This is a genomic window from Bradyrhizobium sp. cir1, assembly GCF_014198245.1.
GTDB lineage: Bacteria > Pseudomonadota > Alphaproteobacteria > Rhizobiales > Xanthobacteraceae > Bradyrhizobium.
The window spans coordinates 100001-156667 of the sequence record NZ_JACIHE010000018.1; the positions used below are offsets into that span (position 1 = coordinate 100001).

Consider the following 56667-nt stretch of genomic DNA (forward strand, 5'->3'; position numbering starts at 1 on the left):
CGCCTCCGATGCATCGAGCTTCATGACCGGCCAGACCATCGTCATCGACGGCGGCGTGACCACTGCGGCGGTGTAGCTCGACAGCCTTTAGTTGCGTTAACGTGGCCCCTCGCTTACCATCCCCTGGAGGGAGGGTCGCTCGCGCAAAGCGCGAGCGGCGTGGGTGAAGCCGCAGCAATGGTCTCAACATCAATCCGACGCGCCGCCGCGAAGAGGCTCCGGGCTAACACGACGCCTCATGAACGGATGCTGTGGCGGGCCCTCAAAGACCTCCCGATGGACGGCTCGCATTTCCGCCGGCAAGCACCAATCGGACCCGACGTCGTCGACTTCTTCTGCCCGGCCAAGCGGCTCATCATCGAGCTCGATGGCGGACACCACAACGAAGACGATGTGGCAGCACGTGACTTCGATCGCCAACGGTGGCTCGAGAACGAAGGCTATCGCGTCATCCGATTCTGGGATTCTGAGGTCGCGAGCGACCTGACCGCCGTTCTCGAACGCATCTATGTCGAGCTGTACGGATCGCGCGAAGCCGAGACGACACCCCTGAAACATCGCCGAACTTAGCAGTCCAGGCGGCACTTTCTCTTACCCTCCCCTGGAGGGGGAGGGTCGCTGCGCATACAATGCGCAGCAGGGTGGGGTGGCAGACTATCCGCGGATCCCGTGCTTCTGAATGAACGGAAAAGCCCTCACGTAACAAGCGACGGACCGCTTTTGTGGCTTCACTCCACCCCGCCCGCGCTGCGCGCGGTCGACCCACGGGCGAGCTACGCTCGTCCCGGACCCCTCCAGGGGAGGGTAAGCGAGACCAATCTTGACCTTGCCGTCCTAATCCGCTCCCTTTGGCGCGACACAACGACCTCTCCAGGGAAACGCCAAGGTAAGCCGCCATGTCTTTCGTCCTCGCCATCGACCAGGGCACCACCTCCTCGCGCGCGATCGTGTTTCGCGGTGACATTTCCATCGCGGCGAAGGCGCAGGCCGAGTTTCCGCAGCATTTTCCGGCCTCGGGTTGGGTCGAGCACGAGCCGGAGGACATCTGGACCTCGACCGTGATGGTCTGCCGCGAGGCGATCGAGCACGCCGGCATCAGCGCAAAGGACATCGCCGCGATCGGCATCACCAACCAGCGCGAGACCACCGTGGTGTGGGATCGCGCCACGGGCCAGGCCGTGCACCGCGCCATCGTCTGGCAGGACCGCCGCACCGCCGACATCTGTGCGAAACTGAAAGCGGATGGCCGCGAGCCCGTGATCTCGCAGAAGACCGGCCTGATCATCGATCCCTATTTCTCCGGCACCAAGGTCGCCTGGATCCTCGATCACGTCCCCGGGGCTCGCGCACGCGCCGCGCGGGGCGAATTGATGTTCGGCACCATCGATTGCTATCTGCTCTGGCGCCTCACCGGCGGCAAGGTGCACGCCACCGACGCCACCAATGCCTCGCGCACGCTGCTGTTCAACATCCACACCGGCCAGTGGGACGACGAGCTGCTGGAGATCATCGGCGTGCCGCGCTCGATGTTGCCCGAGGTGAAGGACTCCTCCGCCCGCTTCGGCGAGAGCACACCCGACCTGTTCGGCGGCGCGATCGCGATCTCAGGCATCGCCGGCGACCAGCAGGCCGCGACCATCGGCCAGGCTTGCTTCCGCCCGGGCATGATGAAGTCGACCTACGGCACCGGCTGTTTTGCCCTGCTCAACACCGGCACGACTCCCGTTGTCTCCAGAAACAAGCTGCTCACCACCGTCGCCTACCAGCTCGATGGCAAGCGCACCTACGCGCTCGAGGGCTCGATCTTCGTCGCCGGCAGCGCGGTGCAGTGGCTGCGCGACGGCCTCGGCATCATCAAGCACGCTGCCGAGACCGGACCGCTCGCCGATCAGTCCGACTCCATGCAGAGCGTCTATCTCGTCCCCGCCTTCGTCGGCATGGGCGCGCCCTACTGGAATCCGCGCGTGCGCGGCGCGCTGTTCGGCCTCACCCGCAACACCGGTCCCGCCGAGCTGGCCCATGCCGCGCTGGAGAGTGTTTGTTACCAGACATTCGACCTCTGGGCCGCGATGCGCGCGGACTGGCCGAGTTCGGAAACCGCCAGCGTCGTGCTCCGCGTCGACGGCGGCATGACCGCCTCCGACTGGACCATGCAGCGCCTCGCCGATCTCCTCGACGCCCCGGTCGACCGCCCCGTGATCCAGGAGACCACGGCGCTGGGCGCCGCCTATCTCGCCGGCCTCAATGCCGGCGTCTATCCCGAGCCGACCAAGTTCGCCGACAACTGGCGCCTCGAGCACCGCTTCAAGCCGAACATGAGCGAAGCAACGCGCGAACGAAAGCTCGCCGGCTGGGCAAGGGCGGTAAAGGGCGTGCTGGCGAGCGACGAGGGGGAGGGGTAGGCGTAGGCACAGCCCACGTTGATGCCGCGAGGCGCGCTCAACTGCCTCCACGTCGTCATTGCGAGGAGCTCTTGCGACGAAGCAATCCAGACTGCCTCCTCAGAAAGATCCTGGATTGCTTCGCTGCGCTCGCAATGACGGAGTGTGTGGCGCCGGCTTGGAGCCACCCACGATGAAATGGACCAACCAAGCATGATCCTCCCCGACGGCTATTCCGACGTCCCCGCCGGCAAGATCGCCGCCGTCGTCACGCATCTGGAGATGACCGCGCCTCCCGCACGCCGCGCCGATCCGTCCGGCAATTGGTCCCTGCGCAAGATCGATACGCCCGCGCTTGATTGGTATCGCGATCTCTTCCGCCGCGTCGGCGAAGAGTGGCTGTGGTTCTCGCGCGCCCGCACGACCGATTCCGAGCTTGCCGCCATCATCCACGCGCCGGGGATCGAAGTCTATGCACTGGCGGTGAACGGCCGCGACGAAGGCCTGCTCGAATTGGACTTCCGCGAGCCCGGCCAATGCGAGCTGGTCTATTTCGGCGTCACCGCCGCTTTGATCGGCACCGGCGCCGCCCGCTTCCTGATGAACCGCGCGCTGGAGATTGCCTGGTCACGCGACCTCCGCCGCGTCTGGGTCCACACCTGCACCTTCGATCATCCCTCCGCCGTCGCATTCTACCAGCGCTCCGGCTTCCGCCCCTTCCGCCGCCAGATCGAGATCGCCGACGACCCGCGCCTCGATGGTGCGGCACCGCGCGATGCGGCCAAGCATGTGCCGATCATCGGGTAGCGTGCGGCTGTCTCCCCACCGTCATTGCGAGGAGCCCTTGCGACGAAGCAATCCAGACTGTCTCCGTGGAAAGACTCTGGATTGCTTCGCTGCGCTCGCAATGACGGAGCGTGGTGCTGCTGCTCCCCCTCCACATCGATACATCAACACGTAACGTATCGTAGCCCGGATGAGCGAAGCGACATCCGGGAAGTGTTCAGGAGAAGTCCCCGCATATCGCTGCGCTCATGCGGGCTACGACCTCAAAACACCTTCTGCTCCCCCGCGCCAGCGAAAACCCGTGCTGCATGGCGTTGAAGCACGTCAGCCCCGCCTGCTCCGACCGGCACGTAAACCCCGCGCGCTGCCACACCTCACCATAGGCCAGCATCGGCAGCGAGGCGTCCATCACGGTGTCGCTGCGCAGATGCGGCCCGCGGCTCCTTTCGCGCTCATCTCGAAGGCGTGGCCATAGTCGAGCTCGCAATCGGAGGGCCGGCGCGGGCGGCTCTCCATGTTCATGATGTCGCAGCGGAGCACGCCTTTGCTATCGGCTTGGCCGTTGTCGGTGAAGAACTGGCAGACGATGTTCTTCGATGGCGTCAGAAATCCGATCGGGCGGTCCTGGGCATGGGCGACGCTCGCGGCGGCGAGCAGGGCAAGCGTGGTGAAAGATCGCAGATGCATGACGAGACCCCGGCTGGTCGAGCGTGCATTGATTCCGCTTTGTTGCGGGATACGCAATGCTCTTCTTCGAAGATATCTGTTGCGGTAGGTCCGCATTGGCGATGAACTGGACGGCCCTGCCATCTCCCACGACTGACAAGAGCAAGAAACCATGTTCCTGATCGGCCAATACGACTCCCCCTTCGTCCGCCGCGTCGCGATTGCGCTGCGGCTCTACGGGCTCGCCTTCGAGCACAAGCCGTGGTCGACCTTCGGCGATGCCGACAAGATCGCGCCATACAATCCGTTGCGCCGCGTGCCGACGCTGGTGCTCGACGATGGCGAGGCGCTGATCGAGAGCACTGTCATCCTCGACTATCTCGATGAGCTAGTCGGCGAAGCAAAGGCGATGCTGCCGCGCGTCGGCGCCGAGCGGCGCAGGCATCTCCGCATCTGCGCGCTCGCCTCCGGCCTCGGCGACAAGGCGGTCAGCCTGCTCTATGAGCGCGTGCTGCGGAAGGAGCAGCTCACGTTGTGGGTCGAGCGCTGCCAGGCGCAGATCGCTGACGTCCTTAAGGTGCTGGAAGCCGAGCGCGCCAGGGTGACGACGCCGTACTGGCTGGGTGATCGCATCGGCCACGCCGACATTGCGGTCGCCTGCGTCGTCCGCTTCACGCGCGAAGCGCATCCGCAGCTTTTCGATGCCGCAGGCTATCCGGCGCTCAGCGCGCATGCCGAGCGCTGTGAGGCGCTGGCGCCGTTCCGGGAGATCGTGCAGCCGCTGGCCCCGCCAAAGGGGTGACGCGTCTCCTCCGTCATTCCGGGGCGCGCGAAGCGCGAGCCCGGAATCCATTGGGCTACAGCGTATGGTGATGAATGGATTCCGGGCTCGCGCCACGAGGCGCGCCCCGGAATGGCTGCGGTGGGCGAGGCCAGAGAGCCAGGCGCGCGGTCGGCGATAATGAAATATTACCGCTGTTTTGCCCGACGCCGCAAGCAATTTCGGCAAGACCGAAATTCTGCAACCCTTTCAACCCCATTCTACTGTGCATGGGGTTGTTTTCGCATTTTTGTTTTGGAAGGGCGCGGCTAGCCCGCGCCCGCACGCTTCTTTTGCCAGACCAGATGCACCGCGCAGGTGCAGCCGGGTGGATGCGAGGCGAGGTCTTTCGACGTCTCGTCGTTCGCCGGCGTTGCCGCGAAGGCCTTGTCCTGCTGCGAGGGGATGTAGTTGAGCACTGGCGCAAGCCAGCGCTCGGCTTCCGCCACACTCATGCCCTTGCGCGCCGCGTAGTCCTCGACCTGGTCGCGCTCGATCTTGCCGACGCCGAAATAATAGCTCTCGGGGTTCGCAAAATAGAGCCCGGATACGGATGAGCCCGGCCACATCGCAAAGCTCTCGGTCAGCTTCACGCCGGCCGTGTTCTCGGCATCGAGCAGCTCGAACAGCGTCGCCTTCTCGGTGTGATCGGGCTGCGCGGGATAGCCGGGCGCGGGGCGGATGCCCTGGTACTTTTCGAGGATCAGGTCCTCGTTGGAGAGCGCCTCATCCGGCGCATAGGCCCAAAACTCGCGGCGCACGCGGGCATGCATGCGCTCGGCGAAAGCTTCCGCAAGACGGTCGGCCAGCGCCTTGCACAGGATCGAGGAGTAATCGTCATTGGCGCTTCTGAAGCGGTCGGCGACCGCGTCCTCGCCGATCCCTGCGGTGACGACGAAGCCGCCGACATAGTCGGGCACGCCGGCCGGCGCGATGAAGTCGGACAGCGCCGCATTGAAGCGGCCCTCGCGCTTCTCCAGCTGCTGGCGCAGCGTGTGCAGCGTCGCGATGCTCCTGGTCCGGCTCTCGTCGGCATAGAGCACGATGTCGTCGCCTTGCGCATTCGCCGGCCAGAAGCCGATCGTCGCGCGGGCCCGGAACCATTTCTCCTTGACGATGGTGTCGAGCATCTTGCGCGCATCGTCATAGAGCGAGCGCGCGACCTCGCCGACCTTGGCGTCGTCGAGAATGGCGGGGAAGCGCCCCGCGAGCTCCCAGGTCTGGAAGAACGGCGTCCAGTCGATATACGGCACCAGCTCGGCGAGGTCGTATGCGTCGAAGCTTCGGATGCCGAGGAAGGTCGGCTTCAACGGCTTGTTCGCGGCAAAGTCCACCGGCACGCGGTTGGCACGGGCGGCCGCCAGCTTCAGGCGCTTCTTGTCGGCCTGCGCGCGCAGATGCGCCTCCGATATCTTGGCGTATTCGGCGCGCACCTCGGCGGCATAGGCCTCGCGCTTCTCGGGCGAGAGCAGCGAGGAGGCAACGCCGACGGCGCGGCTGGCATCGTTGACGTGCACGACCGGGCCGGCGCGATAGCTCGGGTCGATCTTCACCGCCGTATGCACGCGGCTCGTGGTGGCGCCGCCGATCAAGAGCGGCAGCTTCAAACCTTCGCGCTGCAATTCACCGGCGAAGAACGCCATCTCGTCGAGCGATGGCGTGATCAGGCCAGAGAGACCGACGATGTCGGCCTTCTCCGCCTTTACGGTCTCGACGATCTTGGCGGCCGGCACCATCACGCCGAGGTCGATAACCTCGTAATTGTTGCACTGGAGCACGATGCCGACGATGTTCTTGCCGATGTCGTGGACGTCGCCCTTCACCGTCGCGAGCACGATCTTGCCGGCGGACGAGGAGCTCTCGGTGCCGATACCGCTGGCGAGGTTGCGCGCCTTCTCCTCCTCCATGAACGGCATGAGGTAAGCAACGGCCTGCTTCATGACGCGCGCGGATTTCACCACCTGCGGCAGGAACATCTTGCCGTCGCCGAAGAGGTCGCCGACCACGTTCATGCCGGCCATCAGCGGACCTTCGATGACGTCGAGCGGGCGCGAGGAATTCTTGCGGGCTTCCTCGGTGTCCTGCTCGATGAATTCGGTGATGCCGTGCACCAGCGAATGCGACAGCCGCTTCTCCACCGGCCATTCGCGCCAGGCCAGATCGGCTTCCTTGCTCTCGGTCTTCTTGCCGCGGAATTTTTCCGCGAGCGCCAGCAGGCGCTCGGAGGCGCCGGGGTCGCGGTTGAGGACGACGTCCTCGCAGGTCTGGCGCAGCTCCGGATCGATGTCGTCATAGACGATCATCTGCCCGGCATTGACGATGCCCATGTCCATGCCGGCCTTGATGGCGTGATACAGGAACACCGAGTGCATGGCCTCGCGCACCGGCTCGTTGCCGCGGAACGAGAACGACAGATTGGAGACGCCGCCGGAGATGTGCGCGCCCGGCAGGTTCTGGCGGATCCATCGCGTCGCCTCGATGAAGTCGACGCCGTAATTGTTGTGCTCCTCGATGCCGGTCGCGATCGCGAAGATGTTGGGATCGAAGATGACGTCCTCAGGCGGGAAGCCGACCTTGTTCACCAGGATGTCGTAGGCGCGCTTGCAGATATCGGTCTTGCGCGCGAACGTGTCGGCCTGGCCGACCTCGTCGAACGCCATGACGACGACAGCCGCGCCATGGCGGCGGGCGATCTTCGCCTCGTGAATGAACTTTTCCTCGCCTTCCTTCATCGAGATCGAGTTGACGACCGGCTTGCCCTGCACGCATTTCAGGCCGGCCTCGATCACCGAGAATTTCGAGGAGTCGACCATGACGGGGACGCGGGCGATGTCGGGCTCGGCGGCGACGAGGTTGAGGAACGTCACCATCGCGGCTTCGGAATCGAGCAGGCCTTCGTCCATGTTGACGTCGATGATCTGGGCCCCGTTCTCGACCTGGTCGCGCGCGACCTGCAGCGCCGCGGTGTAGTCGCCGGCGGTGATCAGCTTGCGGAAGCGGGCAGAGCCCGTGACGTTGGTGCGCTCGCCGACGTTGACGAAGGGAATCGCATCCGTCAGCACGAACGGCTCGAGGCCGGAGAGCCGCAGGTGCGGTTCGATCTCCGGCACGATGCGCGGTTTGTGCGGAGCGACGGCAGCGGCGATCGCCGCGATATGATCCGGCGTGGTGCCGCAGCAGCCGCCGACGATGTTGACGAGGCCGTCGCGGGCGAACTCGCCGACCAGGCGCGCCATGTATTCCGGCGTCTCGTCATACTGGCCGAACTCGTTGGGCAGGCCGGCGTTCGGATAGGCACACACCAGCGTGTCGGCGACGCGGCCGATATCGGCGATATGGGCACGCAGGTCTTCGGCGCCGAGCGCGCAGTTGAAGCCGATGGTGATGGGTTTTGCGTGCCGCACCGAATTCCAGAACGCTTCCGGCATCTGACCCGACAGCAGGCGGCCGGACTTGTCGGTGATGGTGCCCGACACCATCACCGGCATGTCGATGCCGAGCTCTTCGATGATCTCGGCGATGGCATAGAGCGCCGCCTTGGCGTTGAGCGTGTCGAAGATGGTCTCGACCAGCAAGAGGTCGACGCCGCCGTCGATCAGGCCGCGGATCTGCTCGCCGTAGGATTTGCGCAGATCATCGAAGGTGACGGCGCGATAACCCGGATTGGAAACGTCGGGGGAGATCGAGGCGGTGCGGTTGGTGGGACCGATGGCACCCGCAACGAAACGCGGCTTGCCGTCTTCGGCTGCGACGCGGCGGGCGGCATTGCCGGCGAGGCGGGCGCCTTCGCGCGCCATCTCGTAGACGATGCCGGTGAGGTCGTAGTCGGCCTGCGCGATCGACGTCGTCGAGAACGTGTTGGTCGCGACGATGTCGGCGCCGGCGCGCAAATACGCCGCGTGGATGTCCTCGATCGCCTGCGGCTGGGTCAGGATCAACAGGTCGTTGTTGCCGCGCAGGTCGCGATGGAAATTCTTGAAGCGCTCGCCGCGGAAGGCCTTCTCGTCGAACTGCAGGTTCTGGATCATCGTGCCCATGGCGCCGTCGAGCACGAGGATGCGCTCGCGCGCGGCGTTCAGCAGGGCAGTTCGCTTGGCGGAAACGGATACGGTCATTTTCTCTTACGCAGCCTTCTGGGCGCTCTTGGCGCGAATGCCGAGCAAATGGCTGATCGCGAACACGAGATCGGCGCGGTTCATGGTGTAGAAATGGAAAGTGTCGACGCCGTGCTTGGCCAGCTTCTGCACCTGGCCGGCCGCCACGGTTGCGGCCACCAGCTTGCGGGTTTCGGGGTCGTCATCGAGGCCCTCGAACTTCGCGGCGAACCAGTCCGGGACGGTCGTGCCGGCGCGGGTGACGAAATTGCGCGCCTGCTTGAAATTGTGCATGGGCATGATGCCCGGCACGATCGGGATGTTGATCCCGCGAGCGCGAACGCGATCGAGATAGCGGAAGTAGAGATCGTTATCGAAGAACACCTGCGTGATCGCCCGCGTCGCGCCGGCATCGACTTTTGCTTGAAGCGTGTCGATATCGGCATCGAAGTCGCGCGCTTCGGGGTGCTTCTCGGGATAGGCCGAAACGGAGACCTCGATATCGCCGTGCCGCTTCTTGATCCCCGCGACGAGCTCGGCCGAACTCTGATAGCCCTCGGGATGGCTCGAATAGGGCGTGCCGATGCCGCCGGCGGGATCGCCGCGCAGGCCTACGATGTGGCGGACGCCGACCTCGTGATAGCGGTCGACGATCTCGTCGATCTCGCCGCGCGAGGCGCCGACGCAGGTCAGGTGCGCGGCCGGCAGCAGCGTCGTTTCCCTCAGGATACGTGCGATGGTGGAATGGGTTCGCTCGCGGGTCGAGCCGCCGGCGCCGTAGGTCACCGAGACGAATTTCGGGTCGAGCGGGGCCAGCCGGTTGATGGTCTCCCAGAGATTGCGCTCCATCTCCTCGGTCTTGGGCGGAAAGAACTCGAAGGAGATCGCAGGCCGCTTCAGCTGCCCGTCTTGCCGGTCGGCTGTCGCAGGCGTCGTCAGATCAGTCATTGCACCATTCGCTCCAAGGATCCCGCCGGGGCCGCCGGGTCTAGATTGGGAAAGCCTAAGATAGGGCAAAGGCCGTAATGTCGACAGCCCATTGGGAGTGGGAAATAGCCCACTTGCGTCAGGTGGTGTGATATTTTACGCCATTTTCAATCTTGTGTGGGACATCTTGCGGATATATGGATTATCTAGTATTATTAGATATTTGATGAAGTTAGGCAGGAGTCTGGTGCCGCTCAAACTGGGGTGGGCAGTGCGATAATTGTGTTTCTCGGGCTGCCTCCGTCCCAACGCTGCAGCTCGGGGGCACAGGCGCGGCCCGCACACGCCAGACCTGCGCAGCCAACCCATTGCCGCGGCGGCGCCCTTCACTACGTTAACGCGCCATGATCCCGCTTTCAGTCCTCGACCTCTCCGTCGTCACCACAGGCACCAAACCAGCCGCGGCGCTGCGCAACAGCATCGACCTGGCGCGGCATGTCGATGGCCTCGGCTATGTCCGCTACTGGCTCGCCGAGCATCACAACCTCGCCTCAGTCGCGAGCCCCGCGCCCGACGTGATGATCGGTCAGATCGCGGCGGTGACGAAACACATCCGCGTCGGCTCAGGCGGTGTGATGCTGCCCAACCACGCACCGCTGGTGGTGGCCGAGCGCTTCAAGATGCTGGAGGCGCTGTTTCCCGGCCGCATCGACCTTGGCCTCGGCCGTGCACCCGGCACCGATGGTGCCACGGCCTACGCGCTGCGCAGCCGGCTCGACCGCCGCGAGGGCGACGATTTTCTGGAGCGGCTGCACGAACTGATCCTGTGGGAGACGCGGGAATTTCCCGCAGGTCATCCCTACAACAACGTCGTGGCGATGCCTGACGACACCGTCCTGCCGCCGATCTGGCTGCTCGGCTCCAGCGATTATTCTTCGGAGCTCGCGGCGCAAGTTGGCATGGGCTTCGCCTTCGCCCATCATTTCGCATCCCACGACGCGATCGATGCGATGGTGCATTACCGCAATCGCTTCCAGCCGTCGGCCTGGCGCGCGAGCCCGCATGCGATCCTCGCCGTCGCGGTCATTGCTGCAGAGACTGACGAGGAGGCCGAAAAGCTCGCGACGTCGTTCGACCTCAATCGCCTGCGCCGCGATCGCGGCCAATATCTGCCGCTGCCGAGCGTCGAGGAGGCGCTGGCCTATCCCTATACGGATTCCGAACGCATCTCGATTGCCCGCAACCGCTCGCGCCTGTTCGTCGGCAATCCGGCGACGGTGCAGCAAAAGCTTCAGCCGCTGATCGATGCCAGCAAGCCGGACGAGTTGATGGTGATCACCGCCGTGTACGATCACGAGGCGCGGAAGAGGTCGTATTCGCTGCTGGCGAAGGCGTTCGGGCGGGCGGAATAGTTGCCGTCATTCCGGGGCGATGCGTAGCATCGAACCCGGAATCTCGAGGTTCCGGGTTCACGCTACGCGTGCCCCGGAACGACAGCTCTCAATCCTGCGCCTCGCTGAACGTCGCGCGGAACGGGTGCCCCGGATAGACGCCGACGATGCGGAATTCGCGCGAGAAGAATTTCAGTTCCTCGATGGCGAAGGCGAGGCCCTTGTCTTCGGGGTGGCCCTCAACGTCGGCGTAGAACTGCGTGGCGAAGAAATTGCCGTCGACCATGTAGCTCTCGAGCTTGGTCATGTTGACGCCGTTGGTGGCGAAGCCGCCGAGCGCCTTGTAGAGCGCGGCCGGCAAGTTGCGCACTCGGAAGACAAAAGTGGTGACCAGCGGCCCCGAGCCTTGGGGCGCCCATTTCGGCTCGCGGGCCAGCACCACGAAGCGCGTGGTGTTGTGCGCCTCGTCCTCGATGTCCTCTGCGAGAATGTCGAGGCCGTAGATATTCGCGGCGAGGCGCGAGGCGATCGCGGCGACTGTCTTGTCCTTGCGCTCGGAGATGTCGCGGGCGCTGCCCGCGGTGTCGGCGTGCACGATCGGCTTGATGCCGAGCTTGCGGATGATGCGCCGGCACTGACCGAGCGCGTGCACGTGGCTCTCGACGCTCTTGATGTCTTCGAGCTTGGTCCCCTTCACCGCCATCAGCTGGTGCCGGACCGGCAGAAACCATTCGCCGATGATGAACAGACCGGAGGCCGGCAAGAGGTGATGGATGTCGGCGACGCGGCCCGCGACCGAATTCTCGATCGGGATCATGCCGAGATCGGCCTCACCCGACGAGATCGCCGACAGCGCGTCTTCAAACGTGGCGCAGGGCATCGGCTCGGCGTCGGGATAGGCCTCGACGATGGCGATGTGGGAATTGGCTCCGGGTTCGCCCTGGAATGCGATCTTCATCTTGCTCATGTCTTGAAGTGCTCCTGGTCGGCCTTGTAACAGCGCCTCAGGATTTGGAAAGGATGCTGCGTGCGGTTTCGAGATCGGGCGGTGTGTCGACGCCGCGGGGCACGCTGTCGACGATCATGATGTCGATGCGCATGCCGGCTTCCACCGCCCGGAGCTGCTCCAGGCTTTCCTGTTTTTCGAGGGGGGAGGGCGGCAGCGACACGAACCGCTCCAGCGCGGCGCGGCGATAGGCATAAAGGCCGATGTGGTGGTATCGCGGTCCGTCGCCATAAGGGGCTGTGGCGCGGGTGAAATATAGTGCCCGCAGCCGCTTCGGCCCGATCGGGGAGCCGATGGCCTTCACCACGCTCGGCGCGAGGTCCTCCTCCTCGGTGTGGATCTGCGAGGCCAGCGTGACGATGTCGACCGCGGGATCGTCGAAGGGCGGCAGCACCTCGCGGATGGTTGCCGGCGTGATGGTCGGGAAATCGCCCTGGAGATTGATCACGATCTCGGCCTTGCCCGCGGGATCGAGCTTCTGCATGGCCTCGTGGATGCGGTCCGAGCCGGAGGGGTGGTCGGGGCTGGTCATCACCGCCTCGCCGCCATGGGCCGTCACGACCGAGGCGATCTCGTCGGTGTCGGTGGCGACCGCGACCCGGCCGATGCCGGCGGCTTCGGCACGGCGCAGCACATGCACGATCATCGGCAGGCCTGCGATATCGGCGAGCGGCTTGCCAGGCAGGCGGGTGGCGGCCATGCGGGCCGGGATCAGCACCAGGATGCGGGGATCGATCATCGGGTCAAGGGCCTGGGTTCAAGGGCCTGGAAACGGAGCGTTTTCCGCGCCGAGAAATGGGGTGGGGACGGGTTCGAAGCCGGGTCGCTTATACGGGTTGCCAGACCCCGGGCAAACCGATATCTCAATGGCAAAACTCGGGGAAACAATAAGGAACGTTCTGATTCTCCCGAGGCTCGTCCTGGCGGCCGCCCGGCCGCTCAATCCTTCTCAGCGGTGTGGGGCCTGGCCGGAAATGGACTCTTTCGAACTGAACAAGATTATCGGTGCTGTGCTCGGCACCTGTCTGATCCTGCTGGTGACGAGCTTCACCGCCCAGGCTCTGTTCTCGCCCAAGATGCCGGAAAAGCCGGGTTTCGAGATCGCAGTGAAGGAAGACGCCGGCCACGGCAAGGAAGGCGGCGCCGCCGCGGCCTCCTCCGAGCCGATCGAAAAGCTGCTCCAGACCGCTTCCGTCGAGAAGGGCGCGGCCGCCGCCAAGAAGTGCGGCGCCTGCCACACCTTCGAAAAGGGCGGCCCGAACCGCGTCGGTCCGAACCTCTATGGCGTCGTCGGCGAGAAAAGGGGCGAGGGCCGTAACGGCTTCAACTTCTCGGCTGCAATGAAGGGCAAGGGCGGCACCTGGACCTTCGATGACCTCAACAAGTTCATCGCCAATCCGAAGGGCTTCATCCCGGGCACCGCGATGGGCTTCGCCGGTATCCCCAAGGATTCCGAGCGCGCCGACGTCATCGCCTACCTGAACTCGCTATCGGAGCATCCGCAGCCACTGCCGACGGCCTCGAAGTAAGGCTTCAAGAATCGATCTTGGAAGATGCGGCCAGGCTGAAAAGCCTGGCCGTTTCCTTATCCGGACCTCGCGGGCTCGTTATCGGGGCGTTTGGCCGCATCTGGGAGGCGGTCCGGCCTTCCAACATGAGGAAAAAGCAACATATTCCGTCGAAACCTCGCCTATATTGGGAACTTAAAGGAGTAGCCTCCTTCAAGACAGGAATGTTGATTTGGCCATTACCCGACGCGATCTCCTGCTCACCGGCACTGCGGCCGCAGCGCTTCCCGCCCTCGGTTCCGTGGCGGGCGTTCCCGTCATCGGCGCGGCGCAGGCGCAATCGGCGAGCGAGCCGCCCTGGCGGCACGCGCTTTCGCTGTTTGGAAAGGTCAAGTACCCCGCCGACTTCAAGCGCTTCGACTACGTCAATCCGGAAGCGCCGAAGGGCGGCGTCGCGCGCCAGATCGCCGTCGGCACATTCGACAATTTCAACATCGTCGTGTCGGGGGTGAAGGGCCAGGTTTCCGGAGCGGTCGCGTTCATCTACGAATCTCTGCTGACGCCTGCGCTCGACGAAGTCTCGACCGAATATGGCGCGCTGGCCGAAGCGGTGAGCCATCCGGACGATTTCTCCTTCGTCACATATCGTTTGCGACCGCAGGCCAAATGGCACGACGGCAAGCCCGTCACCGTCGAGGACGTGATCTTCTCGCTCGATTCCTTCAAGAAGCACCATCCGATGTACTCGGCCTATTACAGCCACGTGTTGAAGGCGGAGAAGGTCGGCGAGCGCGACGTGAAATTCGTGTTCGATGCGCCGGGCAATCGCGAACTGCCGCAGATCGTGGGCCAACTCACGGTCCTGCCGAAGCATTGGTGGGAGGGCACCGACGCGCAGGGCCGCAAGCGCGATGTCTCCGCGACCACGCTGGAAGTGCCGCTCGGCTCCGGGCCCTACAAGGTCAAGGAATTCGTTGCCGGTCGCTCGATCGTGCTGGAGCGCGTCAAGGATTATTGGGGGCGCGATCTGCCAGCCAATGTCGGCCGCAACAATTTCGACGAGCTGCGCTACGAGTATTTCCGCGATGCCACCGTCGCGATCGAGGCCTTCAAGGCCGATCAGGTCGATTGGCGCACCGAGAACAGTGCGAAGAACTGGGCGACGGCCTACGATTTCCCGGCCGTGGCCGAAAAGCGCGTGATCCTCGAGGAGTTCGCCAATCGCAGCTCCGGCGTGATGCAGGCTTTCGTGCCGAACCTGCGCCGGGCCAAGTTCAGCGATCCGCGCGTCCGTCGTGCGCTCAACTACGCCTTCGACTTCGAGGAGATGAACAAGCAGATCTTCTACGGTCAGTACAAGCGCATCAGCAGCTATTTCGACGGCATCGACGAGCTCATGGCGACCGGATTGCCTCAGGGCAAGGAGCTCGAAATCCTCGAGACTGTTCGCGCCCAGGTGCCGCCCGAAGTCTTCACGATGGCCTACACCAATCCGGTCGGCGGCAGTCCCGAAGCCGTGCGCGACAATCTCCGCGAGGCGCTGCGCCTGTTCAAGGAGGCCGGCTACGAGGTGCGCGACCGCAAGCTGATCGACGTCAAGACCGGCGCCCAGTTCTCCCTCGAATTGCTGAACCAGGATCCGAGCTTCGAACGGGTCACGCTGTTCTACAAGCCGTCATTGGAGCGGCTCGGTATCGCCGTCAGCGTGCGAACGGTCGACCCGACCCAATACGAGAACAGGACGCGCGACTGGGATTTCGACGTCGTCACCAATTCGTGGGGCGAGTCGCAGTCTCCGGGCAACGAGCAGCGCGAGTTCTGGTCATCCAAGTCGGCCGACATTGCCGGCTCGCGCAATATCACGGGCATCAAGAATCCGGCGGTCGACAAGCTGATTGAGCGGTTGATCTACGCCAGAGATCGCGACGATCTCGTCGCTGCCACCAAGGCACTCGACCGCGTGCTGCTGTGGAATCACTACGTCGTGCCGCAATGGACCTACACCAAGGTGCGCACCGCGCGTTGGGATCGCTTCGGCCGGCCCTCGGAATTGCCCAAATACGGACAGTCCGGATTCCCGTTCATCTGGTGGTACGACGCAGATAAGGCCGCGCGGATCGCGAAGAAATCGTGAAGGATATCCCCCGCATGGCGCAGCTTTCACGCCGGCATGTGCTGGTCCTGGGTGCCGGCGGTGCGTTCAGCGCCGCCCTGTCGCGCGGCGCGGCGGCGTCGGAAGGGCCGGCCGAAGCCCACGGCATTTCGGCGTTCGGCGATCTCAAATATCCCGCCGACTTCCACCATTTCGATTACGTCAGTCTCGACGCGCCGAAGGGCGGCACGTTCTCCCTCATTCCGTCGGTGCGCGCCTACAATCAGTCCTACCAGACCTTCAACTCGCTCAACGCCTTCATCCTGAAGGGTGACGGCGCGCAAGGCATGGACATGACGTTTTCGCCGCTGATGGTTCGGGCAAACGACGAGCCTGACGCGATGTACGGGCTTGCCGCCAAATCCGTGCAGATATCGCCCGACAAGCTCGTCTATCGCTTCACCATCCGGCCCGAGGCGAAATTCCATGACGGGACCAGGCTCACCGCCCACGATGCGGCGTTTTCGCTGACGGCGCTGAAGACCAAGGGACATCCGCTGATCATCGTGCAGATGCGCGACATGGTCAGTGCGGAAGCTCTCGACGATGCGACGCTCGTCGTCACCTTCGCCAAGGGGCGCGCGCGCGACGTGCCGCTCTATGTCGCGGGCCTGCCGATCTTCTCGAAGGCGTATTATGCCTCCCGTCCGTTCGACGAGTCGTCGCTGGAGATCCCGCTGGGCTCCGGTCCGTACAAGGTCGGCAGGTTCGAGGTCAATCGTTACATCGAATACGAGCGCGTGAAGGACTGGTGGGCCGCCGATCTGCCGGTTTGCCGCGGCAGCTACAATTTCGATGTCGTGCGCTATGAATTCTATCGCGACCGCGATGTCGCCTTCGAGGGCTTCACCGGCAAGAACTATCTCTACCGCGAGGAGTTCACCTCGCGCATCTGGGCGACGCGCTACGACTTTCCCGCCGTCAAGGATGGTCGCGTCAAGATGGAGGTCGTCCCGGACGACACACCGTCCGGCGCGCAGGGCTGGTTCATCAACACCCGGCGCGACAAGTTCAAAGACCCTCGCGTGCGCGAGGCCCTGATCAACGCCTTCGATTTCGAATGGACCAATAAGACCATCATGTACGGCGCGTACGCCCGTACCGTGTCGCCGTTCCAGAATTCCGACCTGATGGCCAGCAACGGGCCTCCGTCGCCGGAAGAGCTGAAGCTGCTGGAGCCGTTTCGCGGCCAGGTTCCCGACGAGGTGTTCGCCGCGCCGTTCACGCCGCCGGTCTCCGACGGCTCCGGACAGGATCGCAGCCTGTTGCGCAAGGCGCAGCAATTGCTGACCGAGGCCGGCGTGCCGATCAAGGACGGCAAGCGGGTGCTGCCGAACGGCGAGGTGTTCAGGATCGAGTTCCTGCTGGACGAGCCTTCGTTCCAGCCGCACCATGCGCCGTACATCAAGAATCTGGGCACGCTCGGCATCGAGGCGAGCGTGCGCGTCGTCGATGCCGTGCAGCACAAGGCCCGCCAGGAAGATTTCGACTTCGACATGACGATCCAGCGTTTCAGCATGTCGGCGACGCCGGGCGATGCCATGCGAGCGTTCTTCTCGTCGCAGGTCGCGAACACCAAGGGCTCGTACAATCTCGCGGGCGTCGCCAGCCCGGCCATCGACGCCATGATCGAGAAGATCATGGCAGCCGACAGCCGCGAGGAATTGACCGTCGCCTGCCGTGCCTTCGATCGTCTGTTCCGCGCCGGCCGCTATTGGGTGCCGCAATGGTATAACAAGACCCATCGGCTCGCTTATTGGGATCAGTTCGGCCACCCCCAGAAGCTGCCGCGTTACGCCAACGGCGTGGGTGCTCCCGACATCTGGTGGTATGAACCCGCCAAGGCGGCCAAGCTCGAGCAGGCGAAATAATCATGAGCGCCTATATTGCCCGCCGTCTCCTGCTGATGATCCCGACGCTGCTCGGGATCCTCTTCGTCTCCTTCATCGTGGTGCAGTTCGCGCCGGGCGGGCCGGTCGAGCGTGTGATCGCGCAGCTCTCGGGCGCCGACACCGGCGGCACCTCGCGCATCTCGGGCGGCGGCGACTTTGCGCAGCGCGCGCCAGGGCAGGTTGGCGCCGGTGGAGATGCCATCAACTCGAAATATCGCGGTGCGCAGGGTCTCGACCCTGATTTCATCAAGAAGCTGGAGGCGCAGTTCGGCTTCGACAAACCGGCACCGGAACGCTTCGCGCTGATGGTGTGGAATTTCGCCCGCTTCGATTTCGGCAAGAGCTATTTTCGCGATGTCAGCGTGCTCCAGCTCATCAAGGAGAAGCTGCCGGTCTCGATCTCGCTCGGGATCTGGCTGACGCTTCTGACCTACCTGATCTCGATCCCGCTCGGCATTCGCAAGGCCGTGAACGACGGCGCGCGGTTCGACACCTGGACCTCGACCGTGCTCGTGCTCGGCTATGCCATTCCAGGCTTCCTGTTCGCGATCCTCCTGATCATCCTGTTTGCCGGCGGCTCGTTCTTCAACTGGTTCCCGTTGCGCGGACTGACCTCGGACGGCTGGTCGCAGTTTCCCTGGTACTGGAAGATCATCGATTACTTCTGGCATCTGACGCTGCCGCTGATCGCCATGGGGCTTGGCGCGTTCACCACCATGACGTTCCTGACCAAGAACTCGTTCCTGGACGAGATTCGCAAGCAATACGTCATGACTGCGCGCGCCAAGGGCTGCAGTGAAAACCGGGTGCTCTACGGTCACGTCTTCCGCAACGCCATGCTGATCGTGATCGCCGGCTTCCCCGGGACCTTCATCCACGCCTTCTTTTCCGGCTCGCTCCTGATCGAGACCATCTTCTCGCTGGACGGGCTCGGGCTGCTCAGCTTCGAGAGCGTGCTCAACCGCGACTATCCCGTGGTGTTCGGCACGCTCTACATCTTCTCGCTGGTCGGACTCGTCATCAACCTGATCTCCGACCTGACCTATATGTGGATCGACCCCCGGATCGATTTCGAGGCGCGGGAGGTCTGATGACGATCACCGCACCGACGCCGATCGAAACCACAGCGAAGTCGCCGCTCGGCGATGCCGTTCCGATCACGCGCAAGCCGTTCGCCCCATCGCCGCTCAACAAGCGGCGATGGCAGAACTTCAAGGCCAACCGCCGCGGCTACTGGTCGTTCTGGATCTTCATCGCCCTGTTCGTGGTCTCGCTGTTCGCCGAGCTGATCGCCAACGATCGGCCCTTCCTGATCAAGTTCGACGGCCGCCTTTATTGGCCGGCCTTCGTCACCTATTCGGAGACCACCTTCGGCGGCGATTTCGAGACGGCGGCTGACTACCGCGACCCCTATCTGCAGAAGCTCATCAAGGACAAGGGCGGCACCATCGTCTGGCCGCTGATCCGCTACTCCTACGACACGCACAACCTCGACCTGCCGACGCCGGCGCCGTCGCCGCCGACCTGGATGCTGACGGAAGCGCAATGCAAGCCGGTGGTGGAGAAGAAGGGGCTGAAGAGCTGCCGTGACCTCGAATACAACTGGCTCGGCACCGACGATCAAGGCCGTGACGTGGTGGCGCGGCTGATCTACGGCTTCCGCATCTCGGTGCTGTTCGGCCTTTGCCTCACCATCGTCTCGTCCGTCATCGGCATCGCGGCGGGCGCGGTGCAGGGCTATTTCGGCGGCCGGGTCGACCTCATCTTCCAGCGCTTCATCGAGATCTGGACGGCGATTCCCTCGCTCTATCTTCTCCTGATCCTGTCCTCGGTTCTCGTGCCCGGCTTCTTCGTGCTGCTCGGAATTCTCCTGCTGTTCTCCTGGGTCTCGCTGGTCGGTCTCGTGCGGGCGGAATTCCTGCGCGGGCGCAACTTCGAATACATCCAGGCGGCGCGGGCGCTCGGCGTCTCCAACCCGGTCATCATGTTTCGCCACCTGCTGCCGAACGCGATGGTCGCGACCATGACCTTCCTGCCCTTCATCGTGTCGAGTTCGGTGATGACACTGACTGCGCTCGATTTCCTCGGCTTCGGCCTGCCGCCGGGATCGCCTTCGCTCGGCGAGCTGCTGTCGCAGGCCAAGGCCAATGTGCAGGCGCCGTGGCTCGGCTTCTCCGGCTTCTTCTCGGTCGCGATCATGCTCTCGCTCTTGATCTTCATCGGCGAAGCCGTGCGCGACGCCTTCGATCCGCGCAGAACGTTCAGGTAGCCCGATGGACGCGATCAATCAGCCCCTGCTCAGCGTGCGCGACCTCTCGGTGGCCTTTCACCAGGGCGGCGCCACCACGCTCGCGGTCGACAAGGTCTCGTTCCAGATCAAGCGCGGCGAATGCGTCGCGCTGGTTGGCGAATCCGGTTCCGGCAAGTCGGTCAGCGCGCTCTCGATCCTCAAGCTCCTGCCGTATCCGAACGCCTCCCATCCCTCGGGCAGCATCCGCTTCAAGGGGCAGGAGCTGATCGATCAGTCCGAGCAGCAAATGCGGGAGATCAGAGGCAGCGACATCTCCATCATCTTCCAGGAGCCGATGACATCGCTCAACCCGCTGCACACGATCGAGGCGCAGATCGGCGAGATCATCCAGCTGCACAATCCGACCAGCAACGCCGAGGCGCGCAAGCGGACGCTGGAACTGCTGACGCAGGTCGGTATCCCCGAGCCCGAAACGCGGCTGAAGAGCTATCCGCACCAGCTCTCCGGCGGCCAGCGCCAGCGCGTGATGATCGCGATGGCACTCGCCAACGAGCCGGACCTCCTGATCGCGGACGAGCCGACCACGGCGCTCGACGTCACCGTGCAGGCGCAGATCCTGGCGCTGCTCGCCGAGATCCGTTCGCGGCTCGGCATGAGCTTGCTGTTCATCACCCACGATCTCGGCATCGTGCGCCGCATCGCCGATACTGTCTGCGTCATGAAGGGCGGCGTGATCGTCGAACAGGGGCCGGTCGAGCAGGTTTTCAAGGCCCCGAAACATCCCTATACGCGCGACCTGCTCGCGGCCGAGCCCAAGCCCGATCCGGCGCCGCCGCAGCCGAACGCACAGGTGGTGATGTCGGCCGATGATTTGAAAGTGTGGTTTCCGATCAAGCGCGGCTTGATGCGCAAGACGGTCGGTCACATCAAGGCGGTCGACGGCGTCAGCGTCGCCGTGCGCAAGGGCGAGACGCTCGGCGTCGTCGGTGAATCCGGCTCGGGCAAGACCACGCTGGGGCTGGCGCTCTTGCGGCTGATCTCCTCGAACGGCCGCATCGTGTTCTTAGGGAGCGACATCCAGGGCCTGCGCTTCAAGGAGATGCGGCCGTTCCGGCGCGACATGCAGATCGTGTTCCAGGATCCGTTCGGCTCGCTCAGCCCGCGCATGTCGGTCGCCGACATCATCGCCGAAGGCCTCTCCGTGCATCAGCCGAAGCTATCGAACGGGGAGCGCGAGGCGCGCGTCGTCAAGGCGCTCGAGGATGTCGGGCTCAATCCGGATACGCGTTTCCGCTATCCGCACGAATTCTCCGGCGGCCAGCGCCAGCGCATCAGCATCGCGCGCGCGGTGGTGCTGGAGCCGGATTTCGTCGTGCTCGACGAGCCGACCAGCGCACTCGACATGCTGTTCCAGGCGCAGATGGTGGATCTGTTGCGCGAGCTCCAGCGCAAGCGCGAGCTCACCTACATGTTCATCTCGCACGACTTACGCGTCGTCGCCTCGCTCGCCAGTCATCTCATCGTGATGCGTGGCGGCAAGGTGGTCGAGGAGGGGCAGGCCGCCGAGCTGTTCAAGAGCCCGAAGACGGATTACACGCGCGCGCTGTTTGCGGCCGCGTTCCGGCTGGAGACGGCGGGGAACGGGGCGGTGGCGACGTAGTGTTTGGTAGGGTGGGTTAGGCGAAGCCGTAACCCACCACTTCTCTATCCGCGGAAGCTGAAGAGGTGGGTTACGCCAGCGGACTGCGCTACGCGCAGCCGCGAGCTAACCCACCCTACGACGTCTCGCTACAGCCGCTTGATCGCGACGACCTCGCTGCCAGCTGCCTTGATCCGCGCAATCGCCGGCTCGATCGGCTCGATCACCGTCGCCATGTGATGTGCGTTGGCGTGAACCATCGAGTTGGCGTCGCGGACGATGGCGATGTGGCCTTTCCAGAAGATCAGATCGCCGCGCCGCAAGCTGCTCCGCTCGTGCGGCTCCAGCGCGCGGCCGAGTCCAGCGAGCTGCATGTCGCTGTCGCGCGGGCAGCCGATGCCCGCGGCTGTCAGCGACACCTGCACCAGGCCCGAACAATCGATGCCGAGGCTGCTCTTGCCGCCCCACAGATAGGGCGTGCCGACGAAGCGCTCGGCGACGGCAACGAAATCCGACTCGCGATGATCGAGCGGGGCGAGGTGCGTCTTCGGCACGAAGGTCCCTTCGTTCGTCACGGCGAAGCTGCTATCCTCGCGTGCAACCGCGATTCTCGAGCCCAGCACGAGCGTGGCGGCCGGCGGCAGCTTGATCGAGGGACCGGGGAAGGCCAGCGTCCGCAGCGCGCTGACCTGGTGCGTCGGGGCGGCCGCCGACTTCATCAACGCTGCATCGGGCAGCCAGCCGACATAGCCATCGCCATTGAGCTGGCCCCAGGCCCAGCCCTCGCCGTTGCGATCGTAGACCGTGACGCGCTCGCCGCGCAGCGCCTCCGTCATCAGCATCGCGCCTGAGGACGGCTGCTCGCGCACGGACGCGATCGGCTCGACCACCTCGAACTCTTCACCCTCGACGAAGCGCTGCGCCTCCACCTTGCCTTCGAGATATTTGGCGGCGAGGTCGCCCCGCGCGGGCGTCAGCCTTGGGTCGAGTCCTGAATCGTGTCCTGGATCACGCATAGCGCTCGCTCAGCAATGCGTAGATAGCGCGCGCGGCCTGGCACTCGCCGCCCTCGGGCCGCGCCGGCTTCGCCGAGGGCGTCCAGCCATAGATGTCGACATGCAGCCAGCTGCCGGCGTGCTCGACAAAGCGCTGCAGGAACAGCGCGCAGGTGATCGAGCCGGCAAAGCCGCCCGATGGTGCGTTGGTGATGGTGGCGGTCTTGGAGTCCAGCCACGCATCGTAAGGCGGCCACAGCGGCATGCGCCACAACGGATCGTTCTCCTTCACCGCGCAGCGCGCGACGTCGGCGGCCAGCGTCTCATCATTGGTGTAAAAGGGCGGTAAATCCGGCCCCAGAGCGACACGCGCCGCACCCGTCAGCGTGCCCAGATCGATCAGAAGTTCGGGCTTCTCCTCGTCCGCGAGTGCCAGCGCATCGGCGAGCACCAGGCGCCCCTCCGCATCGGTATTGCCGATCTCGACCGTGATGCCCTTGCGCGACGTAAAAATGTCGAGCGGGCGGAAGGCATTCCCCGCGACCGCATTCTCGACCGCCGGGATCAGCACGCGCAGCCGCACCTTCAGCCTGGCGTCCATCACCATGCGCGCCAGTGCCAGCACGTTGGCGGCGCCGCCCATGTCCTTCTTCATAATCAGCATGCCGCTCGACGGCTTGAGGTCGAGCCCGCCGGTGTCGAAGCACACGCCCTTGCCGACCAGCGTCACCTTGGGATGATCAGGATCGCCCCAGCCGATGTCGATCAGCCGCGGTGCGCGGCTGGATGCCATGCCGACGGCGTGGATCAGCGGGAAATTGGTCTTCAGGTCCTCGCCGATGGTGCAGGCAAAGCTCGCGCCGAACTCGGCGGCGAGCGCTTGCGCGGCTGCGGCGAGCTGCTCCGGGCCCATGTCGTTGGAGGGTGTGTTGATGAGGTCGCGCGCCAGTATCGCGGCATCCGCGATGCGATCGATCTCGGCAGCGTCGACGCCGTCGGGCGGCACCAGGCGGACCTCGGGCCTGTCGGCCTTGCGGTAGCGGGAAAAGCGGTAGCACCCCAGTGCAAAAGCGAGCGCGGCCAGCCGCGCATCGTGCGGCGCATTGGCGAAGCGATAGGTCCCCGGCGGCAACAGTCCGGGCAGGGCGCCCGGCCGGAACAGGTCGCGCGATCTTGCCGCTTCGTCCTCGAGGCCGAACAGCACTTGCGCGATCGTACCGTCGGGTGCGGGCAGCGCGAGATAACCGCCGGGCTTGGCGGAATAGGCGCTGGCGGTCGCGAACTGGCGTTGCGCCGGCAGCAAGCTTTCGCGCAACCCATCCCAGCTCGACTTGGTGACGAAGGTGATCGGGATGGCGGTTGAGGACGTCTCGAAGACAGAGGGCATTAGCGGGTCCGGATCGTCAGGTCAGGCGGGTCATGCGAACTCCAGAAGACTTCGCAGAGTTTTGCCGTGGCCGCAATCGGCTTTGCTGTCACCGCTCAGTGAGCCGCTACTCGCAGCAAGTGGGCCATGCTAGGTTCCGGCAATGGCTGCCAGGTGTACGGAGATCGCCGGCAGCCGAAGGCGAGGCCTGCCGGGAGGAAATGCAATGGAATTTGTGTGGAGCGTGGTCACATTCATCGGCCAGGCCGTCGAGGCGATCTTTGGCTATGTCGAGCATCATCATTGGATCTTCGCCTTCCTTGCCGGCGGCTACGTCTTCTATCTTCACGACCGCTCCGTCCACGCGCGCTTCGATGCGCTCGACAAGCGGGTCGACGAAATCCGCAAGCGGCTTGCCATCGAATATTGATCGGACGAAACGAAACCGCTGGGCGGCAGCCCTCGTATCCACCTTGAGAACTGCCGTTCACGAGAGCGCGGCCACAGGGCTTTACTAGCGCTGCGGTTGTGGCATTATTGGCGAACATTTTAGATTGTGCCGTGCGTTTCTGCGCGCACCTCGGGCTATTCGTCGCAGGCATTTCTCTCATCGCTTGGGCGGCGCAGCATTCGCAATGAGCGGCGCAAAATGGATAGATCGTTCGTTATTGCGCAGATCTCCGACCTGCATCTGGACGGGTCAGGCCGGCTGCTCGCGACGATCGAGGCGCTCGGCGCTGCTCTGCGCGAGAGGATGGCGGACTTCGCCGACGTTCCCGACCGCATCCTGCTGATCACGGGCGATCTCGTGGACGACCCGACGCCGCGCGCGCTCGACGAAGCGCTCGCGGTCATCGCGTCTTTCCGTCAAACCGGGCTGTTCACCGACATCCAGGCGGTCGCCGGCAATCACGACGTCAAGCGGGCGAGCCAGCGTGCCGGCCGTCACGACGTCTATGATTACCTGCATCTGCCGCGGACCTCGAAGAGCGTCTACTACCGCCAGGCCGGCCTCGATCTGGTGCTGCTGGATTCCAACCGCGCAAGCCTCACGGCACTGGCGAGCGGCAAGATCGACCAGGGATCCTACGGCGCCATGGTTGCCGATTCCGCCCGGCTCAGTGTCGAGCTCGCAGGCAGCCTTGGATCGGCGGGACGCGCCGATTATTCCGAGCCGGCGGAAAACCTGGTGCGGGTGCTGGCGCTACACCATCATCCGCTGCCGCAGGCGACCGGCGAAGGAAAGCGGTTTCTCGGCGCGCCGGATGAGCCGCTGATGTATCTCGCCGCGCCCGCCACCTTTCTCGAAGCGGCGACCTCGCTCAACATCGATCTGGTTCTGCACGGTCACCGGCATGTCGAGGGACTGACCCGCTATTCGATTCCTGATCCGCGCGCGACGCGGAGCAAGGGCAGTGAAGCGTTCTGGCGCACGATCTACGTGCTGTCCTGCCCATCCTCGACCGGGCAAAGCGGCGACGATGCCGGCTTCAACATCATCCATTTCGGCCCGATGTCCGATGCCGGCAATTCCGAATATGGATTTGCGATCGCGCGCCATTCGCGGCCGCGCAATGGTGGCGGCTTCCGCCTGCTCGACTCGAACCTGCCGGACGGCATCATCCGCCTGCCGGCAGGGCGGGATTATTCCCGCGATCCGGCCGTCCAGTCGGCGATCGAGATCGCTTCAATCGCGACGCTGAGCCGGGATCAGGTGGCGGCGCTGGCGCGCCGGCTGCTGATGCGTCGCGCCTTTTACGCCGACGGCGAGCCGGCTTCGGCGAATGCGCTCCACACCTATCTCGTCACCTCTCGGGCCTGGGCCGATCTCGACTGCAAGTTTTCGAGGTCGGCGGCCAGGCATGATGCCGACGCGGTTGCCGCGGCAGCGGCGCTGCTGCGCCGGTTGATCGAGCAATCGGCCGGCGTGCTTGGCATCGATCAGCTTCAGCTCGACGAGCTCTTGGCGCGGCGTCTGGTCAGCCGTGAGGATCTCCGGCGCGAATGCCCGGGAATACCGCACACGGGGACCGACGTCGAGGCGCAGGTGCTGCAACTGCTGCGGGACCTGAACGAGCAAATGAAGATGCTCGGCCTCGATCTGGGGCTCGGCGGTGAGGCGCCGCCGCAGACGCCGCCGTGAGAGGCCGGCGGCGTTAACCGGCCATTAGGGTTAACAGTCTATTGCTGGCGCGTTCGGCTCGATCCATCCGCTCGAGAGTCAAAACGTCATGCGTCAACGGTTCAGTCCTGCCCGGCTTCTTGCGTCTGCCTCGCTCGTCGCGATGGTGGCGATCAGCCTCGGCGGCTGCACGGCAATGTCAAAGCTCTCCGACATCACCGGCTCGACCGGGTCGAAGGCGGAGGCAGCTCCCAGCGATCCCGCCCGTGCCGTCGAAGTCTATGGCGAGCGCTATCGCGCCAATCCCAAGGATGCCGAAGCCGCGCTCGGCTATGGCGAGGCCCTGCGCGCCAACGGCCAACGCGCCCAGGCGGCCGCCGTGCTCGAGCAGGCCACCATCGCCAATCCCGGCAACAAGCTGCTGCTCGCCCAGTACGGCCGCGCGCTCTCCGACAACGGCAATTTCCAGCAGGCCTTCGACGTGCTGTCGAAGGCGCATTCGCCCGACAATCCGGACTGGCGGCTGCTCTCTGTGCAGGGCACGGCGCTCGATCAGTTGGGCCGTCACGAGGAGGCGCGCTCCTATTACGCGAGCGCGCTGAAGATCGCACCGGGCGATCCCGGCGTGCTCTCCAATCTTGGCCTGTCCTATATGCTGTCGAGGGATTTGCCGAAGGCCGAAGAGGCGCTGCGGCAGGCCTACGCATCGCCGCGCGCCAGCAGCCGGGTGCGGCAGAATCTCGGACTGGTCGTCGGTCTCCAGGGCCGCTTCGCCGAAGCCGAGACCATCGTGAAGGCCGACCTGCCGCCGGACCAGGCCGCAGCCAATGTGGCCTATCTCAAGGACATGCTGAACCGCAGCGAGGGCCCGCGCGGTGCACCGAAGCGGACGCCGGTCGCCTCGCTCAGCCAGTCCGACTGATCCGCCTCCAGAGGCTTTACCCTGACGTCGTCGATGCGGACCGCTCGCGGTCCGCATTCCCGCATCACTGCAGCTCGGAGATCTTGATGCCGGTCGGCCCGAGAATGACGACGAACAGCACCGGCAGGAAGAACAGGATCATCGGCACCGTCAGCTTCGGCGGCAGCGCGGCGGCCTTCTTCTCGGCCTCATTCATGCGCATGTCGCGGTTTTCCTGCGCCATGACGCGCAGCGAGTGCCCGAGCGGCGTGCCGTAACGTTCCGCCTGCTGAAGCGCGAGACACACCGATTTGACACCCTCGAGCCCGGTGCGCCGCGCCAGGTTCTCGTAGGCCACCTTGCGGTCCTGCAAATAGGACAGCTCGGCGGTGGTCAGCGCGAACTCTTCCGACAGCGCGATCGACTGGCCCACGATCTCGGTGGCAACCTTCCGGAACGCCATTTCGACCGACATGCCGGATTCGATACAGATCAGCAGCAGGTCGAGCGCGTCGGGAAAGGCACGCCTGATCGAGAGCTGGCGCTTGGAGATCGCGTTCTTGAGGAACAGCATCGGCGCCTGCAGGCCGGCATAGGCGGCGCCGATGCAGATACCGATCTTGATCGGCAGCGGCTTGTCCATGTGCGCGATCAGGAACACGTACAGGATCGAGCCCACGAACAGCACGATCGGAGCGACCATGCGCGCAAACAGGAAGGTGATGTAGGGCGCCTGGCCGCGGTAGCCCGCCATGATGAGCTTGTCGCGGGCGGCTTCCTGCGCGAGCCATTTGGTGAGATTGAAGTCCTCGACGACCTTGGAGACGATCTGCTTCGGCGTCTGGCGCAGCGAGACCTTTTCGTTCTTGTTGAGGCGGTCACGCTCGCGCTGCCGGATGCGTTCGCGTTCGCTTGCCACCGCCTTCATGCGCTTGGAGAGGCCTTCGCCGGCGAACAGCGGCATCACCAGCGTATAGACGGTGGCGCTGGCGGCGATGGCCGCCAGCAGCATGGTCATGAAGCGGACGTCATGAAGTTTCGAAACGAGAAATTCGACCATACGCCACCGTCAGAAATCGAAGTTGATCATCTTCTTCATCACCATGATGCCGATCGACATCCAGATGACGCAGCCGACCAGCATGAGCTGGCCGGTAGGATGGGTCCACAGCAGCGAGATGTAGTGCGGCGTCGTGAGATAAACGAGGAACATCACGATCGGCGGCAGCGAGCCGATGATGCCGGCCGAGGCCTTGGCTTCCATCGACATCGCCTGGATCTTTTCCTTCATCTTCTTGCGGTCACGCAGCACCTTGGAGAGGTTGCCCAGCGCTTCGGAGAGATTGCCGCCCGACTTCTGCTGGATCGAGATGACGATCCCGAAGAAATTGGCTTCCGGCAGCGGCATGCGATCGTAGAGGCGCGAGCAGGCTTCGCCGAGCGGCATGCCGATCGCCTGCGTCTCGATGATCGCCAGGAACTCGCTGCGCAGCGGCTCGGGCGAATCGGCGGCGACGACCTTGATCGATTCGAACAGCGGCAGGCCCGCCTTGATGCCGCGGACGATCACGTCGACGGCGTCGGGCAGCGCCTTCAGGAATTTGGCTTCGCGACGCTTCTTCAGGAAGCCGAGTGCCCAGCGCGGCAGGCCGAGGCCGCCGGCAAAGGCAAGGCCGGCGGCACCGAGCAGGCCGCCGCCGACGAACATGGCGGCCGCGAACAGCACGCCCGCCACGACGGCGGACGCGATCCAGAATTTCTGCGGTGTCCAGTCCAGCCCTGCCTGCGACAGGCGGACGCTGAGCGGAACGCTCTTCTCCTGCTGACGCCGTGCCTCGAGATCCTTCAGCGAGCTCTCGACCTGCTCCCGGCGCGTTCGCTGGCTCTTTTCGGTCTGCTTGGCCGCCGGCGCGTCGGCACGCGCGATCGAGGCGCGGCGGTTCTCCGCCTGCCGTTCTCCTGACAGCAACGGATAGAGGAAGACCCAGGCGATGCCGCCGACAGCGGCGGTGGCGAGGAAGGCGAGGGCGAGGACCTGCATGTTCATGGCGCTGACCCGCTCATTTCGTCGGCGCCACTTCCGCAGCGTCCAGCGCGGCGGCAAGGCGCTTCTCGTCGCCGTAATAGCGGGCGCGTTCCCAGAACTTCGGACGGCCGATGCCGGTCGAGCGGTGGCGGCCGATGATCTTGCCGTTGGCGTCCTCGCCGATCAGGTCGTAGACGAAGATGTCCTGGGTGATGATGGTGTCCCCTTCCATGCCCATCACCTCGGTGATGTGGGTGATGCGGCGCGAACCGTCGCGCAGCCGCGCCGCCTGGACGATGACGTCGATCGAGGCGCAGATCATCTCGCGAATTGTTCGCGACGGAAGGGAAAAGCCGCCCATCGTGATCATGGATTCACAGCGCGAGAGCGCCTCGCGCGGATTGTTGGCGTGCAGCGTGCCCATCGAGCCGTCATGGCCGGTGTTCATGGCCTGCAGCAGGTCGAACGCCTCGGGTCCGCGGACTTCGCCGACGATGATGCGTTCGGGGCGCATACGCAGGCAGTTGCGTACCAGCTCGCGCATGGTGACCTGGCCCTCGCCCTCGATGTTGGGCGGACGGGTCTCGAGCCGCACCACATGGGGCTGCTGGAGCTGGAGCTCGGCGGCGTCCTCGCAGGTGATGACGCGCTCGTCGTGCTCGATGTAGTTGGTGAGGCAGTTGAGCAGCGTGGTCTTGCCTGAACCGGTACCGCCGGAGATCAGCACGTTGCAGCGGACGCGGCCGATGATCTGGAGGATCTCGGCGCCCTCCGGCGAGATCGCACCGAACTTGACGAGCTGATCCAGCGTCAGCTTGTCCTTCTTGAACTTGCGGATGGTGAGCGTGGGCCCGTCGATCGACAGCGGCGGCACGATGGCGTTGACGCGGGAGCCGTCGGCGAGGCGTGCGTCGCAGATCGGCGAGGATTCGTCGACGCGCCGGCCGACCTGGCTGACGATGCGCTGGCAGATGTTGAGGAGCTGCTGGTTGTCGCGGAAGCGGATGCCGGTGCGCTGGATCTTGCCGGCGACCTCGATGTAGACGGTGTTGGCGCCGTTGACCATGATGTCCGCGATGTCGTCGCGCGACAGCAGCGGCTCCAGCGGACCGTAGCCGAGCACGTCGTTGCAGATGTCGTCGAGCAGCTCCTCCTGCTCGGCGATCGACATCACGATGTTCTTGATCGCGATGATCTCGTTGACGATGTCGCGGATTTCCTCGCGGGCCGATTCCGAATCGAGCTTGGCGAGCTGGGCGAGGTCGATCGCCTCGATCAGCGCGCCGAAGATGGTCGCCTTGACCTCGTAATAATTGTCCGAGCGGCGGTTCTCCATCGGAGGAGGCGGCGGGGCTTTGATCGGGGCAAGCGGCGGCGAGGCGACGGCCGGCGGGGGCGGCGCGCGCGACATCGTCGGCGCCGGAGCCTGGACAGGCTCTGGCGACACGGCGCCGGGCTTGGGGGCCCGAAGGTCGGTGTCTGTTCCGCTACGCTTACCGAACACTTAACGACTCCATGCGGCGGCCTATTTTCCCCGCAACTTCTCAATCAGGGGTGAAAGCAAGGACGACTTTTGTTTCTTCGTCTCGCTGCGGCCGGTCAGGCGCTGGGCGATCTGGAGGAACATCTCGATCGACTTGTGGTTGGCAGAGATCTCCGCGATCATCTGGCCGTTGTTGGCTGCCGAGCCGAAGATCTGCGGCTCGAACGGGATCGAGACGACCGGTTGGCTCTCGATCGCCTTGGCGAACTCGGTGGCGGCGATTTCCGGACGTTTCGGGACGCCGACCTGGTTCAGGCAGTAGAGCGGCGGCCGGTCGTTCGGGCGCGAGGCCTTCAGCAGATCGAACAGGTTCTTGGTGTTGCGCAGATTGGCAAGGTCCGGTGCCGCCACGATCAGGATGTCGTCCGCGCCGATCAGGGCGCGCTTGGTCCAGCCCGACCATTGGTGCGGGATGTCGAGCACGATGCAAGGCATGGTGGAGCGCAGCGTGTCGAACACGGAATCGAAGGCGTCGGTGCCGAAATCATAGACCCGGTCGAGCGTGGCGGGCGCCGCCAGCAGGCTGAGGTGGTCGGTGCATTTCGACAGCAGACGGTCGATGAAGGCGGTATCGACGCGATCGGGCGAGAACACTGCGTCGGCAATGCCCTGCGGCGGGTCCTGATTGTAGTCGAGCCCGGCGGTGCCGAAGGCGAGGTCGAGATCGGCGACCACCGCGTCCATCGCGAGATCACGCGCGATCGCCCAGGCGACGTTGTGGGAGATCGTGGACGCGCCGACGCCGCCCTTGGCGCCGACCACCGCGATGATGCGGCCGACCGCCTTGGCTTCCGGTGCGGAAAACAGGTTGCAGATCGAGCGCACGACGTCGATGGGGCCGACCGGCGCGAGCACGTAGTCGCTGACGCCGCGACGCACCAGCTCGCGATAGAGCGTGACGTCATTGATGCGGCCGATCACCACCACGCGGGTGCCGGCGTCGCAGACGGTGGCGAGCTGGTCGAGGCCGCCCAAGAGGTCGCTGCGGCCGTCGCTCTCGAGCACGATCACGTTCGGCGTGGGCGCCGAGCGGTAGGCTTCGATCGCGGCCGCCATGCCGCCCATCTGAATCTTCAGGTGGGCCTTGCCGAGGCGGCGATCTTCGCCGGCCGACTGCACCGCGGCAGCGGTCTCCACGGTCTCGCAGAAAGCCTGGACCGAAACGCGCGGCGCCGGCGCAATATGCTCCTCGACCGGCGGGAGCGATGCTTCCGGCTGCTCTTGTTGGGACTGGCGAGCGTAGCTGATCATTTGCCGGTGTCGCTGAGTTTGGCCTTTTCGGCTTCAGGATAGACGACTGCCGTCGGAGTGCCCTTGCGGTACTTCTCGAACGCGGCGGTGCGCCGCGTGGTGTAGGACGGCGTTTCGGAACGCGGCTGCTCGAGGTCCGCCGGGTTGTCGACCATGGCGGCGAGGTTGCGCTGATAGGCGCAGCCGTAATTGTAATAGTCCTTGTTCTCGAACCAGCTCTTGTTCTTCATCGAGGGGCCGATGTCCTCCGGCCACAGGCCGCAGGGACCGGCGACCGCGGCGATCCTGGAATAGGTCAGCCGGATCGGCGGCAGGAAGCGCTTGTCTTGCGGCTGATAGGGGCGGGTGATGATGCCGCGCGGCGGAACGCCCGCAGCCGCCAGCATGGCCTGGATCTCACGCATCGATTCCGCCGCCGGGCGCGCATTCGGCGTGCCGGACGGCACGTCGATGTGGATGGCGCCGGTGCCTTCGTGCAGCCAGGCCGATGCCAGGCCCATCACGTCGGCGCGCTGGGCGGCGGTCAATCCGCCGCGGGCATGGCCGACGAAGACGACGATCGAGCGGTTCTGCTCCTCGACCGCGATCGGGTGACGCTGCTTGTAGTCGTCCGGGATGGAGGCGGTCGTCACCTCGTCGTGCTGGCAGCCGCCGAGCGCAAGCGCGATGCCGACGAGCGCGCCACCGAAGCCGATGGCGCGTTTGCGAAGCTGGGGTGGTCTTGTGATCATCTTGGAGTCCCCGTTCCGCCTCAGTCGGTGATGAAGCCGTAGGTGCCGCGGTAGTTCCGGCCCGGTTCGGTCCGGCCAGGCACGCCATAGATGCGGTTGATGTTGCCGATCAACTCGGCCTGCGGGTCGGCAGGCGCGGCGAAGCCGTCGTCCGGACGCGACAGGTCCTTCGGCGCTGCTGCGCGAACGACATAAGGCGTCACGATCACGACCAGCTCGGTCGCGTTGTTGACGAAGTCGCGGCTGCGGAACAGCGTGCCGAGGACCGGAAGCTGCATCAGGCCCGGCAGTCCGCTCACCGCCTGCTTGGTCTGCTGCTGGATCAGGCCGGCCATCGCCATCGCGCCGCCGGAGGGAATTTCCAGCGAGGTTTCGGCGCGGCGGGTCCGGATCGAGGGCACCGTCACCGAGTTCACCGACGTCGAGGTCACGGCCTGCGACAGCGTGATCGAATTCTCGTTCGAAAGCTCCGAGACCTCGGTCATCACCCGCAGGCTGATCTTGCCCTCGGTCAGAACGACGGGGGTGAAGTTGAGCGAGATGCCGAACTTCTTGAAGCTGATCTGGGTGGTACAGACATGCGTGGTGGGATCGCACGCATAGCCCGCCGGCACCGGGAATTCGCCGCCGGCGATGAAGGTCGCCGACTCCCCGGAGATCGCGGTCAGGTTCGGCTCGGCCAGCGTCCGGATCACGCCGGCGGTCTCCATCGCGCGCAGGGTGGCCTGCACCGAGGGCGTCGCGCCGAACTTGGTGGTCAGACTGTTGCCGTCCACGAGATTGTGGCCAAGGGCGGTGAACGGGTTGGAATTGGTGAAGCTCACCACCGAGGTGCCGTAATTCAGGTTCGCGGAGAGGTCGATGCCGAGCTGCTTGACGATGGTGCGCTGGACCTCGGCCACCGTCACCTTCAGCATGACCTGATCGCGGCCGCGGACCACGATCGAGTTCACCACCTTGTCGGCGCCGCCGGCGAGCCGCGCGGCGAGTTCGTTGGCCTGCTGCGCCTCCATCGGACTCGCCACGCTGCCGGTCAGCACGACACCCTCGCCGAGCCCGTCGATCTGGATGTCGGAACTGGGCAGGACCTGCTTCAATGCGGCGCGCACGCCGTTGAGGTCGCGCTTGACCGCGATGTCGTAGGCGGCAATCTGCTGGCCGGCGGAATCGAAGAACACGATGTTGGTCTGGCCGACCGAGGCGCCGATGATGTAGGCGCGCTGCGCCGAGCGCACCACCGCATTGGCGATCTTGGGATCGGCGACCAGCACGTCCTTGATGTCGCGCGGCAGGTCGATCACGATCGACTTGCCGACGCCGAGCGAGAGGAAGCGCGCGTTCATCTGGCCGTCGGCGGCGGCCGGCGCCACGGGGCGGTAGTCGGCGGCGACCACGGGGGTCAGCGCCGGGTTGAGCACCAGCGCGAGGGCGGCCGAAAACGACAGGGCGCGGACCACGGATGTCCGCATCGTCGTCAAATCTGCCCTGCATTTCATATCGACTGCCCTCATCGTGCCTTTGCCGTCGTGCTCGGGATACCGTAGCGAATGATCGAAACGCCATCGCGCTTCTGTGCGGAATCATCGAGCGTGATTTCGCTCATCTTGACGTCGACGATGCTGCGCAGCGCCAGCGACAGCGTGCCGCTCTGGCGCGCGGCGGACAGCGTCGCCGTCTGTGCGGGATTGAGCTCGAGAGTGACGGTCTTGCCGACCACCGCGTTCTGGCCGTCCTTTTCCTTCGGCGCCTGGTCGATGGCCAGGACGCGGATGTTGGCCAGGATGATCTCGGAGGTGATGAGATCGGGAGCGCCGCTGCTCTGATCCGGGTTCTTGAGGCGGCGGGTCAGAAGCACGTCGACGCGATCGTTGGGCAGGATGAAGCCGCCTGCGCCGGTCTCCGGCGAGATCTCGGTCGAGATCGCGCGCATGCCGGTCGGCAGGATCGCCGCCATGAAGCCGGAGCCCTCGGCCTTGACCAGCTTCTGGTCGCGGATCGGCTCACCCTGGATGAAGGGGGCGCGCGCGATCGAGCCTGTCACCTGGGTCGCGCCCTCCGGGCGTTCGTTGCGGCGGATGAAGGTGGAGCTGGCGGTCGCAGCCGGCCAGGTCTGCCATTGCACGTCTTCAGGTTTGACGGTTTGGCCGAGACCGATGTCGTTCTTGGCCACCAGCACGTCGACGGTCGGAAGCTGCGCGACCGGAGCCGCTGGAGGCGGCGCAGAATTGTCCGAGCCGCTCGCCAGGTACGCGGCGACGCCGCCGGCGGCGATGGCGACCGTCAGGACGACAATGCGTGCCCTATTCATACGCTTCACTTTCCAACAAAACGCCGCGACGCTGCCGCCGCCGTAATCGGCAGTTGACCAGCTATTCGTCAAAGCATGGTTAATGAGGCGTATCTAAATCGCCTTAACGCCGGGTTTACCCGGGGTGTTCAGCGCAGTGCGAGGTGAGCGAGGTCGATCGCCTTCACCCATTCGGTCTCCGGATAGACCATCAGCGCGCTCAGCGCGAGCGCGATGCCGTAGGGAATACCGGTCTCCTTGGCGTGCAGTCGTGCAAGCCAGGCCTGGCCCGCGAGGCCGTAGGGCAGCGGCCATTGCCGGAACTGGAGCAGGAGCAGCGTCAGCGCTCCGCCGAACAGCGAGGCGTAGAGCAGGAAGTTCATCAGGTGCGCGAAGCCGAACCAGAGCGCGACGGAGGCTGCGACCTTGGCGTCGCCGCCGCCGACCCAGCCCATCGCAAAGCATGTGAAGGCCACGACCAGCAGAAGCGCGCCGGCGCCGACATGAATGAGCATCTCGTAAGGTGCCATGCCACCGGCAAAAGCGAGCACGAAGAAGCCCGCGACCAGCGCCAGCGACACACGGTTCGAGATGGTCATCGTGAAGAGATCGCTCGCGGCGGCGAACGCCATCAGGGCCGGGAAGAGCAGGAGGCGCGCAAGGTCGAGGATCATGGGCGTCTTGAGGCCTGGGTTTGTCGCGGGATCTGGCGTCGCGCGATGCTAGCCGGCAGTGCTAAACAAACCGACAACGGCAGCGGCCGGATGGGCGCAGCCCGCCAGAGGCAGGCTCACCAGAGGCTGGCGATGCGCGCGGCGAGTGCGACCGTTGCCAGCAACAGTGCAAGGCACACCCAATAGGCCGGCGAGCCGGTCGGCGCCGCCTGCGCCTCGCTCGCCGCAACCGCGGCATCGGTTCTGTACTTTCGCAACGCCACTGGAACTCGCCGTACTCAGAAAAACAAAGGCCCCGGAGGTCCGGGGCTTTTGCCGTCGTTTGTCGGTCGCTTACTTCAGCGAGGAGCTGATCGAGCCGAACTTGGTGTTCAGCGTGCTGCCGAGATTGTTGACGACGGTGATGATGGCCAGCGCGATGCCGGCGGCGATCAGGCCGTATTCGATGGCGGTGGCGCCGGATTCATCCTTCGCGAAACGTGCAATCAAGTTCTTCATGAACAAACTCCATCTGGGGGTGAGATCGCCTCGTTCGGCGCTATCGTTGACGCGATGACCATGAGAGCCGAGCTCTTTCGGTAGAGTTAATTCGATCGCGTAAACCCAATTCCTGCGCGATGCTTTTGCCCAGAGTGAATTTCACCTTAAGGCGCCGGTTGGAATTCGCTCCGGTTCCGGACGCACTGCAACTGCCTGCCGGCTTCACCCTCCCTTAAATTTCGCGGAGTAGGCGTAGGAGGACAAGCAATTCGGAAGAGAGGCGACGATGTCGAGCCTGCCCATGCAAGTCGCGCTGATGCTCGGCGAGACCATCGCGAAGGTGGTCCCCGTCACTTTCGTGCTCGCGCTGGTCTTCACGGTGCTCGAGCATTTCTGGGCCTGCAATCCCGGCGTGCCGTGGTGGCGCAAGCGGGAGATCGTCACCGACATCTGCTACTGGTTCTTCGTGCCGGTATTTGCCCGCACCATGCGGATCGGGCTCTTGATCGTCGGCGCGAGCGTCTTCTTCAACATCCACGACGCCGACGATCTCATCGCCTTCTACGACAACGGCCACGGCCCGCTGGCGCAATTGCCGCTCTGGGTTCAGGCCGCGCTGTTCCTGGTGCTGTCGGACTTCATGCTGTACTGGCTGCACCGGCTCTTCCATGGCGGCGAGTTCTGGAAGTACCACGCGATCCATCACTCCTCCGAGGAGATCAGCTGGATTTCGGCAGCCCGCTTCCATCCCGTCAATCTCATGCTCGGCACCATCGGGGTCGACGTCGTGCTGCTGATGGCCGGCATCTCGCCGAACGTCATGATCTGGGTGTCCCCGTTCACGACCTTCCATTCAGCCTTCGTGCACGCCAACATGAACTGGACCTTCGGGCCGTTCAAATACGTCTTGGCGACGCCGGTATTCCACCGCTGGCACCACACCCCGCTCGAAGACGGCGGCGACACCAATTTCGCCGGGACATTCCCGATCTGGGACGTGCTGTTCGGCACCTTCCGCATGCCGGAGGGGCAACTGCCGCAGGACTACGGCAAGGATGAAGCGACCATGCCCAAGGAGATCGGCGGGCAGCTTGCCTATCCGTTCCGACGTTAAGCTCCTTGAGAGCGGGAAATCGTCAGTCCGTTCAAACAATAGAAGGCGAATTTGCGGAACGTTCACGAATTGAGGGCAGGTTAGCGGCGTCGGGCACCGGCTCCGCTGTTATCTCATCGCTTCTGCCGGTTTGTGACGTCCCGGGGGTAAGAGTATGCGTAAACAACTGCTGCGCCGCCATGCGCGCGTCTGTCTTCTGGTTGCGGCCGCGGTGCTGGCATCGCCGGCTGCCGGTTTTGCCGAATCCACCGCCGACACCATCGCCGTCAATGTCGACCAGGCCAAGCTGGTCCGGCTGCCCGGCAAGGTGGCGACCATCGTGGTCGGCAATCCCCTGATCGCCGACGTCACGCTCCAGCCCGGCGGCATGATCGTCGTGACCGGAAAGGGCTACGGCGCCACCAATTTCATCGCGCTGGACCGGGCCGGCGAGATCCTGGTCGACCGCCAGATCCAGGTCGAAGGTCCGAGCGATCGGCTCGTCACCGTCTATCGTGGGGTCGAGCGCGAGTCCTACAGCTGCGTGCCGCTTTGCCAGCGTCGCGTGACCCTCGGCGACAGCGACAACTACTTCAATACCACGATGAGCCAGGCCGGTTCGCTGAGCAACAATGCCAGCGGCAATGCCGGCGCGGGTGCCAAGACCAACTGACAAAACCAACAAGCAAGTCCGATTGACGGGGATCCGGATCGTGCGGTCCGGGCCGTTGTGAAAATCTGGCGGGCGATGCGTCTTTCCGCGCAGGAATTCGTTGCAGATGGCAGAGGTCCTGCAGGTGGATTACAGCCCGGCTACCGCCGGCATGACTTACTGAGCGCACGCGGTGCTTCAAACATGAAAAAGGCCGTGCATCGCGCACGGCCTTTTCTATTTGTTGCTTTGCTCGGTTGAGCTGATCCGGACCGAAGGTCCGTGGGCTCAGCCGGCGGAGCGAAGATTGTCGGCGGCCGACTTGCCGGATCGGCGATCGGCGACGATCTCGTAGGAGATCTTCTGGCCTTCGCGCAACGTGCCGAGGCCGGCGCGCTCGACGGCGCTGATGTGCACGAAGACGTCCTGGCCGCCATCGTCGGGCTGGATGAAGCCGAAGCCCTTGGTCGCGTTAAACCACTTCACGGTTCCCATGCTCACGGGGGTAGTTCCTTCTCAGATATGCAGAGTCGAAGCCCACTTTCGCGGGCGGATTAGATCGAGTTTCTGGAAGGGTCGTCAGCGTGTCTGAACCGGCTGTACCGGTGGATGCCAATGTCGTCCGGCCGAAAATCGATAGTGGGATTTTATTGGAAATAGGGCACCAAAACAATCCGGACGTGCACGATTTTTTGATCCGCCGTGGGGGCACGGCGGATCAGCATACAGGTCAGAATTTTACTTCCGCTCGCGCGTCCTTGAAGCGGATCAACGCCGGCGGAACTGGCCGCCGCGCTGGCCGGGGCGCGGAGGCCCACCCACGCCGCTGGGGCGCTCGTCCTTGTGGCGGAAAATCAGCCGGCCCTTCTCGAGGTCGTAGGGCGACATCTCCACCGTCACGCGGTCGCCCGCCAGCGTCTTGATGCGGTTCTTCTTCATCTTGCCGGCGGTGTAGGCGACGATCTCGTGTCCGGCGTCGAGCTGCACGCGGTAGCGGGCGTCGGGGAGGATTTCGGTGACCAGTCCTTCGAACTGGATCAGCTCTTCCTTAGCCATGTGGTTGTCTCCAGTCGTGGACGGCTAGTGCGAATGAGGATTGCGGTTCGGTCGGCCGTTGGGGCGACTCTCGCGACGCAAAAAGGCAACGCCTTGTATTCCATCAGGCTTGCCGGCGCTATGCGCGGGACGCTGTTCCGACCGATCGGCTGGTGAGGAATTCATCTTACCACCGGAACCGCGGCGGCGGCGAGACCCCTTGGAGGCCTTGTGGCCTTCACCGGGCCTGCCATCAACAGGTCTGCCCTCGACATGGCGTCCTTCGCCGGGCCGTCCGTCGCCGTGCCTGCCGGCGCTGTGGTGGCGCCCGTCGGCATGCCTGTCGTCACGCCGTCCGTCACCATGCCGTGCGCCCTGCGGACGCTGGCCTGGGCGGCCCTGCCGCTGCTGCTGCGGGGGCGGACCCGCATCGCGGCGACCGGCGTCGGTGCGAAGATCCTCACGCGGCAGTGCCACCTTGATCAGCCGCTCGATGTCGCGGAGATAGGCCAGCTCCTCACCGCCCGCGACCAGCGAGATCGCGGTGCCGTCGGCGCCGGCGCGCGCGGTGCGACCGATACGGTGCACATAGGTCTCGGGCACGTTGGGCAGGTCGAAATTGATCACGTGGCTGATGCCGTCGACGTCAATGCCACGGGCGGCGATGTCGGTGGCGACCAGGGTGCGGATCTCGCCCGAACGGAACTGGGCGAGCGTGCGCTCGCGGTGGTTCTGCGACTTGTTGCCGTGGATGGCGTTGGCGGCAATGCCGGCCCGCTCAAGCGTCTTCACCACTTTGTCGGCACCGTGCTTGGTGCGGGTGAAGACCAACGCGCGGTTGATCTGCTCGTCCTTCAGCAGCTTGGTCAGGAAGGCGGGCTTGGCCGAGAAGTCGACCTGCAGGATGCGCTGGTTGATCCGCTCGGCGGTCGAGGACACCGGGGTCACCGCGACGCGGGCGGGATCGCGCAGCATGGAGTCCGCGAGCTCGGCGATGTCCTTCGGCATGGTGGCCGAGAAGAACAGCGTCTGCCGCTTGATCGGGAGTTTCGCGACGATTTTGCGGATGTCGTTGATGAAGCCCATGTCGAGCATGCGGTCAGCCTCGTCGAGTACGAGGAATTCAACGCTCGAGAGCTTCAATCCGTTGCTCTGCACGAGGTCGAGCAGGCGGCCGGGGGTGGCGACGAGCACGTCGACGCCCTGCATCAGGGCGCGGACCTGGCGGCCCATCGGAACGCCGCCGATGGCCAGTGTCGAGGACAGGCGGATGTGGCGGCCATAGGCGTTGAAGCTGTCGAGGATCTGGCCGGACAGCTCGCGGGTCGGCGACAGCACCAGGACACGCGCCGTCTTGGGCTGCGGCTTGATGCGGTTCTCGAGCAGGCGGTGCAGGATCGGCAGCGCGAAGGACGCGGTCTTGCCGGTGCCGGTCTGGGCGATACCGACGACGTCGCGGCCGGTTAGCGCCAGCGGGATGGTCTGGGCCTGGATCGGGGTTGGGGTGACGTAGTTCTCTTCACGAAGAGCGCGTGCGATGGGTTCGGCGAGGCCGAAATCCTGAAACGAAGTCAAAAGATGGGTTCTTTCCATGTCAAAAGCGGGCGCCCGGCGCATTCAGCGCGGCGCGCGCAAAAGGGTGTCAAGAAGACACCTGCGTGTTTGGGGTGTCGGATGGCTTGGGAGATATGGGGCAAGCCAGAGGCCCGTAGAGGGCTTAAGAACACGCGGCTCGCTACGACCCCTTGATTCGCAAGAGGTCTCGCCCGTTCATATGGAACATCGAGGGGGCGCTTTCAAGGCAAGTCGGCCTCAAACAGCGGTTGCGGTGCAGAAATAGTTATGCCGGAAATTTAGACAGAAGTGCCATTTTGCCCAATAAATATACTGTCTGCCATATTAGCATACATTTTCTTCGCCTAAGTTTTGAGCAATTTGACTACGGCGAAACTTTGATTTCAGTCGAATTATCTAGTAAAATCAAATAATTAGTGCGTGTTCAGTCCATGGCATGGTTCTTGCGATTCCGTTAATCGCAGGCGGCCGTGGGGCCGTTCGCAGCGTCTTTTTCACGTCTGCGTCAGGGAGATGATACACAAATGCTTACCAAATCCACTCGCGATAGAGCGGCGTCATTTAGCCGCCGCGGCGTGCTCGCCGCGACCGCCGGACTGATGCTCGGTCTGGCCTCATTGACCGGCGCCAAGGCCGCCGACGACACCATCAAGGTCGGTGTACTTCACTCCCTTTCCGGCACCATGGCCATCAGCGAAACCACGCTGAAGGACACCATCCTCTTCCTGATCGACGAGCAGAACAAGAAGGGCGGCGTGCTCGGCAAGAAGCTCGAGGCCGTCGTCGTCGATCCCGCCTCGAACTGGCCGCTGTTCGCCGAAAAGGCGCGTGAGCTGATCACCAAGGACAAGGTCTCGGTCGTGTTCGGCTGCTGGACCTCGGTGTCGCGCAAGTCGGTGCTCCCGGTGTTCAAGGAGCTCAACAACATTCTGTTCTACCCCGTGCAGTACGAGGGTGAGGAGAGCGAGCGCAACGTGTTCTACACGGGTGCTGCGCCGAACCAGCAGGCGATCCCCGCCGTCGACTATCTGATGAAGGAAGAGAAGGTGAAGCGCTGGGTGCTCGCGGGCACCGACTACGTCTATCCGCGCACCACCAACAAGATCCTGGAAGCCTATCTGAAGTCCAAGGGTGTCGCCCAGGAAGACATCATGATCAACTACACGCCGTTCGGTCACTCGGACTGGCAGACGATCGTGGCCGACATCAAGAAGTTCGGCTCGGCCGGCAAGAAAACCGCGGTGGTCTCGACCATCAACGGCGACGCCAACGTTCCCTTCTACAAGGAGCTCGGCAACCAGGGCATCAAGGCCAAGGACATCCCGGTGGTCGCGTTCTCGGTGGGTGAGGAAGAGCTCGCCGGCATCGACACCAAGCCGCTGGTCGGCCATCTCGCCGCCTGGAACTACTTCCAGTCGATCAAGACCAAGGACGGGTCGAACGAGAAGTTCATCAAGGACTGGCAGGCCTACACCAAGAATCCGAAGCGCGTCACCAACGATCCGATGGAAGCGCACGTGATCGGCTTCGCCATGTGGGTGAAGGCGGTCGAGAAGGTGAAGTCAACCGATCCGGACAAGGTGATCGATGCGCTTCCCGGCATCGAGGCGCCGAACCTGACCGGCGGCGTGTCGAAGATGCTGCCGAACCACCACATCACCAAGCCGGTGTTCATCGGCGAGATCAAGGGCAACGGCCAGTTCGACGTGGTCTGGAAGACCCCGGGCCTCGTCGCGGGCGACGCATGGTCGAAGGAGCTCGACGGCTCCAAGGACCTGATCGGCGACTGGGTCGGGAAGAAGTGCGGCAACTTCAACACCAAGACCAACAAGTGCCTCGGCTCCGGCTCCTGATCCGGGTCTGACGCTCCATTGCACGATCGGGGAAGGCGGCGATCCCGCCGCCTTCTCCACCCATTTCTGCCGGGGTCATTCACAGTGCCAGCCAATTTGTCCGCCCGTCTCTGTTCGCTCCTGCTCTCGTTGCTTCTGATCGCGTTCGCACTGCCGGCCTTTGCGGGTCCGTTCGAGGATGCGGTCGCCAAATTCGCCAACGATGATTTTTCGGACACCGAGGAAGCGGTCGGCGTGATCGCCAGCAGCGGCAACAAGCTGGCCTTTCCCATCATCAGCGCGCTCCAGGACGGCCGCCTCATGGCCGATCCGGACAGCAAGAAGGTTTACGTCACCGGCACCGACGGCAAGTCGATCGATGCCGCGACCGGCGAGGCCGTCGCCAGCGTTCCCGACAGTGCGAGCGCGGTCCGCCTCAACAACCGCCTGCGCCGCAGCGTCGATGCCGCGCTCGGCAGCCTGACGCTGCAATCGCCGGATGTTGGAACGCGCCTGCAGGCCGCGCAGTCCGTCTTCAAGTCGCACGAAGAAACCGCGCTCGAGGCGGTCGATGCCGCGCTCGCCAAGGAAAGCAACAGATCGGTCAAGACGGCGCTCGGTGAAGCCCGTGCGGGGATCCTGCTGTTCAAGTCCGATGCCACGGAGGTCGAGAAGCTCGAGGCCGTCGCCACCCTGAAGGCGCGCGGCGACCAGGAGGCGATGGCGCTGCTCACCGGCATGGGTGACCAGCCGGCCTCGGTGACCAAGGCTGCAGCCAGTGCAATCAGCTCGATCCAGTCTTCGCTCGCGGTCTGGTCCACGGTGCAGAACGCCTGGTACGGCCTTTCGCTCGGCTCGGTGCTGCTGCTCGCCGCGATTGGGCTTGCCATCACTTTCGGCGTGATGGGCGTCATCAACATGGCCCATGGCGAGATGGTGATGTTGGGGGCCTACACCACCTTCGTGGTGCAGGAGGTGATCCGCACCCGCTATCCCGGCCTGTTCGACTATTCGCTGCTGATCGCCGTGCCGCTCGCCTTCCTCGTCGCCGGCGCCATCGGCGTGCTGATCGAGCGCAGCATCATCCGCTTCCTCTACGGCCGGCCGCTGGAGACGCTGCTGGCGACCTGGGGCCTGTCGCTGGTGCTGCAGCAAGCGGTGCGCACCATGTTCGGTCCGACCAATCGCGAGGTCGGCAATCCCTCCTGGATGAGCGGCGCGTTCGAGCTCGGCCAGATCACCATCACCTATAACCGGCTCTGGATCCTCTGCTTCACGCTGGCCGTGTTCGCGATCCTGCTTGCGATGCTGCGCTACACCGCGCTCGGCCTCGAAATGCGCGCGGTGACGCAGAACCGCCGCATGGCGGCCTCGATGGGCATCGCCACATCGCGCGTCGACGCGCTGACCTTCGGTCTCGGCTCGGGCATTGCCGGCATCGCCGGTGTGGCGCTGTCGCAGATCGACAATGTCAGCCCCAATCTCGGCCAGAGCTACATCATCGACAGCTTCATGGTCGTGGTGTTCGGCGGTGTGGGTAATCTCTGGGGGACACTCGTGGGCGCCTTCACGCTCGGCATCGCCAACAAGTTCCTGGAGCCGGTCGCCGGCGCCGTGCTCGGCAAGATCGCGATCCTGGTTCTCATCATCCTGTTCATTCAAAAGCGGCCGCGCGGCCTGTTCGCGCTCAAGGGCCGTGCGGTGGAAGCATGACCCCTCACATGCTGACGCGATCGCTGGACCGCGGCGCGACGATCTTCCTGCTGGTTGTCGCCGCGCTGGGCGTGCTGATCCCGCTGTCCAACCTGCTGCTGCCCGTCGGCTCGTTCCTGCAGGTGCCGACCTATCTCGTCGCGCTGTGGGGCAAATATGTCTGCTACGCCATCCTGGCACTCGCGATCGACCTGATCTGGGGCTATTGCGGCATCCTCTCGCTGGGCCACGGCGCCTTCTTCGCGCTCGGCGGCTACGCCATGGGCATGTACCTGATGCGGCAGATCGGCACCCGCGGCGTCTACGGCAATCCGATCCTGCCCGACTTCATGGTGTTCCTGAACTGGCAGAAGCTGCCCTGGTACTGGTACGGTTTCGACATGTTCTGGTTCGCAGCCCTGATGGTGCTGGTCGTGCCCGGCCTGCTCGCCTTCTGCTTCGGCTGGCTCGCCTTCCGCTCCCGCGTTACCGGCGTCTATCTGTCGATCATCACGCAGGCGATGACCTACGCGTTGCTGCTCGCCTTCTTCCGCAACGATTTCGGCTTCGGCGGCAACAACGGCCTGACCGACTTCAAGGACATCCTGGGCTTCAACGTGCAGGCCGAAGGCACCCGCGCGGCGCTGTTCGCGCTGAGCTGCCTGGCGCTGATCATCGGTTTCCTGATCTGCCGCGCCATCGTCTCCTCCAAGCTCGGCAAGGTGCTGATCGCTGTGCGTGACGCGGAATCGCGCACGCGCTTCCTCGGCTACCGCGTCGAATCCTACAAGCTGTTCGTGTTCACGGTGTCGGCCTGCATGGCCGGCGTCGCCGGTGCGCTCTACGTGCCGCAGGTCGGCATCATCAACCCTAGCGAATTCGCGCCGGGCAATTCGATCGAGGCGGTGATCTGGGTCGCGGTCGGCGGCCGCGGCACGCTCGTCGGCGCCGCGCTCGGCGCCGTCGTCGTCAACTACGCCAAGACGTTCTTCACCTCGGGCGTGCTGGCGCCGTACTGGCTGTTCATGCTGGGCGCGCTGTTCATCCTGGTGACGCTGCTGCTGCCCAAGGGCATCGTCGGCACCTTCAACGCCTGGTGGGCCTCGTCGAGGGAGAAGAGCACCGCGGCGTCCGTTGCGAGCGCCGCGGCCGAAGATGGCGTCACCGAACCCAAGATGGCGGAGTAAGCGGTCATGAATGTCATGGACACCCGCGCGACTTCCGCGATGCTTTACCTGGACGGCGTGCACGTCTCGTTCGATGGTTTCCACGCCATCAACAATCTGTCGCTGACGCTTGCCCCCGGCGAGATGCGCGCCATCATCGGCCCGAACGGTGCCGGCAAGACCACGATGATGGACATCATCACCGGCAAGACCAAGCCGGACGAAGGCACCGTGCTGTTCGACGGCGTCACTGACCTGACGCGCCTCGACGAGACCCGCATCGCCGAGCTCGGCATCGGCCGCAAGTTCCAGAAGCCGACCGTGTTCGAGAGCCAGACCGTGCAGGACAACCTCCTGCTGGCGCTCAATGTCGACCACTCGGTCCGCGGCACGCTGTTCTGGCGCGGCAGCAGGGCGGAGTCCGAGCGCATCGACAAGGTGCTGGAGACGATCCGCCTCACCGAGGCCCGCAACCGCCTCGCCGGCAGCCTCAGCCACGGCCAGAAGCAATGGCTCGAGATCGGCATGCTGCTGGCGCAGGATCCGAAGCTGCTGCTGGTCGACGAGCCCGTTGCGGGGATGACCGACGTCGAGACACACCTCACCGCCGAACTGCTGAAGGAGATCAATAAGACCCACACCGTCATGGTGGTCGAGCACGACATGACGTTCGTGCGCGAGCTCGGCGTCAAGGTCACCTGCCTGCATGAAGGCACGGTGCTGGCGGAAGGTACCATCGACCAGGTCTCGTCCAACGAGCGGGTCATCGAAGTCTATCTGGGACGCTGAGCGATGCTTGAGGTCAAGGACATCAACCTGTTCTACGGCGCGGCGCAGGCGCTGCGCGGCGTCTCGATCTCGGCCGAGCCGGGCAAGGTGACCTGCGTGCTCGGGCGCAACGGCGTCGGCAAGACCTCGCTGCTGCGCGCCATGGTCGGGCAATATCCGATCTCGTCGGGCGCGATCGTGTTCGACGGTAACGACATCACCGGCCTCAAGCCCTACGAGCGGGCGCGCAAGGGCATCGGTTTCGTGCCGCAGGGCCGCGAGATCTTTCCGCTGCTGACGGTCGAGGAGAACCTCAAGACCGGCTTCGGTCCGCTGAAGCGCGAGGACAAGCACATTCCGGACGACGTCTTCTCGCTGTTTCCGGTGCTGCAATCCATGCTCGGCCGGCGCGGCGGCGACCTCTCCGGCGGCCAGCAGCAGCAGCTCGCGATCGGCCGCGCGCTGGTGATGCGGCCAAAACTGCTTCTGCTCGACGAGCCGACCGAAGGCATCCAGCCCTCGATCATCAAGGACATCGGCCGCGCCATCTCCTACTTGCGCAACCTCGGCAACATCGCCATCGTGCTGGTCGAACAATATCTCGACTTTGCCTGCGAACTCGGCGACAGTTTCGCGGTGATGGATCGCGGCGCGGTGAAATTCACCTGCGACCGCTCCAACCTCGACGCGAGCGAGATCAGCCGCCAGATGGCGCTGTAAGCCAAGATCCTGCCGCGACCGGCTGGGGAGACGGATGCGCAGCGAACTGTCAGCCACGTCCACGATATTCGAAGCCAACCGCGCCCGTGGCGCGGTGCGCTTCGACGTGCATGCGCGCGACGGCGTGACGCGGCGCGGCGCCTTGCATGAATCCGGTTCGCTCCGCGTCCGCTTTCCCTCGCCGGAGGATCAGGGCCTGTCCGGCGTGTTCGTCAACACGGCCGGCGGCGTTGCCGGCGGCGATCGCTTCGACATCGAGATATCGGCGGCGGATCGCGCGCGGCTGACGCTGACCACGGCGGCCGCCGAAAAGGTCTATCGCGCGCCGGGGCCCGCGGCGCAGCTCAATATCTCGCTGAAGGCCGGCGCAGGCGCGCATTTGTCCTGGCTGCCGCAGGAGACGATCCTGTTCGATCGCACCCGCGTGCAGCGCCGCTTCGACATCGAGCTCGACGAGGCCGCCTCGCTCCTGCTTTGCGAGATTGTCGTATTCGGCCGCACCGCTATGGGCGAGCGGATGGAGCAGGGCGAATTCGTCGACCGCTGGCGGCTGCGCCGCGGCGGCAAGCTGGTGTTCGCAGAAACCGTCCGGCTCGACGGTGATATCGGCGCAAAGCTCGCGCGATCGGCCGTGGCCAAGGGTGGCGCGGCGATCGGCATGGCCCTGATCGTGCCCGGTGACGAGGCCCTGGTTGAGCGCATCCGGGAAGCGTCGGAGTCTTTCTCCGGCGAGGTTGGAATCTCGGCATGGAATGGCTTTGCAATGGCGCGGTTCTGTGCCCAAGATGCGGCGCGTTTGCGCGCCGACATGATGGCCGTGCTGGCGCGCACCGGCGCGGCGCTGCCGCGGCTCTGGCTGAACTGACTGGCTGAATTGACGTGCTGAACGGAAGAGATTCTTCATGAACCTGTCTCCCCGCGAAAAGGACAAGCTTCTGATCTCGATGGCGGCGATCGTGGCGCGCCGCAGGCTGGACCGCGGCGTCAAGCTCAACCATCCCGAGGCGATCGCGATCATCTCCGATTTCATCCTCGAAGGCGCCCGCGACGGCCGCACCGTCGCCGAGCTGATGCAGTCGGGCGCGCAGGTCCTGACCCGCGAGCAGGTGATGCCGGGCATTCCCGAGATGATCCACGACATCCAGGTCGAGGCGACCTTTCCGGACGGCACCAAGCTCGTCACCGTGCACGAGCCGATCAGGTAGCTGTTAATTCGTCATTCCGGGGCGCCCGAAGGGCGAACCCGGAATCCAGAGATTGTTGATCGAGAATTCCGGCCTTCTCGCTCCGCGAGCCCCGGAATGACAGAGGAAGGCAAACATGATCCCCGGCGAACTCTTCATCCAGGACGGCGAGATCGAGCTCAATGCCGGCCGCAAGACCGTGACGCTGACGGTCGCCAACGCCGGCGACCGCCCGATCCAGGTCGGCTCGCACTATCATTTCTTCGAGACAAACCCCGCGCTGAAATTCGACCGCAAGAAGGCCCGCGGCATGCGCCTCGACATCGCCGCCGGCACCGCCGTCCGCTTCGAGCCCGGCCAGACCCGCGACGTCCAGCTCGTCGCCCTGGCGGGGAAGAAGACGATCTACGGCTTCCGCGGCGACGTCATGGGGAAGCTGTGAACTCCGCAGGAACGAGCACGGCGCGGCGCGGTTGAGGCGGAAACGGAGGGATTTCCCATGCTCGCGCCAATCCGCCTCGTCACCGAAGCTGCCGAGCTCGCCGCGCACCGCCACAACGGCATGGCGCGCAAGGGTCGCGGCAGTGAGCCCTATATCAATCACCTCGCCGAGGTTGCGAACCTGCTTGCGACCGCGACCGACGGCGCCGATGCCGAGCTGGTCGCGGCCGGCTGGCTGCACGACACAATCGAAGACACTGACACCACACGCGAGGAGCTCGCGCGGAGATTTTCCGACCGCATCGCCTCGCTCGTCGCCGAGTGCACCGACGACATGAGCTTGCGCAAGGCAGAGCGGCGGCAGAAGCAGATCGAGGACGCTCCGCACAAATCCCCCGGCGCCAAGCTGATCAAGATCGCCGACAAGATCAGCAATATCGGCGCGCGCATTCAAATCGATCCGAGTGCTGAGGAGCGCGACGATCTCGCCGACTACAGCGGCTGGGCCACGCAGGTCGTGGCGGGTTGCCGCGGCGGCAATGCGTGGCTCGACGAGAAATTCGATGATGCCGTGAAAGCAGCAAGGGCCTTGCTGTGATCCACCAAACATTCAATCGCAAACGGGGCTTGTGATGTCCGTCAAAATAAAGCGTTCCGTCTATGCCGACATGTTCGGCCCGACCACCGGCGACAGGGTGCGGCTGGCCGACACCGATCTCATCATCGAGGTCGAGAAGGATTTCACCACCTATGGCGAGGAGGTGAAGTTCGGCGGCGGCAAGGTGATCCGCGACGGCATGGGGCAGTCGCAGGTCACCAACAAGCAGGGCGCGGCCGACACGGTCATCACCAACGCGCTGATCGTCGATCACTGGGGCATCGTGAAGGCCGACGTCGCCATCAAGGACGGCATGATTTCGGCGATCGGCAAGGCCGGCAATCCCGACATCCAGCCCGGCGTCACCATCATCATCGGGCCCGGCACCGACGTGATCGCGGGCGAAGGCAAGATCCTCACCGCCGGCGGCTTCGACAGCCACATCCATTTCATCTGCCCGCAGCAGATCGAGCACGCGCTGATGTCTGGCGTGACCTCGATGCTGGGTGGCGGCACTGGTCCCTCGCACGGCACCTTCGCCACCACCTGCACGCCGGGGCCGTGGCACATGGGGCGGATGATCCAGTCGTTCGATGCCTTCCCGGTCAATCTCGGCATTTCCGGCAAGGGCAACGCCTCGCGCCCCGCCGCGCTGGTCGAGATGATCAAGGCCGGCGCCTGTGCGCTGAAGCTGCACGAGGATTGGGGCACGACGCCGGCCGCGATCGACAATTGCCTGTCGGTCGCCGACGATTACGACATCCAAGTGATGCTTCACTCCGACACGTTGAACGAATCCGGCTTCGTCGAGGACACCATCAAGGCGTTCAAGGGCCGCACCATCCACGCCTTCCACACCGAAGGCGCCGGCGGCGGCCACGCCCCTGATATCATCAAGGTCGCCGGCCTGAAGAACGTGCTGCCGTCCTCGACCAACCCGACGCGGCCTTTCACCCGCAACACCATCGACGAGCATCTGGACATGCTGATGGTGTGCCACCACCTCGATCCCTCGATCGCGGAAGATCTGGCGTTCGCCGAAAGCCGTATCCGCAAGGAGACGATCGCGGCCGAAGACATCCTGCACGATCTCGGCGCGCTCTCGATGATGTCCTCGGACTCGCAGGCGATGGGCCGTCTCGGCGAGGTCATCATCCGCACCTGGCAGACCGCCGACAAGATGAAGAAGCAGCGCGGGTCCCTGCCGCAGGACAAGGGCAAGGACAACGATAATTTTCGCGTCAAGCGCTACATCGCCAAATACACGATCAATCCCGCGATCGCGCACGGCGTGTCCAAGTTGATCGGCTCGGTCGAGAAGGGCAAGCTCGCCGATCTCGTGCTGTGGTCGCCGGCCTTCTTCGGCGTCAAGCCGGACTGCGTCGTCAAGGGCGGCACCATCGTCGCGGCACCCATGGGGGATCCCAACGCCTCGATCCCGACGCCGCAGCCGGTGCATTACCAGCCGATGTTCGGCGCCTTCGGCAAGGCGAGGACTGCGTCCTCCGTCGTCTTCACCTCGAAGGCCGCGGTCACCGGGGGCTTGGCGCGAAAGCTCGGCATCGAGAAGAAGCTCTATGCGGTCCAGAACACCCGCGGCAAGATCTCGAAGAAAAGCATGATCCATAACGACGCCACGCCTAACATCGAGGTCGATCCGGAGACCTATGAGGTCCGCGCCGACGGCGAGCTGCTGACTTGCGCGCCGGCGGAGGTGCTGCCGATGGCGCAGCGGTATTTCATGTACTGAAATAGCGCCTCAACGCATATCCCCGGCGAATGTCCGGGGACGGCTTTTCGGTTTTGCGTTCGGTCCCGCCTGGTCTAATGTCCCGCCCGGTATCTAACCCAGAGAAGAAAAGCCGGGAGGATTTCTCGTGATTTACGTCGTAGCCACCCTGACCATCAAGCCCGAGACGCGCGCCGAATTCATCGCAGCCGCCACCGCCTGCATCAAGGAGACGCGGAAAGAGCCCGGCAACATCGCCTATGATTTGCACGAAAGCGTCACCGATCCCGCCAAGATGGTGTTCGTCGAGCAGTGGGAGAATGCCGAGGCGCTGGTGCCGCATCGTGCCATGGAGCACATGAAGACGTTCGGCCGCGTGGCGGTGAAATGCTTCACGGCGCCGCCGAAGATCGAAATCATCACGCCCGAGAAGGTCGAGACACGGTAACAGGATAAGAGCACATGATCCGGGCGACGCAGGTCAGGGGACAACACCGCTTCACGGAAGCACCCGCGGACACGGTCGTGCTCGATTTCGACGATCGGCACCGCCGCCGCATGGCGATGACGGGCACGCGGGGGCTCGAATTCCTGCTCGACCTGGAGAACGCCGTCGCGCTGCGCGGCGGCGATGCCCTGGTGCTGGAGGATGGCCGGCTGGTCGAGGTGGTTGCGGCGCCCGAGCCGCTGCTCGAGATCCGGGGCCGCGATCCGCATCACCTCATCCGCGTCGGCTGGCATCTCGGCAATCGCCACCTGCCGACGCAGATCATGGCCAAGAGCCTGCGTATCCGCCGCGACCACGTCATCGAGGCCATGGTCAAGGGGCTCGGCGCGCGCGTGATCGAGATCGAGGCGCCGTTCGATCCCGAAGGCGGCGCTTATGCCGAGGCCGGTCACGCGCAGGGCCACGACGACCATGCGCACCACGATCACGGCCACCACGATCATGATCACGATCACCATGATCATCACGGCCATGACCACAATCATCATGATCATGCCGCGCATGACCATGGCCACGAGCACCACCATCACCACGACGAGCATTGCGACCATCCCGACCATCACCACGGCCACAAGCATGCTCATGACCACAAATGAGCCAGTCGGTGCCGGCGACCTCGCCGAACGCGAGGCGGCGGCGCTGTACCGGCTGATGACCTGGCTGTCGCCGGCGTTTCCGGTCGGCGGCTTCTCCTATTCCAGCGGCATCGAATGGGCGGTCGAGGCGGGCGACATCGTGGACACCGCGACGCTCGCGGACTGGCTCGATGCGATGCTCGGCGACGGCTCCGGCTTTTGCGATGCGATCTTCTTGGTCCAGGCCTATCGCGCTGCTGAGGCGGGCGAGGAGACCTCCTTGCGCGACATCGCGGAACTCGCGAGCGCCTTCGTGCCGTCGCGCGAGCGGCAGCTGGAAACGGCCTCGCAGGGCCGCGCCTTCATCGATATCTCCCGCGCCGCGTGGGATGCGGACGGCCTGGATGCCATGGTTGCGGCATGCCGCACGCCACTGGTCTATCCCGTCGCCGTCGGTGTGGTCGCAGCTAAGCACGGCGTGCCGCTGGCGCCGACGCCGCACGCCTTCCTGCATGCGCTGGTCTCGAACTGGATCTCGGCGGCCAGCCGTCTCATTCCGCTCGGCCAGACCGACAGCCAGCGCGTGCTGGTGCGGCTGGAAGCGGCGGTGGCCGCCACCGCCAATCGTGCGCTGAATGCAACATTGGACGATCTCGGCAGCGCCACGTTCCGCGCCGATCTCGCCAGCCTGCGGCACGAGACGCAATATACGCGGCTGTTCCGCTCGTAAGCGGTGCAGCGTTCAACTGAAAAGAGAGCGAGCTACATGTCGAATTCTCACGGCCCCTTGCGTGTCGGCGTCGGCGGCCCGGTCGGGTCAGGCAAGACCGCGCTGATGGACCTGCTCTGCAAGACCATGCGCGAGCGCTACGACATCGCCGCGATCACCAACGACATCTACACCAAATGGGATGCGGAATTCCTGGTGCGTTCGGGTTCGCTGACGCCGGACCGCATCGCCGGCGTCGAGACCGGCGGCTGTCCGCACACGGCGATCCGCGAGGACGCCTCGATGAACCTCGCGGCGGTCGCGGACATGCGCGCGAAATTCCCGGGCCTCGACCTCGTGCTGATCGAGTCTGGCGGCGACAATCTCGCTGCCACTTTTTCCCCCGAGCTTGCCGACCTCACCATCTACGTCATCGACGTCGCCGCCGGCGACAAGATCCCGTCCAAGGGTGGCCCCGGCATCACCCGGTCCGATCTTCTGGTCATCAACAAGATCGATCTTGCGCCCCATGTCGGCGCCTCGCTGGAGAAGATGGAGACGGACGCCAGGCGCATGCGCGGTGAGCGCCCCTTCGTCATGACCAACCTGAAGAAGTGCGAGGGGCTCGACCGCATCGTCGGCTTCATCGAGGCCAAAGGTGGGCTGAAACGGGCCGGCTGACCGACGCGACGACTTGGCGCAGGCGTTTTTCGCCGTTAACGCCTGGGGCAGGGCCGCGCCTTGCGGAACAAATTTCGGACATGGCGATTGAATACCTCCGGTGCCCGGGGCAACTCCACCCCGGCCGGACCTTCGGCCGGGCGGATTAAGCTTTTCAGGCGACCCAAGTTGCGTACTGATGCCTCCTCCTCCATTATCTCCGCCATTGGGGTTCACCCTGTTTCGGCACATGGCCGTTCGAGCGGCGTTCATATGCTCCGTGTTTATTGCCGACCTCCCGCTTCCGTCTGAGTAGTCGCGTGGTCCGGCTGGGTTTCATCATCGGCTTCATCGCTCTGCTCGGAGCCCTGCTTTCCGGGCTTGCGGCCTATCGCGTCCACGACCAGGAGCTGGCACTGGACCGGATCGCGCTCGCGCGTGCGATCGACGTCCATGCAAGCCTGGTTCAGGACCGGCTCACCGAGCGCGAACTGCTTGCGCGTGTCGCCTCAGGCCTGTTCCGCGCGCCGTCGGTGCTCAAGCCCAACATGCTGGAGCCGCTGCGCTCGGCGATCTACGCGTTCAAGACCGATTTCGTGGTGGCCGGCTGGGTTGCCCGGCTTCAGCCGAACGAGCTCGCCGCGGCGCAGGCGGCGATCGCGGCGGCCGGCTTCCCGAAGCCGCAGATCCGTGACTACAGTGACAAGCCCATCGCCGCCGCGAGCCTCACCCATCCGATCGACGTGCTGATGGACCTCGAGCCGCGCAGTGACGAGACCAAGGCACTGCCCGGCCGCAGCTATGACAAGGATCCGGTGCTCAGTGCGATGCTCGCCCGGGCGAGGATCGAGAAGCGATCGGTTGCTTCCGACCCGGTGCCGCTGCTGCGCGGGAACGGCCCGATCGGCGTCATCGTGGCTGCGCCCGTCATTCCCGAGGGGGCAACGGAGCCGGCCGGTTTCGTCACATTCTCCTATGAGCTCGCCACACTGATGCTGACCAACGACGACATGTCGTTGTTCTCGGTCGCGCTCAGGGATCCGCGCAGGGAAGGCGGCGAGCTCGTCGCCAACGATCAGGGCATTGTTTCCACGCGCATGGGCGCGGACGGCCCGCCGCCGTCGGCGACACGCACGGTGAGCTTCGGCGGCCGTGACTGGCAGCTCGGCTATTACGCGAAGAGCAATTCGGCGCGCCGCGCCGAGCAGACCGCGATCATCGTGGCGGCGATCGGTTTTGCCATCACCGCGATGGTGTGCGGCCTGTTCGGTTATGTCGCCTACAACAATCTGCGGCTCAGCCGGGAGATCCAGGTGCGGATCGGCTTCGAGCGCCGCCTGACCGCCGTCATCGACGAGCTGAATCACCGCGTGAAGAACATCTTGGCCGTGATCCAGTCGATCGTGACGCGCACGCTGCGCCATGGATCGGACATCGACATCGCGCGCGAACTCCTGATCGGCCGCATCCACGCCATGTCCAACGTGGTCTCGCTGCTCAGCGAGAGCCAGTGGCAGGGCGTCAAGCTGAAGGGCCTGTTCGAGGCGCGCGCGATTCCGCATGCCGATCGCATCGCCGTCACCGGTCCCGACATCGCGGTCAGCGCGCGCGCCGCGCAGAGCCTGTCGCTGCTGTTCTTTGAGCTCGCCTCGCATTCCGACGAGGGCCTGTCGCTGGTCGGCAAGCATCCGCACATCACCGCCAACTGGACGGTGACGGGCGATGCGTCCGAGGAGGTCTTCCATTTCCGCTGGGAGGAGTTCAACACCAGCGAGGCGACGCGCCGGCCCGATTCCGATTTCGGCCTGATCCTGCTCGATCGCGTCGCGCCCGAGGCGCTCGGGGGCACCGCCAAGCGCTTCTTCACCGACGTCTCCTACGTCTATGAATTGACCGCGCCGATGGAGACCGTGGTCGACATGACCGAGCGCGACCGCACGGACAAGCTCTCGGCCCCGGTCAGGCCTGTGCGATAGGCGCTTAATTTTCAGAGCATGATCTTCGGGCCCGGATCATGCTCTAACTAGTCCTTCGGCCGTAACACCAGATCGACCAGATTGCGCGCGTAGCTGGGTGTGATTGGCGCGATGCCGAAGATGTAGCGGTAGAACAGGCTGCCATAGATCGCGTCGTAGAGATTCTCAGGGGGCCCCTCGGCCAGAATGCTGCCGTCCTTCTGGCCCGCGGCGATCATGTCCACCAGCGCGTCGCGGCGGAATTGTAAGTACCGGGCGTAGAACAGCTCCGCCGAGCCGGTCTTGGAGATGCATTCGGAGATGACGGCGAGCTGGACCTTGCCGAACTCGCCCTGGAGCGCCTCGGCATAGGCGGTGGCGTGGCGCCGCGCGCGCGCCGCGGGCGTGCCGGCGCTCGCAGGCGGCAGCGGCAGCATCTGCGCGGCATGGTGGAGGAAGGCGTCGATCAGCAGCGCTTCCCGCGACGGCCACCATTTGTAGATCGTCATCTTGGACACGCTGGAGTGGCGTGCGATCGCATCGATGGTTGTGGCGGCAAGGCCGGTGGCCGCCATCAGCGCATAGGCGCTTTCGAGGATGGCGTTGGTGGTCTCGATCGACCTTGGCCGGCCGCGCCGGGGCGCGCTCTCCGCTTCTTCACCCCCGCCTTTCTCCATCGCCACGCCGGTCTCCTCACGCAGAGTCCCCGGCATAGCGCAGCGGCCGCTTTCGGCCTAGCAGAATCGCACGATTTTGTTGCCGGAGCGATTTGGCTCTAGAGCACGATCCGGAAAAGTGTGCAGCGGTTTTCCGAAAAGATCATGCTCAAACAATAACCTAAAGCGCGATGGCGATTCGTCCTGATCCCATCGCGCGTTAGGCCTGCTGCCGCAGGGCTGCTGGCAGATCCTGCCGTTTCGACCAGGCGATGTAGTAGGCAAGCCCGGTCATCGCGGCGAAGCCAGTGATGCTTACCGCGACCTGCATCAGCACCAGGTTCGGCCCGGTGATCAGGATGAGGTGGCCGGCGAAGGACAGGAACACGGCGACGCAGAACACTGCGAGCCATTCCTCGCCGCATGCGATCACCGCCTGCAGCGGTCTCCATTTCAGGCCGGGATGATCGGCCGGGATGAGATGGGTCGCAATGAACGCGAGGGCGAGGAAATGGACCACGCGGTAGGGCGCGAGGTTTTCCTTGTCGGTCGGCGCGATGCTGTTGAGGAGCAGATCGGGCAGGTAGGCGGACAGCGCCGGCGAATGGCGCATCAACGTGACGGCCATCGCGAAGATCAGGTAGGCGCCGGCGAGGATGCGCAGCCAGGACACGCCACGCAGCGCACGCCCCGGCGCGCCTGTCACGGCGAACCAGCCGCCCAGCACCATCAGCATCTGCCAGCACAGCGGGTTGAAGGTCCATTCCTCGTCCGGATAGACCCGGAAATTCCAGTCGAACCAGCGCGCGGCGACGTACAGCGCGACCGATGCCGCCAGCGTCACGTTCGGCCGTCGCAGCAGCCCCCACAGCACGAACGGAAAGAACGCCATCAGCGGGATCATCAGTTGCAGCAGGTCGAGGTTCAGCGGCTGTTCCTGGAGCACGAGGCCGCGGACCAGGATGCGCAGCGGGTGCTCGAGAATCCCGGAGATGTTGTATTCGTGGATGATCTCCGGCGCCATCGACTGCGAGGCGACATAGGCGATGGTGTCGATATAGATCACGAACAGCACGACATAGGCGGCATAGAGCCGCCAGACGCGGCGAAAGACGCGCGTCGCCGCGACCACGTAGCCGCGCTCCAGCGCCATCCTGCCATGGATGATGGCGACGCCGTAGCCCACCACGAACACGAACAGGTCCGCCGCGCCGCTGAAGCCGAAATTCC

The 56667-nt window shown here is 64.6% G+C and carries 55 protein-coding genes (2 of these 55 only partly in view); 32 read left to right on the plus strand and 23 right to left on the minus strand.

Annotated elements, in window-relative coordinates:
• From GGD63_RS29175 to GGD63_RS29190, 4 genes are all read left to right on the plus strand, one after another.
• Nucleotides 1-76 carry the 3' end of an SDR family NAD(P)-dependent oxidoreductase gene (locus GGD63_RS29175; RefSeq protein ID WP_183247044.1) on the plus strand. The gene continues 698 nt to the left of window position 1, outside the view, so 76 of the gene's 774 nt are visible here — the last part of the coding sequence; the start codon falls outside the window, past its left edge; the stop codon is at nt 74-76.
• A 101-nt stretch (nt 77-177) separates the two neighbouring features.
• Entirely contained in the window at nt 178-570 is a 393-nt protein-coding gene (locus GGD63_RS29180) for an endonuclease domain-containing protein (RefSeq protein WP_183247172.1), read from the plus strand.
• A 326-nt stretch (nt 571-896) separates the two neighbouring features.
• A complete protein-coding gene (glpK, locus tag GGD63_RS29185) occupies nt 897-2402 on the plus strand; it encodes a glycerol kinase GlpK (protein ID WP_183247046.1) in 1506 nt (501 codons plus the stop codon).
• 192 nt (nt 2403-2594) lie between these two features.
• A complete protein-coding gene (locus tag GGD63_RS29190) occupies nt 2595-3188 on the plus strand; it encodes an N-acetyltransferase (protein WP_183247173.1) in 594 nt (197 codons plus the stop codon).
• 196 nt (nt 3189-3384) lie between these two features.
• On the opposite strand, the gene GGD63_RS40850 is transcribed toward GGD63_RS29190, so the two are convergent.
• Both GGD63_RS40850 and GGD63_RS40295 read right to left on the minus strand, forming a co-directional pair.
• Nucleotides 3385-3576, minus strand: coding sequence for a hypothetical protein (locus GGD63_RS40850; protein WP_312013439.1), 192 nt, complete (start codon nt 3574-3576; stop codon nt 3385-3387).
• Nucleotides 3576-3854, minus strand: a complete 279-nt coding sequence (locus GGD63_RS40295) for a hypothetical protein (protein ID WP_246785701.1) — start codon at nt 3852-3854, stop codon at nt 3576-3578. Before GGD63_RS40295 ends, GGD63_RS40850 begins: the two co-directional genes overlap by 1 nt.
• A gap of 151 nt (nt 3855-4005) precedes the next feature.
• Between GGD63_RS40295 and GGD63_RS29200 the strand changes: the two genes are divergently transcribed.
• Nucleotides 4006-4635, plus strand: coding sequence for a glutathione S-transferase family protein (locus tag GGD63_RS29200; RefSeq protein WP_183247048.1), 630 nt, complete (start codon nt 4006-4008; stop codon nt 4633-4635).
• Between the two features lie 287 nt (nt 4636-4922).
• Here the strand turns inward: GGD63_RS29200 and metH are convergent, their stop codons facing one another.
• Both metH and metF read right to left on the minus strand, forming a co-directional pair.
• Nucleotides 4923-8768, minus strand: a complete 3846-nt coding sequence (gene metH / locus GGD63_RS29205) for a methionine synthase (RefSeq protein WP_183247050.1) — start codon at nt 8766-8768, stop codon at nt 4923-4925.
• A 6-nt stretch (nt 8769-8774) separates the two neighbouring features.
• Nucleotides 8775-9695 carry a methylenetetrahydrofolate reductase [NAD(P)H] gene (gene metF, locus GGD63_RS29210; RefSeq protein WP_183247053.1) on the minus strand — a complete coding sequence of 307 codons (921 nt, stop codon included), beginning with the start codon at nt 9693-9695 and terminating at the stop codon, nt 8775-8777.
• Between the two features lie 383 nt (nt 9696-10078).
• On the opposite strand from metF, the gene GGD63_RS29215 reads away from it, so the two are divergent.
• A complete protein-coding gene (locus GGD63_RS29215) occupies nt 10079-11086 on the plus strand; it encodes an LLM class flavin-dependent oxidoreductase (RefSeq protein WP_183247055.1) in 1008 nt (335 codons plus the stop codon).
• Nucleotides 11087-11174: 88 nt separating this feature from the next.
• Here the strand turns inward: GGD63_RS29215 and GGD63_RS29220 are convergent, their stop codons facing one another.
• Together GGD63_RS29220 and GGD63_RS29225 are read right to left on the minus strand one after the other, a co-directional pair.
• Nucleotides 11175-12032 (minus strand): prephenate dehydratase, encoded by an 858-nt coding sequence (locus tag GGD63_RS29220; protein WP_183247057.1) that lies wholly within the window; start codon nt 12030-12032, stop codon nt 11175-11177.
• A 37-nt stretch (nt 12033-12069) separates the two neighbouring features.
• Entirely contained in the window at nt 12070-12810 is a 741-nt protein-coding gene (locus GGD63_RS29225; RefSeq protein ID WP_183247059.1) for a 3-deoxy-manno-octulosonate cytidylyltransferase, read from the minus strand.
• Nucleotides 12811-13045: 235 nt separating this feature from the next.
• On the opposite strand from GGD63_RS29225, the gene GGD63_RS29230 reads away from it, so the two are divergent.
• The 6 genes from GGD63_RS29230 to GGD63_RS29255 all read left to right on the plus strand — a co-directional run bounded on the left by GGD63_RS29230 (nt 13046) and on the right by GGD63_RS29255 (nt 21534).
• Nucleotides 13046-13600, plus strand: a complete 555-nt coding sequence (locus GGD63_RS29230) for a cytochrome c family protein (protein WP_183247061.1) — start codon at nt 13046-13048, stop codon at nt 13598-13600.
• A gap of 211 nt (nt 13601-13811) precedes the next feature.
• The gene (locus GGD63_RS29235; RefSeq protein WP_183247063.1) at nt 13812-15713 is read left to right on the plus strand and encodes an extracellular solute-binding protein; all 1902 of its coding nucleotides are present in this window, start codon (nt 13812-13814) and stop codon (nt 15711-15713) included.
• A gap of 14 nt (nt 15714-15727) precedes the next feature.
• Nucleotides 15728-17602: an extracellular solute-binding protein gene (locus GGD63_RS29240; RefSeq protein WP_183247065.1), complete on the plus strand. Its 1875-nt coding sequence runs from the start codon at nt 15728-15730 to the stop codon at nt 17600-17602.
• Between the two features lie 2 nt (nt 17603-17604).
• Nucleotides 17605-18714, plus strand: a complete 1110-nt coding sequence (locus GGD63_RS29245) for a microcin C ABC transporter permease YejB (protein ID WP_183247067.1) — start codon at nt 17605-17607, stop codon at nt 18712-18714.
• Complete coding sequence (locus tag GGD63_RS29250; protein WP_183247069.1) at nt 18714-19892, plus strand: ABC transporter permease; 1179 nt, start codon at nt 18714-18716, stop codon at nt 19890-19892. The genes GGD63_RS29245 and GGD63_RS29250 overlap by 1 nt, the downstream gene beginning before the upstream one ends.
• Before the next feature lie 4 nt (nt 19893-19896).
• Entirely contained in the window at nt 19897-21534 is a 1638-nt protein-coding gene (locus GGD63_RS29255) for an ABC transporter ATP-binding protein (protein WP_183247071.1), read from the plus strand.
• A gap of 128 nt (nt 21535-21662) precedes the next feature.
• Here GGD63_RS29255 and GGD63_RS29260 read toward each other — a convergent pair whose 3' ends face one another.
• Nucleotides 21663-22529: a C40 family peptidase gene (locus GGD63_RS29260; RefSeq protein WP_183247073.1), complete on the minus strand. Its 867-nt coding sequence runs from the start codon at nt 22527-22529 to the stop codon at nt 21663-21665.
• Nucleotides 22522-23895 carry a M17 family metallopeptidase gene (locus GGD63_RS29265; protein ID WP_183247075.1) on the minus strand — a complete coding sequence of 458 codons (1374 nt, stop codon included), beginning with the start codon at nt 23893-23895 and terminating at the stop codon, nt 22522-22524. Before GGD63_RS29265 ends, GGD63_RS29260 begins: the two co-directional genes overlap by 8 nt.
• Before the next feature lie 205 nt (nt 23896-24100).
• Here GGD63_RS29265 and GGD63_RS29270 point away from each other — a divergent pair, with 205 nt between their 5' ends.
• The 3 genes from GGD63_RS29270 (at nt 24101) to GGD63_RS29280 (ending at nt 26918) form a co-directional block, all read left to right on the plus strand.
• Nucleotides 24101-24304, plus strand: a complete 204-nt coding sequence (locus GGD63_RS29270; protein WP_183247077.1) for a hypothetical protein — start codon at nt 24101-24103, stop codon at nt 24302-24304.
• 219 nt (nt 24305-24523) lie between these two features.
• Nucleotides 24524-26017 (plus strand): metallophosphoesterase, encoded by a 1494-nt coding sequence (locus tag GGD63_RS29275; protein WP_183247078.1) that lies wholly within the window; start codon nt 24524-24526, stop codon nt 26015-26017.
• Between the two features lie 88 nt (nt 26018-26105).
• Complete coding sequence (locus GGD63_RS29280; RefSeq protein WP_183247080.1) at nt 26106-26918, plus strand: tetratricopeptide repeat protein; 813 nt, start codon at nt 26106-26108, stop codon at nt 26916-26918.
• 64 nt (nt 26919-26982) lie between these two features.
• Here the strand turns inward: GGD63_RS29280 and GGD63_RS29285 are convergent, their stop codons facing one another.
• From GGD63_RS29285 to GGD63_RS29330, 10 genes are all read right to left on the minus strand, one after another.
• Nucleotides 26983-27957 carry a type II secretion system F family protein gene (locus GGD63_RS29285; RefSeq protein WP_183247082.1) on the minus strand — a complete coding sequence of 325 codons (975 nt, stop codon included), beginning with the start codon at nt 27955-27957 and terminating at the stop codon, nt 26983-26985.
• Between the two features lie 9 nt (nt 27958-27966).
• Nucleotides 27967-28944, minus strand: a complete 978-nt coding sequence (locus GGD63_RS29290) for a type II secretion system F family protein (protein ID WP_183247084.1) — start codon at nt 28942-28944, stop codon at nt 27967-27969.
• Between the two features lie 13 nt (nt 28945-28957).
• Nucleotides 28958-30427, minus strand: a complete 1470-nt coding sequence (locus GGD63_RS29295) for a CpaF family protein (RefSeq protein WP_183247086.1) — start codon at nt 30425-30427, stop codon at nt 28958-28960.
• Between the two features lie 21 nt (nt 30428-30448).
• Nucleotides 30449-31717 (minus strand): AAA family ATPase, encoded by a 1269-nt coding sequence (locus GGD63_RS29300; protein ID WP_183247088.1) that lies wholly within the window; start codon nt 31715-31717, stop codon nt 30449-30451.
• Entirely contained in the window at nt 31714-32448 is a 735-nt protein-coding gene (locus GGD63_RS29305; protein WP_183247090.1) for a CpaD family pilus assembly protein, read from the minus strand. Before GGD63_RS29305 ends, GGD63_RS29300 begins: the two co-directional genes overlap by 4 nt.
• Nucleotides 32449-32468: 20 nt before the next feature.
• Nucleotides 32469-33944, minus strand: a complete 1476-nt coding sequence (locus GGD63_RS29310; RefSeq protein WP_183247091.1) for a type II and III secretion system protein family protein — start codon at nt 33942-33944, stop codon at nt 32469-32471.
• An 11-nt stretch (nt 33945-33955) separates the two neighbouring features.
• Nucleotides 33956-34756, minus strand: coding sequence for a Flp pilus assembly protein CpaB (gene cpaB / locus GGD63_RS29315; RefSeq protein WP_183247093.1), 801 nt, complete (start codon nt 34754-34756; stop codon nt 33956-33958).
• Between the two features lie 128 nt (nt 34757-34884).
• Nucleotides 34885-35409 carry a prepilin peptidase gene (locus GGD63_RS29320; protein WP_183247096.1) on the minus strand — a complete coding sequence of 175 codons (525 nt, stop codon included), beginning with the start codon at nt 35407-35409 and terminating at the stop codon, nt 34885-34887.
• Nucleotides 35410-35525: 116 nt separating this feature from the next.
• Nucleotides 35526-35672: a hypothetical protein gene (locus GGD63_RS29325; protein WP_167526376.1), complete on the minus strand. Its 147-nt coding sequence runs from the start codon at nt 35670-35672 to the stop codon at nt 35526-35528.
• A 70-nt stretch (nt 35673-35742) separates the two neighbouring features.
• A complete protein-coding gene (locus GGD63_RS29330) occupies nt 35743-35907 on the minus strand; it encodes a Flp family type IVb pilin (protein ID WP_018646598.1) in 165 nt (54 codons plus the stop codon).
• 268 nt (nt 35908-36175) lie between these two features.
• Between GGD63_RS29330 and GGD63_RS29335 the strand changes: the two genes are divergently transcribed.
• On the plus strand, nt 36176-37003 hold the full coding sequence (locus tag GGD63_RS29335) for a sterol desaturase family protein (RefSeq protein WP_183247098.1): 828 nt from the start codon (nt 36176-36178) through the stop codon (nt 37001-37003).
• Between the two features lie 154 nt (nt 37004-37157).
• Nucleotides 37158-37655 carry a pilus assembly protein N-terminal domain-containing protein gene (locus GGD63_RS29340; protein ID WP_183247100.1) on the plus strand — a complete coding sequence of 166 codons (498 nt, stop codon included), beginning with the start codon at nt 37158-37160 and terminating at the stop codon, nt 37653-37655.
• 267 nt (nt 37656-37922) lie between these two features.
• Here GGD63_RS29340 and GGD63_RS29345 read toward each other — a convergent pair whose 3' ends face one another.
• The 3 genes from GGD63_RS29345 to GGD63_RS29355 form a co-directional block, all read right to left on the minus strand.
• Nucleotides 37923-38135, minus strand: a complete 213-nt coding sequence (locus tag GGD63_RS29345) for a cold-shock protein (protein ID WP_007599788.1) — start codon at nt 38133-38135, stop codon at nt 37923-37925.
• 267 nt (nt 38136-38402) lie between these two features.
• Nucleotides 38403-38690, minus strand: coding sequence for a translation initiation factor IF-1 (gene infA / locus GGD63_RS29350; RefSeq protein WP_008131890.1), 288 nt, complete (start codon nt 38688-38690; stop codon nt 38403-38405).
• Between the two features lie 24 nt (nt 38691-38714).
• On the minus strand, nt 38715-40286 hold the full coding sequence (locus tag GGD63_RS29355; RefSeq protein ID WP_183247102.1) for a DEAD/DEAH box helicase: 1572 nt from the start codon (nt 40284-40286) through the stop codon (nt 38715-38717).
• Nucleotides 40287-40768: 482 nt separating this feature from the next.
• Between GGD63_RS29355 and urtA the strand changes: the two genes are divergently transcribed.
• From urtA to GGD63_RS29430, 15 genes are all read left to right on the plus strand, one after another.
• On the plus strand, nt 40769-42097 hold the full coding sequence (urtA, locus tag GGD63_RS29360) for an urea ABC transporter substrate-binding protein (RefSeq protein WP_183247104.1): 1329 nt from the start codon (nt 40769-40771) through the stop codon (nt 42095-42097).
• 84 nt (nt 42098-42181) lie between these two features.
• Nucleotides 42182-43789 carry an urea ABC transporter permease subunit UrtB gene (gene urtB / locus GGD63_RS29365; RefSeq protein ID WP_183247106.1) on the plus strand — a complete coding sequence of 536 codons (1608 nt, stop codon included), beginning with the start codon at nt 42182-42184 and terminating at the stop codon, nt 43787-43789.
• On the plus strand, nt 43786-44955 hold the full coding sequence (gene urtC, locus GGD63_RS29370; RefSeq protein WP_183247107.1) for an urea ABC transporter permease subunit UrtC: 1170 nt from the start codon (nt 43786-43788) through the stop codon (nt 44953-44955). The genes urtB and urtC overlap by 4 nt, the downstream gene beginning before the upstream one ends.
• Nucleotides 44956-44961: 6 nt before the next feature.
• Nucleotides 44962-45723 (plus strand): urea ABC transporter ATP-binding protein UrtD, encoded by a 762-nt coding sequence (gene urtD / locus GGD63_RS29375; protein WP_183247109.1) that lies wholly within the window; start codon nt 44962-44964, stop codon nt 45721-45723.
• 3 nt (nt 45724-45726) lie between these two features.
• Nucleotides 45727-46422: an urea ABC transporter ATP-binding subunit UrtE gene (urtE, locus tag GGD63_RS29380; protein ID WP_183247111.1), complete on the plus strand. Its 696-nt coding sequence runs from the start codon at nt 45727-45729 to the stop codon at nt 46420-46422.
• Between the two features lie 34 nt (nt 46423-46456).
• Nucleotides 46457-47287, plus strand: a complete 831-nt coding sequence (locus tag GGD63_RS29385) for an urease accessory protein UreD (protein WP_183247113.1) — start codon at nt 46457-46459, stop codon at nt 47285-47287.
• A gap of 37 nt (nt 47288-47324) precedes the next feature.
• Nucleotides 47325-47627, plus strand: a complete 303-nt coding sequence (locus GGD63_RS29390; protein ID WP_128964081.1) for an urease subunit gamma — start codon at nt 47325-47327, stop codon at nt 47625-47627.
• 115 nt (nt 47628-47742) lie between these two features.
• A complete protein-coding gene (locus GGD63_RS29395) occupies nt 47743-48048 on the plus strand; it encodes an urease subunit beta (RefSeq protein ID WP_183247115.1) in 306 nt (101 codons plus the stop codon).
• Between the two features lie 57 nt (nt 48049-48105).
• Nucleotides 48106-48645: an HD domain-containing protein gene (locus GGD63_RS29400; RefSeq protein WP_183247117.1), complete on the plus strand. Its 540-nt coding sequence runs from the start codon at nt 48106-48108 to the stop codon at nt 48643-48645.
• Nucleotides 48646-48679: 34 nt separating this feature from the next.
• On the plus strand, nt 48680-50395 hold the full coding sequence (ureC, locus tag GGD63_RS29405; protein ID WP_183247118.1) for an urease subunit alpha: 1716 nt from the start codon (nt 48680-48682) through the stop codon (nt 50393-50395).
• A gap of 127 nt (nt 50396-50522) precedes the next feature.
• Nucleotides 50523-50822, plus strand: a complete 300-nt coding sequence (locus GGD63_RS29410; protein WP_124159230.1) for a putative quinol monooxygenase — start codon at nt 50523-50525, stop codon at nt 50820-50822.
• 14 nt (nt 50823-50836) lie between these two features.
• Entirely contained in the window at nt 50837-51478 is a 642-nt protein-coding gene (locus GGD63_RS29415; protein WP_183247121.1) for an urease accessory protein UreE, read from the plus strand.
• Nucleotides 51459-52187, plus strand: coding sequence for an urease accessory protein UreF (locus GGD63_RS29420; protein ID WP_183247175.1), 729 nt, complete (start codon nt 51459-51461; stop codon nt 52185-52187). Before GGD63_RS29415 ends, GGD63_RS29420 begins: the two co-directional genes overlap by 20 nt.
• Nucleotides 52188-52223: 36 nt before the next feature.
• Nucleotides 52224-52847 (plus strand): urease accessory protein UreG, encoded by a 624-nt coding sequence (ureG, locus tag GGD63_RS29425; RefSeq protein ID WP_183247124.1) that lies wholly within the window; start codon nt 52224-52226, stop codon nt 52845-52847.
• Nucleotides 52848-53146: 299 nt separating this feature from the next.
• Nucleotides 53147-54802, plus strand: a complete 1656-nt coding sequence (locus tag GGD63_RS29430; RefSeq protein WP_183247127.1) for an HWE histidine kinase domain-containing protein — start codon at nt 53147-53149, stop codon at nt 54800-54802.
• A 47-nt stretch (nt 54803-54849) separates the two neighbouring features.
• Here the strand turns inward: GGD63_RS29430 and GGD63_RS29435 are convergent, their stop codons facing one another.
• Both GGD63_RS29435 and GGD63_RS29440 read right to left on the minus strand, forming a co-directional pair.
• A complete protein-coding gene (locus tag GGD63_RS29435; RefSeq protein WP_183247177.1) occupies nt 54850-55458 on the minus strand; it encodes a TetR/AcrR family transcriptional regulator in 609 nt (202 codons plus the stop codon).
• Between the two features lie 199 nt (nt 55459-55657).
• Nucleotides 55658-56667: the 3' portion of an OpgC domain-containing protein gene (locus GGD63_RS29440; protein ID WP_183247128.1), read on the minus strand. It continues 133 nt past the right edge of the window; the window shows 1010 of its 1143 coding nt (coding positions 134-1143); its start codon lies off the right edge, out of view; the stop codon is at nt 55658-55660.

What these genes read in the sequence shown, in the direction of transcription:
- GGD63_RS29355 (WP_183247102.1), bottom strand. Translation starts at nt 40,286, where the DNA reads ATGCGCCGGGCGCCCGCTTTTGACATGGAAAGAACCCATCTTTTGACT.
- GGD63_RS29320 (WP_183247096.1), bottom strand. Translation starts at nt 35,409, where the DNA reads ATGATCCTCGACCTTGCGCGCCTCCTGCTCTTCCCGGCCCTGATGGCG.
- infA (WP_008131890.1), bottom strand. Translation starts at nt 38,690, where the DNA reads ATGGCTAAGGAAGAGCTGATCCAGTTCGAAGGACTGGTCACCGAAATC.
- GGD63_RS40850 (WP_312013439.1), bottom strand. Translation starts at nt 3,576, where the DNA reads ATGGACGCCTCGCTGCCGATGCTGGCCTATGGTGAGGTGTGGCAGCGC.
- GGD63_RS29200 (WP_183247048.1), top strand. Translation starts at nt 4,006, where the DNA reads ATGTTCCTGATCGGCCAATACGACTCCCCCTTCGTCCGCCGCGTCGCG.
- metH (WP_183247050.1), bottom strand. Translation starts at nt 8,768, where the DNA reads ATGACCGTATCCGTTTCCGCCAAGCGAACTGCCCTGCTGAACGCCGCG.
- urtA (WP_183247104.1), top strand. Translation starts at nt 40,769, where the DNA reads ATGCTTACCAAATCCACTCGCGATAGAGCGGCGTCATTTAGCCGCCGC.
- GGD63_RS29255 (WP_183247071.1), top strand. Translation starts at nt 19,897, where the DNA reads ATGGACGCGATCAATCAGCCCCTGCTCAGCGTGCGCGACCTCTCGGTG.
- GGD63_RS29230 (WP_183247061.1), top strand. Translation starts at nt 13,046, where the DNA reads ATGGACTCTTTCGAACTGAACAAGATTATCGGTGCTGTGCTCGGCACC.
- cpaB (WP_183247093.1), bottom strand. Translation starts at nt 34,756, where the DNA reads ATGAATAGGGCACGCATTGTCGTCCTGACGGTCGCCATCGCCGCCGGC.
- GGD63_RS29395 (WP_183247115.1), top strand. Translation starts at nt 47,743, where the DNA reads ATGATCCCCGGCGAACTCTTCATCCAGGACGGCGAGATCGAGCTCAAT.
- GGD63_RS29300 (WP_183247088.1), bottom strand. Translation starts at nt 31,717, where the DNA reads ATGATCAGCTACGCTCGCCAGTCCCAACAAGAGCAGCCGGAAGCATCG.
- GGD63_RS29220 (WP_183247057.1), bottom strand. Translation starts at nt 12,032, where the DNA reads ATGAGCAAGATGAAGATCGCATTCCAGGGCGAACCCGGAGCCAATTCC.
- ureG (WP_183247124.1), top strand. Translation starts at nt 52,224, where the DNA reads ATGTCGAATTCTCACGGCCCCTTGCGTGTCGGCGTCGGCGGCCCGGTC.
- GGD63_RS29180 (WP_183247172.1), top strand. Translation starts at nt 178, where the DNA reads ATGGTCTCAACATCAATCCGACGCGCCGCCGCGAAGAGGCTCCGGGCT.
- GGD63_RS29215 (WP_183247055.1), top strand. Translation starts at nt 10,079, where the DNA reads ATGATCCCGCTTTCAGTCCTCGACCTCTCCGTCGTCACCACAGGCACC.
- GGD63_RS29340 (WP_183247100.1), top strand. Translation starts at nt 37,158, where the DNA reads ATGCGTAAACAACTGCTGCGCCGCCATGCGCGCGTCTGTCTTCTGGTT.
- GGD63_RS29245 (WP_183247067.1), top strand. Translation starts at nt 17,605, where the DNA reads ATGAGCGCCTATATTGCCCGCCGTCTCCTGCTGATGATCCCGACGCTG.
- GGD63_RS29265 (WP_183247075.1), bottom strand. Translation starts at nt 23,895, where the DNA reads ATGCCCTCTGTCTTCGAGACGTCCTCAACCGCCATCCCGATCACCTTC.
- GGD63_RS29275 (WP_183247078.1), top strand. Translation starts at nt 24,524, where the DNA reads ATGGATAGATCGTTCGTTATTGCGCAGATCTCCGACCTGCATCTGGAC.
- urtC (WP_183247107.1), top strand. Translation starts at nt 43,786, where the DNA reads ATGACCCCTCACATGCTGACGCGATCGCTGGACCGCGGCGCGACGATC.
- GGD63_RS29335 (WP_183247098.1), top strand. Translation starts at nt 36,176, where the DNA reads ATGTCGAGCCTGCCCATGCAAGTCGCGCTGATGCTCGGCGAGACCATC.
- GGD63_RS29420 (WP_183247175.1), top strand. Translation starts at nt 51,459, where the DNA reads ATGCTCATGACCACAAATGAGCCAGTCGGTGCCGGCGACCTCGCCGAA.
- GGD63_RS29225 (WP_183247059.1), bottom strand. Translation starts at nt 12,810, where the DNA reads ATGATCGATCCCCGCATCCTGGTGCTGATCCCGGCCCGCATGGCCGCC.
- GGD63_RS29310 (WP_183247091.1), bottom strand. Translation starts at nt 33,944, where the DNA reads ATGAAATGCAGGGCAGATTTGACGACGATGCGGACATCCGTGGTCCGC.
- GGD63_RS29330 (WP_018646598.1), bottom strand. Translation starts at nt 35,907, where the DNA reads ATGAAGAACTTGATTGCACGTTTCGCGAAGGATGAATCCGGCGCCACC.
- GGD63_RS29400 (WP_183247117.1), top strand. Translation starts at nt 48,106, where the DNA reads ATGCTCGCGCCAATCCGCCTCGTCACCGAAGCTGCCGAGCTCGCCGCG.
- ureC (WP_183247118.1), top strand. Translation starts at nt 48,680, where the DNA reads ATGTCCGTCAAAATAAAGCGTTCCGTCTATGCCGACATGTTCGGCCCG.
- GGD63_RS29260 (WP_183247073.1), bottom strand. Translation starts at nt 22,529, where the DNA reads ATGCGTGATCCAGGACACGATTCAGGACTCGACCCAAGGCTGACGCCC.
- urtE (WP_183247111.1), top strand. Translation starts at nt 45,727, where the DNA reads ATGCTTGAGGTCAAGGACATCAACCTGTTCTACGGCGCGGCGCAGGCG.
- GGD63_RS29390 (WP_128964081.1), top strand. Translation starts at nt 47,325, where the DNA reads ATGAACCTGTCTCCCCGCGAAAAGGACAAGCTTCTGATCTCGATGGCG.
- GGD63_RS29280 (WP_183247080.1), top strand. Translation starts at nt 26,106, where the DNA reads ATGCGTCAACGGTTCAGTCCTGCCCGGCTTCTTGCGTCTGCCTCGCTC.
- GGD63_RS29415 (WP_183247121.1), top strand. Translation starts at nt 50,837, where the DNA reads ATGATCCGGGCGACGCAGGTCAGGGGACAACACCGCTTCACGGAAGCA.
- GGD63_RS40295 (WP_246785701.1), bottom strand. Translation starts at nt 3,854, where the DNA reads ATGCATCTGCGATCTTTCACCACGCTTGCCCTGCTCGCCGCCGCGAGC.
- GGD63_RS29250 (WP_183247069.1), top strand. Translation starts at nt 18,714, where the DNA reads ATGACGATCACCGCACCGACGCCGATCGAAACCACAGCGAAGTCGCCG.
- GGD63_RS29285 (WP_183247082.1), bottom strand. Translation starts at nt 27,957, where the DNA reads ATGGTCGAATTTCTCGTTTCGAAACTTCATGACGTCCGCTTCATGACC.
- GGD63_RS29290 (WP_183247084.1), bottom strand. Translation starts at nt 28,944, where the DNA reads ATGAACATGCAGGTCCTCGCCCTCGCCTTCCTCGCCACCGCCGCTGTC.
- GGD63_RS29240 (WP_183247065.1), top strand. Translation starts at nt 15,728, where the DNA reads ATGGCGCAGCTTTCACGCCGGCATGTGCTGGTCCTGGGTGCCGGCGGT.
- GGD63_RS29305 (WP_183247090.1), bottom strand. Translation starts at nt 32,448, where the DNA reads ATGATCACAAGACCACCCCAGCTTCGCAAACGCGCCATCGGCTTCGGT.
- GGD63_RS29270 (WP_183247077.1), top strand. Translation starts at nt 24,101, where the DNA reads ATGGAATTTGTGTGGAGCGTGGTCACATTCATCGGCCAGGCCGTCGAG.
- GGD63_RS29385 (WP_183247113.1), top strand. Translation starts at nt 46,457, where the DNA reads ATGCGCAGCGAACTGTCAGCCACGTCCACGATATTCGAAGCCAACCGC.
- urtD (WP_183247109.1), top strand. Translation starts at nt 44,962, where the DNA reads ATGAATGTCATGGACACCCGCGCGACTTCCGCGATGCTTTACCTGGAC.
- glpK (WP_183247046.1), top strand. Translation starts at nt 897, where the DNA reads ATGTCTTTCGTCCTCGCCATCGACCAGGGCACCACCTCCTCGCGCGCG.
- metF (WP_183247053.1), bottom strand. Translation starts at nt 9,695, where the DNA reads ATGACTGATCTGACGACGCCTGCGACAGCCGACCGGCAAGACGGGCAG.
- GGD63_RS29190 (WP_183247173.1), top strand. Translation starts at nt 2,595, where the DNA reads ATGATCCTCCCCGACGGCTATTCCGACGTCCCCGCCGGCAAGATCGCC.
- GGD63_RS29435 (WP_183247177.1), bottom strand. Translation starts at nt 55,458, where the DNA reads ATGGAGAAAGGCGGGGGTGAAGAAGCGGAGAGCGCGCCCCGGCGCGGC.